A 57671-nucleotide genomic window follows, 5' to 3' on the forward strand; every position below is an offset into this window, starting at 1 on the left:
GGCTTCAAAAGCCGCCATCAGCGCTGAGAGCAGCGCCAAGCCTACAAGATAAGCGCGTGCGCCTTTGCTGCATGCCCATAAAAACGCCACAAAACCGGTGGGGACGGGTTGTGGTTCATCTTCCGGATAGGCGTGTAGGAGTTTTTCAAAAGGTTTGTAGATTGACAATTTTTCTCCGCCTTAAACCATGATTTCCAGCAGTCTGTCCAGACCGCCGGTGTTAATGGCCAGCATGGCCTGCTCGCGTACGGCGGGCTTGGCGTGATAGGCCACGGATAGACCGACAACGCCCATCATGGCCAAGTCGTTGGCACCGTCGCCCATGGCAATCGCTTGGCTAGGCGCAATGCCCAGGTCAGCGCAGGTTTGCAGCAGCATCTTGCGTTTCTCGTCGCCGTCGCAAATGTCACCCCAAGACTGATCGACCATGCGGCCTGTGAGCAGGCCGTCTTTTTCTTCCAGCACATTCGAGCGGGTGAAATCTATCCCGAGTTCGTCGCGCACCCGGTCAGAGAAAAAGCTAAAGCCGCCGCTCACTAGCAACACTTTAAGTCCGGCCTGCTTGCAGGCGTTAACCAGCTCTGCTGAGCCCGGGTTGAGCTTGAGGCGTTGCTGGTAGACCTCATTCATGCTTTGCAGACTGACGCCTTTGAGCAGCGCAACGCGCTGGCGCAAGCTGTCTTTGTAGTCGGTGATCTCGCCGCGCATAGCGGCTTCGGTGATGGCCGAGACCTCGCTTTTACGGCCAGCTGCGTCAGCGATTTCGTCTACGCACTCGATGTTGATCAGGGTCGAATCCATGTCAAAAGCAATCAGCTTGAAGTCGCTAAGGCGTAGCACGGGCAGGCTGACATTGGCCATCAGGCCGGGAGAAATTTCGGTTGGAGTCATGGAGTATGTAGGCTTTTTATTGGGCTTTTGTAGTGTGCTTGACCACTTAAGTTTGACTTGGCCGTCGGCTTTTTGAGCAGTGGTTGTAGCCCGAATTGATGCAGTCTTAATGCTATCGTTCTGAGGTTTTCCGCGAAGCAAAAGATGATTTGATTCTATGATTTTTTGTAAATCATGGGGCTGCCGGGGCTTTGGATTGTTTTTTTCAGTCCGTGCTTTATGTGCCTAGCGATGGCTGGCAACGCCGCTGCCTTGGCTTTGTTGCTGTCGCTGCGCGCGGATAGTGCAGAGCTTACTTGTCCGTCAAAGCGCTTCTTCTGGCTAACTTTGAGGTGTTTTTTTATTGAATACCAACGCTGACTTTTGGGCGCTGGTATTTGTGACGATTAAGTGCGAAGCTCAATTTTTGAGTGCTGAGCAGGCCATGATCTTGTTTGGTTTAATAACGCAAAATCAGACGCGCTCAGTCGCACTGGGGTAAGCCTTCAAAGAGGCCGTTTTTGTATTACTGAACGCGTTGACCAAAGCTAACGCCGTAGGCTGCTGGGCGAATCAGGAGCACCGGGTCTTTTGAAGCGGAAATACCATCTGTCAGCGACAGTGGGTTAAAAAGCAATGCTTTTTGCGCTTTAACTTGATCTGGGCTAGTGGCGGTCAAGCTGATCACACCGAGTTCGACCAGCTTACGGTCAGCCGGCCAAGCCAAAGAGCCGTCTATGGTCTGGTCACCTTTTTCGGCCACTTGTGCTAGCAGGCGAAACTTCACGGGTGCTTTGGCAATACGTGTTGGCAGCTCGTCCATCAGGTAGTTGGGTGTGGCTTTTGCAACGTCAGCAGCGCTGAGTGATTTTTCTCCCGCCATTGGCAAGATTTGGTAACGCGTGAATTTGCTCTGTCCCTTAGCGTTTGTGAATTCAAACGCATTGACACCGTAGAACGCCAATGTGCCAAAGCTCTCAGGCGCTGGACGCGGTGTGGAAACCCATTTTTGCGCAATCGGATGGCTGGCTAAAAACTTCTCAATCGGTGTCGGCTTGACCGCATCAGGTCCGCTCTGACCTACAGCCTGTAGCAATTGGACAAATTCTTCTGGTGTGGCAACTGGAAAGGTGCTGGCTGAAATACTCACGATGTCTGTGCTTGCACCGCCTGGAAGCTGAAAACGAATCGCAATACCGTGCGGGCTGGCATTTGGGTTGGCATCTTGCATCGCTGGAAAACCTGTTCCGTTAGAAAATCTAACCAAGACAGGCACGGGCTTGCTGCTGTTGAAATGCGGTGCCATGGTCAATGCCGCAGCGTCTTTTGAAGCGAGAAAGCTACCGGTTACCAAGACACCTTTGGCGTGATTTGCACGGTATCCCGCATGTGGGCCGCCAGAGATGACGTTGAGTGCTTCGACGGCAGCGACGGGCACTGACTTGGTAGGTGCTGCAGCGGTGTCGGCTGCAAAGGCGGCAATCGGGCTGACGCCCATGATGGCGACTGCTGCTGCTGCAGCAGCAGTACGTGCAAGGCGAAGCGAGTATTTTGTCGGTGTTGAAGTCATATCAGTCTGTCCTATATTTGGGTTGAAAGTAAAACGGGAAAATTTGTGCGGCTTTTGCTCTAGGGCTAGCCGAATAAAAAACAATGCTTAAGAACTGAGCCAAGCTCTGAAGGGCACATTATTTTTTAAACAGATAATGATTTTTTGCGATTGTATTGCGTGCAACATAAAAATGCTGATTTTTTTGTAGTTTTATGTAGCTTTTCTTTCGCTTACTAATTTTTTTACAAGTATTTAAGCGAAACCAAATTGTTAAAATCTGCAAAAAAGGCCAAGACTGGCAGTTTATTGACAAGCATTAACGTCTTGGCAAAAGCTAGCGTTCAACCTGTTAAATCCAAAAAAATAAAAAACCAAAAAAATAAAGCGGCGGATTCAAGCTTGAAGTGCAACAGCGTGTTAGTTGGACTTTAACTCTTCCATAAAAACCTGATGCGGTGTTCGATACCCCAAACATTTTCTAGGACGATGATTGAGCCTGTGCATCGCTAAAGCAATGTCATCGTCGGTGATGCAATTAAAGCGCATCCCCTTTGGGAAAAACTGGCGAATCAAACCGTTCATATTCTCGTTTGCCCCACGCTCCCACGAGGCGTATGGATGGGCGAAAAAGAAATCTGCACTCAGCGCAGAAGCTATTCGTTCATGCTGAGAAAATTCCTTGCCGTTATCTGTCGTGAGTGTGTGCACGCAATGAGCGAATGGTTTAAGTAAAGTGATTAACGCGTCCCCTACGGCTTGCGCTGTTTTGAATGGCACGTGGAAAATTATTGAATACCGAGAGACACGCTCGTTAATCGTCACTAGGGCTTGCTTCTGCCCGGCACCAATCACCAGATCAGCCTCCCAGTCGCCAAAGCGCGCACGCTCAAGCACGATGTCGGGTCGCAGTTCTATTGAGACCTGGCGAGAGATGGTGCCGCGCCGTTCACGGCCACTGCTGCGTTTTTTTCGCGTCTTCTGGCAACGCAGTGTTTTATGCAAGCTGCCGCCCGCGCGTTTGTCAGCGTAGATGTACTGGTAAATGCTCTCATAGCTAACACCGGGTTGGCATCGAGCTTCGAGGTGGCCGCTGATTTGTTCGGGGCTCCAAGCCTCAGCCAACTTTTCCTCCACTACAGCCCATGTCGAGTCAGCAACTCTAGGACTGTTGGCGCAGGCAAGTCTACGTTCTTGGGCTTTGTCATTTGCCTGCTTAGGGCGATAGCCTCGTAGACCGCGGTTACGACGCAACTCACGGCTGATGCTCGATTTATCACGGTCCATCATTTTTGCAATTTCACTTTGATTGAAGTTTGCTTTGACGAGGATTGCAATCTGGTAACGTTCGTCACGGGTGAGGTGTGTGTAAATCATTCTGGGCAACTTTGACTTGGTAGTCGGGAAGCTTGGATGCTCTCACATCTCACCCACCCGTCCGGTTAGTTTCAAAGTTGCACTTCAGACTTGAATCCGCGAGCCAAAAAAAACAGCCCTAAGGCTGCTTATAAAAACTATTGCAAAGCAGGTCGCGAGTACCCGTATTGCAAGTAGCTCCAGTATTACAAACCGACTTTTCCGCCGTCGTTTCTGGTGATCACTATGGTTGCCGAGCGGGGACGAGTACCTGGGCCGTAGGCTGAAATTAAACCGCCACCATTCGTCGGCCATTGGCTTTGCAGTTTGGTCGGATCCGCAATCCAATCATTGTTTGCAGCATTTACAGCCCCGGTTTTTTCGCCAGGATGTTGAATATTCACATACAGCGCCTTACCGTCTAGTGTCTCTGTTAAGCCAGTAATTTCGCTGCCCTTTGGGCCGACCAAAAAGCGCCGCAGGCGAGCGTCAGGTAGCAATGCGCCAATAAAAGTTTCTTGCGTGCCTGTGGTGGTGACTGCGTTCACAGTCAGAGAATTTTTGACGGTGATCTTTCCGCCGTCACCGACTACACCAGGCACGGCCGCTAGCAACATGCAGTTGGTGACATCGGTATATGCGCCGTCGTCGGTCTGAATCCACAGTAAGCCGGGTGTGGACTGGCTAAACCAAAGTCCATCAGGACTAGAGAAATCGTTGTTGGCCGTTAGCTTGGAGATGTTCACCGAATCGCCTGAGTCTTGTTCTGCCCCAAAAACAAATATGTCCCAGTTAAAGCTGGTGGCCGATGCTAGGTTGCCGACTTCTTTCAGGCGAATGATGTGGCCGTTGGGGTTGCCGCTTCCCATGTTGCCGTCTGGATCGTTATACGAGCGTGGATTGGCCCCATCCGTGGTGCTTGGTGTGCGATTACTGGCGGAATTGTTTGTCAGTGTGAGGTATATCTCGCCATTGCTGGGATTGACGGACGCCCACTCTGGTCTATCCATCTTGGTGGCGCCCACCGCATCCGCTGCAAGGCGCGCGAACACCAGCACCTCGGCTTGATTGCTAAAGCTAAAACCGTTTGTGTTGTAGGCGGCGATGCTGGTGTTGCTGATGTTCAGTTCAATCCATTGCCCACTCCCATCCGCATTGAACTTGGCCACATACAAAGTGCCTTCACTGAGGTATTTATCACCAGCAGCCATGCCGCCGCCCACGTCCGCTGCGCTCCAGTTTTGTTGCGATACGAACTTGTAGAAATATTCATTGCGCGAATCGCAGCCCATATAAAAGGCCAGTGCTTGGCCTGCGACTGCATTGCTGTGGGCGGCATTTTCATGTGCAAAGCGGCCCAGTGCGGCGCGCTTGGCCGGGGTGCTGCTGCTGACCAGTGGGTCGATCTCCACCACATAACCAAAGGTGTTGGGCTCGTTGCGGTAGTCGTTCATTGCATTGGCGCCATCAGCGCTGCTGTCCCAGCGGCGAAAGCGCTCGTTAGTGTCGGCTGTGTCGGTCGGTGTGAACCAGCCTTGGCCTGATGCGGCGGTTGCTGTGGCGCTAATCGGTGCGCGTGCCACACCATAGCGTCTGCGCGTTTCGACGGCTTTGGCGTCCGGTGCAGTTCCGCCTGTACGGATATTGGTGTAAGCCGCAAAATTTTCTTCACAAGTCAAATAAGTGCCCCAAGGCGTAGTGCCGTTGGCGCAATTATTCAAAGTGCCGCGGGCAGTAGCACCAGTGGTATCAAATTTAGTTGTGAATAACTGCTTAATGCCCGCTAGATGCGCGCTAGGCCCCGTCACGTTGACTACTGTCTGTGCGGAAATACGGCGGTTTAAAGTAGAGGCTGGGTTAATTTGCGAGAAATGACCGTTGCTGTCTTTTGACAATTCCACAATCGATACGCCGTGCAAATTGATTTCTTTCAGCACCTCTAAGCCGGGGCGAGTCTTAGCGTCCCAGTTGCCGAACTGGTTAAATTTTTTGCCATTCACGCCACCCGAGGTTTGACCGCGTGGGTGCAGAAAATGCGAGTCCGCAGAACTTTCGTGGTTCACTGCGAGCACTGCGCGGTCTGTTGCTGTTGCTGAATACATGCCTGCAGCTGTCACGTAAAACAGAGCCATACCGTCATGGTGGTCACCGACACGAAATGTCCAGTCATCAGTTTCTGCACCGGTATTGGAGTAAGCCGGCGTAGCCGTATTAATCGCATCGCCGGTGGCATGCACTACTTGCACGCTGTAGCCGCTAGGCACGGTGACTTGGTCCGCTAAACTTTTTGCCGTAGCGCCAAAGCCCAAAGAAATACTGCTGGTGCCTAGTATCTGAATACCGGTGGCGGCTATAGCGGGTGCGGCGCTAGAGCCACCACAAGCGGCCAGCATTGGCAACGAGCCAATGGCGGCTAAGCCAAAACCACCGCGCAAAATCATGCGGCGCGAAGGGCTGGCCAAACTTTTTTTCAGAACTTCATTGAAGTGTTCATTGTTTGAATTGTTGTTATCTGAGTCCTGAAGCGACATGAAATTTCCCTTAGTCAAGCGATGAATAGTTGTGTGTTTATTTGTCTAAAACCATTAAATATTAATTATTTGAGATGACAAATTTATTAACAGACTTCACTGATTAAGGGAAAAGTTGAATAAGCAAGCGCTTTAAAAATAGTCTTTTTCAAGCCAGTTGTTGCTCTTAGGGCAATCGTGATTTTTTTGTAACTAGCCGTTCATCATTAACTTTGACGTAAGTTAGAACTTAGCGTTATTTTTTTGTCACGCACTAGGCTTTGAGGTTTTTATCTTTTTTGATAGGTTGGTGCGAAGCGGCGGCGCAGCACTTAATTGCTCTTATGAATGTCAACGTCAACGTGCATGACTTGACGCAACACGACACGACACGACAAAGCTTTGTCGCGTGAAGCTATCGCGTTTATTTTTTGCGCTGGCAATACAACTGGCCTGACGTGAATAGTATTTGGCTAATTAATTTCCTTGAAACACAAACTTGTGTGACGCGAGACTTTTGAAGATGGTCTTGGCTCATCTGACTCAGAAAAGAGATGACTGTTACGCGGCTGACTGTCATCCGAAGTGTTGGCTTTAACTGGTGCGGTCGTTAGGTTTTTTGCTGTCCTTACCGGATGCGATTGTCTCGGTCTCGGCTTGCTAGTCAGACCGATGTGTGAGGGTTGTGTTTGCCTTGTTAACAGGCTGCATTAATTTCGCAAAAAATTATTTTTAATCTCTAGCCTTACTAGCCTTACTAGCCTTACTAGCCTTACTAGCCTTACTAGCCTTACTAGCCTTACTAGTCGCGTGGAGAGTGCGTTATTTTTTTTAAGGCTAAGGCTTAGTTGTCACGTAGCACTTTGTGATTTGGATATCGACCATACGACGAAATTTCCATTTCAATAATTAGCTCTCATGCATCTCTTGTGAGTACGCAATAGTCTTGTCGCGAGTAGCTATACGCGTAAATTTAAATTGTTTAACTTAAAGCGCTTAAAGCTGTTAAAGCGGCCTAGTGCTCATTGTTGCCAATTGTCGGTGGTGCGCCTAAGTGCTGAGACATTGCCAATCTTGACGAATTCACAGAAAAATAAAAAAGTTGATTGTTAGTTTTTAAGCTTGGTGCAATTGAACTAATCAGCTAATTTTTTACAAAAAATATATTTAAAAAATAATCAAATAAATTAAAAATTATCAAAAAAACATAAAAAAAATATTGCTTTATCTGTTTATTTTGGGTTTGATATGTGCTTTTAATTAAAGAGAATTTTTCTTGATACGTAGTGTTCAGACATAGATATTCATATATTTATCCGCTCACTTACTTGGTTCGTTAAACAGTTTCTTTTATAGCCTTATTTTTTGGTTTATTTTTTAGTAAATCAGTTGATAAAAGTAATTTTTCAAAGTACTAGCATGCATAAATCAGTGTTAAAAAATGATCGTCCTGATCGTTTAAAGAGTCTTGTTCTCACACCAATGATGTCGGCATTAACACGAGTGTTTGCACAACGCACGCAACGCAATAAGCTTGAGCCAAGTGGCGCTTCACTTAAGCAACAAACAACAACTGTACAAACAGCACTTAGGTTTGAATCTCTAGAGCCACGCGTTCTTTTGTCAGCTGATGTAATGGCTTTAGTCAGCGGCGCGATTGATTCGCCAGGCGAACAAGACCGGTATGAGTTAGTCCTGCCTGAGGTGAGCCCAGTCGTCTTTGACCAGCTCACTAATCAAAGCGACTTATCTTGGCAACTTGCCAGCTCTTCAGGTCGAATTGATAGTCAAACTTTAGATACCAATGAGTCCGCCGTTTCAAGTCAAAATTTGTTTTTGGAATTGCCGGCTGAAAGCCCTGGATTGATGTTTGACGACTCCATGATTGCAGCTAGCAGCATCTCTCCTGTCTCGCTCACAAACCCAACTGCATTAACGATTCAGCCGGGCATAGATGTCTCTGGGCAACTCAATCCTGGAAACACAAAAAATACTTATAAATTTGATGTTGTTGCGGGTGAACGATTTTTTTTCGAGTTTCAAAGTAGTAACAATATTGCTGGCTTAAGCTGGTCTTTGCTTGATCCTAATGATGTGCAAGTTTTTAAATCTAGTTTTTTTGATGTCGATCAAAAGTATCCTTCTGCGTTGGACCAATCTGGACGCTACACCTTGTTGATTGAGGGACCAGCCAATGCAATTAATCCCATCTACTACAGACTCACTGTGCAGCCTTCACCCGAGGTATTGTCTTGTTCGGTAGCTCCCGACTCAGTGTTGTCTACCGGTAATCACGATTTCAGCTTTACGTTTAGTCAAGCATTGGATGCCGTTTATTTGCACACATTACAAGTGATCCTACACAACAGTTTTATTGACGATGAATTTTCGGGTGATAGCTTTAGGTACGACGACACTACTCATCAATTACATGTGGGATTTTCCTCACTGGATGAAGGTAGTTATGAGTTAATTTTGTTTAAAAGGGACTTCGATCTAGCAGCGTTTGCATCTTTTTTCGCATCTGATGATTCCTCGGTTAATTCTTTTACTAGCGTTGATAGCGCAATTAACGCAATTAACGCAACTAACGCAACTAACGCAACTAACGCAACTAACGCAACTAACGCAACTAACGTTTATAGCGACTTATATTTTGTAGTGAACTTTTCAGTAGATGCTGACGCTCGTGTTTTCACTCAACCTTTGCTCAGCAAACAACCGGCAGCTTCTTTGATTTTTGAAGGCGCTGCGCGTGGCGTATTTCACGCAGCCGGTGACAGCGACAGTTTTACTTTGGCGCTAGATGCCGGGCAAACCCTCACGCTTGAGATGACGCCTATTGATTCGGCGGTGCAGGGCAGGATTGCACGACTGGCACCGGATGGTGAAACCTTGATAGGCGCAGCAGACAGCACGGCTGCGGGGCAGACCGTGCTGCTGCAGACCCAACCGGTGACCGTAGCGGGTAGTTACCGTATAGACGCAAGCAGTTTGGCGGGCATCGGTCGTTACCGAGTGCGTGCGCTGCTCAACGCCCAGATAGGAGAGGGTGCCAACACCACGCAGGCGAGTGCGCAAAGTCTGGACAGCAGCTTCATCAGCTTAGGCGGGGCAGCAAGCCGCGGTGCTGTGCGCGGCGATCTAGATGGCACTAACAGTCAGTGGTATAGCTTCACGTTGACTGCGGGTCAGCCGACAACTATCGCACTGGCACATGACGCGCATGCGCAAGCACCGAACGTTACGCTTGAACTTTTTGGCAGCGATAACTTGCTGCTAGCCATGGGTCGAACCGATGCCGCCAATGTGGATGCGTATATCGCTGACTTTGTGCCCGGCACTACTGGCTCTTACTACGCCCGTATTAGCGGTACAAGTGCTGGGGCTTATAGCTTGTTGCTCACGCGCGGGGCTGCGTTGCCTTTTGCATACTTGGCGTCAGAAAACATCAGTGATCTATCTCAAAGCGGTTTTGCCTTAGGTGGGGCGAGTACCAGTGCAATTAAAGTGGCCGTCGTCTCCAGCCTACCTCGCTTTTCAGAATTTTTTGACGGCGGCTATGCTGCCATAGCCAGCCAGTTGAACGATGACACGTTCTTTAACTTCACTGCCACGGTCGTGAGTCCGAGCCAGATTGATTCATTGTCAGAGCTGTCTGCTTACGATGTATTGGTTATCGGTGATTCAGGTTTTGACACTGATGGATTTGCGCAGTTTGCCGTGGCGCTGAATACCTGGGTCCAAAACGGCGGCGGCTTGGTCGCTACGGGATGGACTGTCAGCGGATTAGCGGAGGAATCTACCGCAACGCGGCAGGCTCTTTCCGCTGCATTACCTGTTAATGTGCTTGGTTCTAGCTATGACACCGACGGTAGCGTCATGCTCACGGCGGTAAGTCACCCTGTAACGCAAAGCATTGGAGCGTTTACAACAGGGACTTACAGTGAGTTCCCGGAAAGCGGTCTGCGTGCGGACGCGAACAGCCAAATCCTGGCCACGATCAATGGTCAAATCGCGGTGGCCGTAGCGACGCCGGGTAGTGGCAGATCTGTGTACCTCGGCCCTCTTTATGCTGGGTACTCGGGGTATAACACGACCCAGTTGAGGTCGGGTTTGGCAGACCGCCTTTTTGAGCAAGCTGTCGCGTGGGCGAAAGGTCGGGCTGGCGCTGATCGGTACCAAGTCAACGTTAATGCAGGCGACACGCTGGTCATCAACACCACTACGCCAGGCGACGGCAGCCGAGAGCCTATCAACTTGTTGGATACAAAGCTGACTCTGTTTGCGTCAAATGGCGTCAAGGTTGCCGAGAGCTTGAACGGCCCGGATGGTCGCAATGCACGCATCGCATACACCGTGCCTATCGATGCAAGCGGTATTTATCGAGTGGAAGTAGCCAGCGAGAACGGCACACAAGGCAGCTATGTCTTGTCCGTCACCGGCGCCACAGGTTTTGTTGCATCAGCCCCTAGGGTTATCCGGCAGTCGATTCTCGATGGACAAATTGTTGCATCACCTCCTGCCTCAATTGATTTGACGTTTTCTGAGGGCTTGCGTCTCGATACAGTGCAATTCACCGATTTGGTACTCGATGGCGGTGCGGTTGCAACGAGTTTGCAGGTGATTAATGGAAACACTTTGCGCTTCTTTATTAATGCGCAGGATATAGAAACTGCGTACCACTACAGCCTCGCCGCTGGCGTGTTCCAAGGCTTGCAGGACAATGCTAATGCGGCTTTTACCAGTAGTTTTCAGATCGATCACAGCGGACCACGTGTGCTACCGCAAACCCCAGACCAGACAGTGTCGGCACCGTTTAATCAAATTGACTTTACCTTTAGCGAGGCCCTTAATCCCGCCAGCGTCAGTGTGTCCGATGTCGCTAGTTTTTCAGGACCTAGCGGCAGCAATCTACTGGGGCAGATCTATAGTGTTACTGCGGTAGGTAATGTGGTGAGCGTGCGTTTCTTCAGTCAAATGACCTTGGGTCAATACGACTTGGTCCTCGGTCCCAACATCTCCGATATAGCAGGCAATGCGATGGACCAGAATGGCAATGGCATAAAAGGCGAAGGCGCCGACAGCTATCGCGCAACGATTACGCTGCGCTCGCCAGATTTGACGGTGACGGCTGTAACAGCCCCAAGCAGTGGTGCATTCGGGCAGAGGCTTGATGTCTCGTGGATCGTCAAAAACATGGGCACCGATCCAGCGCAGCAAGCCAACTGGTATGACAGCGTATGGTTGTCTCGCGACAACGTATTAGGTGGCGATGCTATCCTGCTAACTTATGTTCAGGCGAATGCCAATCCCTTGGCCGTCAATGGCGAGTACACCCGCAGCGCACAGGTATTGCTGCCAGTTCGCAGTGATTTCGCCACCGGCAATTATTTTTTAATCGTGCGCGCCGATGAATTTGGTTATCAAGCTGAATCAAGTGACAACAATAATGTGCTTGCCTCTAGCGTGATCAGTTTGGTGCGGCCTGACCCTGACCTGCAAGTGCAGAACTTAACTGTCGACCAAAGCCTCATCAAGTCTAGTGACACCATCACCATCCGCTGGAATGACTTCAATAGCGGCAATGGTGCGGTAAACGGTGAGTACTACGACAGTGTTTATCTGCGTAACACCACGACCAACGAAATATTGTTGAGCGATGGTGTTTATTCCGGTGCAGCTCAAGTGGCCGCGGGACAGAGTCTGGCGCGCAGCTATAGCTTCAGACTACCCGATGGTTTGCGTGGTGTGGGCACTTTGGATATTCAGGTCGGCGCTGACCGATCCAACGACATATTTGAAAGCAACAATGTCGGCACGGCCGAGAGCAACAATACCGCGCAAATAAGTCTAGTCTCAAGCCTGGGAAATTATCCTGATTTGCAAGTGCAGAACTTAGCCGTCGACCAAAGTCTCATCAAGTCTGGCGACAGGATCACCATTCGCTGGAATGACTTCAACAGCGGCAATGCTGCGGTAAAAAGCTACTACTACGATCGCGTCTATCTGCGCAACACTACGACCAATGAAACCTTGTTGAACGAGGTTGTTTATTTGGATGCAGCTCAAGTGGCCGCGGGACAGAGTCTGGCGCGCAGCCTCAGCTTCACACTACCCGATGGTTTGCGTGGCGTAGGCACTTGGGATATTCAGGTCAGCGCTAACCACCACAACTACATATTTGAAAACAACAATACCGGCACTGCCGAGAGCAACAACACGGCGCAGCTGAGAGTAGTTTCGACATTGAGGGAATACCCAGATCTACAGGTACAAAACCTAGCCGTAGACCAAAGCCTCATCCAATCAGGTGACAGCATCACCATTCGCTGGAATGACTTCAACAGCGGAAATGCTGCGGTAAAAGGCGCCTACTTCGACCGCGTCTATCTGCGCAACACAACGACCAACGAAACCTTGTTGGACACGCAAGTTTATTCTGAGCCAGTCCAAATGGCAGCGGGGCAGAGTCTGGCGCGCAGCTACAGTTTCACACTGCCCGATGGCTTGCGTGGTGTGGGCACTTGGGATATTAAGGTCGGCGCTGACCACTACAACAACATATTTGAAAACAACAATGCCGGCACGGCCGAGAGCAATAACACCGCGCAGCTAAGCGTAGTTTCGACCTCGAGAACATACCCCGATCTACAAGTACAAAACCTAGCCGTAGACCAAAGCCTCATCCAATCAGGTGACAGCATCACCATTCGCTGGAATGACTTCAACAGCGGCAATGCTGCGGTAAAAAGCTATTACTACGATCGCGTCTATCTGCGCAACACCACGACCAACGAAACCTTGTTGAACACGTATGTTTATGCCGGTGAAGTCCCAATAGAAGCGGGACAGAGTCAGGCGTACAGCTACAGCTTCACACTACCCGATGGTTTGCGTGGTGTGGGCACTTGGGATATTCAGGTCGGCGCTGACCCAAGCTTCTACATATTTGAAAGCAACAATGCCGGCACGGCCGAGAGCAACAATACCGCGCAGTTAAGCGTAGTTTCGACCTTGAGGACATACCCCGATCTGCAAGTGCAGAACCTAGCCGTAGACCAAAGCAGCGTGAATGTCGGCGACAGCATCACTATTCGATGGGACGACTTCAACAGCGGTAACGGTTTGGTGGCCGGTGCGTTTTACGATTTGATTGTTATTAAAAACAAAACTTCCGGTGAGCAGCTCAGCAAGACTACCGTCTACTATGACCCCGCGCTTTCGGGTAACGGCGCGATCAGCCCGGGACAGTTGCTAGCGCGTTCATTTGTTTACCGATTACCGGACGGCACACGCGGCGCGGGTGAGATTGAAGTGACGGTGACAACCGATCAAAACCTCAATGCGCAAGGCAGTGTGTTTGAAGCGAACCAGAGCAACACCGCCGAGATCAATAACTCAAGCATTGTTCAGCTTCAGTCCGCCCTCAAACCGTATGCAGACTTGCGTACTAGCGCACTGAATGTTCCGGCCAATGCCGCCTCAGGTAGCAATATTGAAGTTAGCTGGACGGTCGAGAATCTGGGGCCAGTTTCCACCGGTACAGGTTGGACAGACCGCATCGTGCTGTCCAAAGACGGCGTCATCGGCAATGCGGATGATGTGGTCTTGGCCAACGTGCAGCGCAGCGGCGCATTAGGCGCTGGAGGCATTTACACGCAGACTGCAAACCTACGCATGCCAATGCGGATTGACGGGTCCTACCGCATTGCCGTGATCGCCGATGCGACCAATTCAATATTGGAGCCCGACTCCCGATCCAATAACACCGGCATTTCCAGCGCGATTTCCATTCTTTCTACCAATGCAGATCTGGTTCCGGAAATCACGCTAGTGCCAGTCATTGCCAACGCAGGTCGCAGTGCGCGTATCGAATGGAAGGTCACCAATCGGGGAACAATTGCAACCGACGTCAGTTCCTGGGTAGACAGGGTCTACCTGTCAACCACGCCGGCCTTGGATATCAATGCAGTCAGCGTAATTTCTTTGACGCATACCGGTGCACTTGAAATTGGCGCCAGCTATAACGCAGCAGTCGATGCCATCTTGCCAGCTACAGTAACTGGCGCGCGATACCTGATCGTTAAAACCGACGTGACTGGCAAAGTCTATGAACTCGGCAGTGCTACCAATAACAATATGATCGCTGCGGCGCAGACAACGCAGATTTTTCCCGAGCCCAAAGCCAATTTGCAAATCACAGATCTGCAAGTGCCGACTACTTGGAAAGTTGGTGATACGGTCAGCATGAGTTACTCCGTGCAGAACAACGGCAACGAGATTGTCAGCACCACCCTGACAGACAGCATTCGTCTGGTCGATGTCAATAATTCTGCCAACGTGATGAGTCTTAAAACTGTGCAGCAAAACCGTCTGCTTGGAGTGGGTGCTGCTTACTCACAAACGCTTAGCTTTGAGGCGCCTGCCGTTGCTACAGGCACTTGGCGGCTAGAGGTCATCACAGATTCACTCAATACCTCGAATGAACTCAACGAGACCGACAACACAAGAACTCAGCTGGTCAACGTCATTCACCCAGACCTACGGGTTGACGCCCTGAATGTTCAAGGCTTGCGCCAGGGCGGCGAAGCACTCAACGTGAGTTGGGTCACCAGCAACATCGGTTCTGCCGACGCAGCCGGCGTGAAAGATACCGTGTATTTGTCACGTGACGGTGAACTTGGTTTGAATGACATCAAGCTCGGTGAATTCACCCACGCAACGATTTCAATTGGCGGTAGTTTCTTGGCGAGTATTGCAGTCACGTTGCCAATTGATGCCGCAGGTGCTTATCAGCTTTTGGTTGTAACAGACGCCGACAACCAGCTCAAAGAAACAGCGGCCGGAGAAATTAATAATCAAACACTAGCACTGATAAACGTTGCGCAGGACTACTACGCCGATCTGGCCATTAGCGATGTGTCAGCGCCCACCCGCGTGATCGACGATCCTGCGCCTTTAGAGGTGCTCTGGACCGTCACCAACCAAGGAACTGGCGCGGGCCGCACCAGCAGTTGGATTGACCGCGTAGTGCTTTCTAGCGACGACATTTTAGGCAATGCGGACGACCGCATAGTGGGTGAATACCGCCACGACGGCGCGCTGGCACAAGCTGCTTCTTACAGCCGCAGCGAACGCATGTTGCTGCCTGCGGCCAGCGTGGGCCGCTACCAGCTGTTTGTTGTGACGGATGCGCGTGCCGAGGTGTTTGAGAAAGGCTCAGAAGCCAACAACATTGGCCGCATCAACCATGCTGTCGATGTCATGACCATCCCCTATGCTGATCTGCAAGTTGAGTCGGTCAGCACCAGTGGCACGCCAGCCAGTGGACGTCCGCTGCGTGTGACTTGGAGCGTGGTCAATACTGGCATTGGATTGACCAATGTTGCCGAATGGTCAGACAGCGTTTGGCTCAGTCGCAACGCCGACGGGTCTGGCGTCGTCAAGTCATTTGGCACAGCAAGCCACATCGGCCAGCTTGCGGTGAACGACCGTTACAGCCGCAGCCTTGAAGTGACTTTGCCCGAAGGCATAGAGGGCACCTTCTACATCAATGTGCGCACCGGTGGTTCGTTTGAGTTTGTGTTTGACAACAACAACCAAGCCAGCTCTGGCGCCATTCCCGTGCTGCTGTCCCAATCACCGGACCTGAAAGTAGAGAGCATCACCTTGCCGACTACCGCGCTTGAGGGCGCGGTGATTGACGTGAGTTGGAGCGTAGTCAACCTTGGCCCAGCCAGCGCCGGTGGCGTGTGGACCGATACCGTGCAACTGGTCTCTGGGGGGGGCGGCGCTGCCGTGACCCTAGGTAGCTTTAGCTACGACCGTGGCCTAGAGTCCGGCATTCGCTACACGCGCACTGAACAGCTGCGCTTGCCGGCAAAAATTGAAGGTCTGTACCGCATCAAAGTCACCACCAATTCAGCGGGTCAGTTATATGAATACGGCGCTGCGGCTGGCAACAACGCGTTTGATTCGACAGACTTGACCGAAGTCAGTTTGAACGATCGCCCCGATCTGCGCGTTGGCACTATGACCGTGCCAGAGCATGTCACGGCTGGCACCAGTGCTTCCATTCGCTACAGCGTGATAAACCAAGGGCCTGCAGCAGCCAGCGGCCGTTGGAAAGACAAGGTTTTCTTATCTCTAGACGCTACCCTCAGTGGTGACGACTTGCTGGTGGGCCAATTTGACAACGCGAGTGCGCTCGCGCCGACCGAGGCTTATGCCAGCACCAGCGCAGCGGTGGATATTCCGATTCGCTACCGTGGTAATGCCTACCTAATAGTGGTGGCCGACGGCAACAACAACATTGATGAATACCCTAGCGAAGGCAACAACATCAAAGCGGTGCAGTTCTATGTAGACCCGATACCCTTTGGCGACTTGGTCACCAGCGACATCGTTGCGCCGGAGCAAGCTGTGCATGGCGCGAGTATTGAAGTGCGCTACAAGGTCAGTAACTTGGGCAGTGACACGACCCGTGGCGTCTCGGCTGCTATCAGTAGCTGGACCGACACGGTTTGGCTGGCACGCGACAAACGACGTCCGGGTGCTTATAAGGGCGATGTGATCATCGGCTCCATCACCCACAACGGCAACTTGGCCGTCGGTGCCGACTACCTAGGCACGGCGCAAGTCACGATTCCAGACAACAGCTACTCGGGCAACTACTTCATTACAGTTTGGAGCGACGCCTACGACGTGATTTTGGAGGACACACTAGCGTCCAACATCAACCTAGACGATGCCAACCAGCTGGACAACAACAACTACAAGTCACGTGCAATCAGCGTGATTGGCATTACGCCGCCTGCATTTGATTTGACGGTCATAGACGTTACTGCGCCAGTGGCTGCCGACGCCGGGGGTAATTACACGTTTAGCTACAGCGTGCAAAACAAGGGCGACGCGTTCAGCGGCTACTGGGATGACTTGGTTTACCTGACAGAGAATGCCGACCCGAATTCAGAGCAAAACGTGTACTTCTTAGGCAGCTACAACCAGCAGCGCACTATTGGCAGTGGTGAACGCTACACCGTGACCCAAACCGTGCAACTCGCACCGTCTGTGAAGGGCCGACAAATTGTCGTCAAAACCGACGTTCCCAATCGCATCGGTGAGACCAACGAATCCAACAATCTGCGTGCGGCGGGCTCGGTCATTGCCTCACACCCGGCAGACTTGCAAGTGACTTCGCTAGAGACTCAGCTAGATAATTTTTCTGGCGAAGACAGCACCATCACCTGGACGGTCACCAACCAAGGCGAGGCTGTGTGGCCAGGCTCCCGAGACTGGGCCGATGTCGTTTATTTCAGCAAAGACCCCAGCTTTATTCCGAGCAGAGCTAGCCTCTTGGGAAGCTTTGTTCACTCCAATGTGGCGGGGCTGGCAGCCAACGCCAGCTACACCACCTCAGCGAAAATTAAACTGCCGCCTGGCACCGAGGGTGCTTACTACCTCTACGTCATCACCGACGCAGTGCGCAGCCCTTTGTATTCGAGCCAATTCCGGTCTGAAACAGAGTATTTGGCTGGTGGCTACAACCCAAACTTGCGTGACTACAGCTACGCAAGCTCGGTTTTTGAAGGTGGACGCAACGATAACAATATGGCGGGCGCTGCACTCAACATCACCTACCGCGAACCCGATTTGCAGATAGACAGCATCAGCGTGTCCGATCCCGCGCCGTATTCGGGCCAGCAAATTAGCGTCAGCTGGACCGTCACCAACCGCGGCAGCCGCGACACCCGCAGCAGCAATTGGTTTGATGGCGTGTACTTGTCGCGTGATGATTCTCTAGACGGCAGCGACACCCCACTGGTTGATCGTGGCAATAATGCGGAAACCTACTACCGTATTGCCTCAACAGTGCTGCTTGACGCCAATCAGCCCAAGTACTTAAAGCCGGGTCAGTCTTACACCAATACCGCCACCTTCAACCTGCCCGAATCCATCAGCGGGAACTTCAACCTTATTGTTAAAGCTGACACCTCGGTCACCAAAGACTTCTACCCAAGAGAGCCCAGTACCATTCGCGACGGCCTGAGTACGATCGCAGAAGGGTTCATTTTTGATGCCGTCAAAGAGTTCAAAGACGAAGGCAATAACGTCGCCTTTATCGCGCTACCCATCACCTTAGGCACGCCGCCAGACTTGCAAGTGGCACAAGTTACTGCGCCCGCCAGCGTGCTGGCCGGGCAATCTGTCAGCATCAGTTACCGGGTTGTGAACGCGGGCGGCAACACCACCAGCGATCAAGGCAACTGGAACGACTTGGTCTACCTATCTAAAGACCGATTCTTAGACGTTAACCAAGACCGCTATGTGGGCTATGTAGGCCACGGCGGCGGTTTGGCAGCCGGCGCTACCTATGAGCGCAGCCTTAGCATTACTGCGCCGCGCGACCTAGAGGGTGCGTACTACGTCTTCGTCATCACCGACCCGGCGCGCACCTGGGGCACGGGCGCTTTTGGCAGTGTGCGTGAGTTTGGCAAAGAGCAAAACAACGCCAGTGCTGCAGAGCAGCCCATCATCGTCAACACACCGCCCCCAGCCGATCTGAAAGTCACCAGCGTTGCAGTGCCTAGTTCAGGCATCGTGGGTGAAGCGGTGCAGATTAACTACAGCATCACTAACGATTCCATCAACCCAGCTTATGGACGTTGGACTGATGCGCTCTATCTTTCTAGCGACAACGCGTGGGACTTGGGCGACATCTTGCTAGGCAAGCTAGACCACGTGGGCGACTTGGGTGCGCAAGCTAGCTACAGCGGCTCGCTCACCGCCAAACTGCCGCCACTGAAAGACGGTAGCTGGCGCATCATCGTGCGGCCCGATCTGTACAACGAAGTCTTTGAAGGCAGGATTAGCTACACCGCCACTGGCTTGAACTTACCACCGGGCGAAGCCAATAACCGAGTGGCCTCTGGCGGCGTGCTTCAAGTACAAGTGCCCACGCTCACTGTGGCCAGCCCCTTGAACACCACGCTCGCAGCCGGGCAAACACGCCTTTATAAAGTCAGCGTCGCCAGCAGTGAGACACTGCGCGTGACCTTGGATTCGTCCGCCGAAGAAGGGGCTAACGAGGTCTACATCCGCTACGGCGACATTCCAACCGGTTTTGCCTTTGATGCCGCTTATAGCAACCCGTCGGCTGCCGATCAAGAAGCACTCATACCAAGTACCCATGCGGGTGACTATTACATCTTGCTGCGCGCTAGACAAACCAATCAAAGCAACGACATCCCGGTCACCCTGCGTGCCGATCTGCTGCCGCTAGCCATCACCAAGATCACGCCTGACCAAGGCGGCACAGGGGACGATAACCACCGTTGGGTGACTTTTGATATTGACGGCGCCAGCTTTAAAGCTGGCGCGCTGGTCAAACTCTCACGCCCTGGGGTGTTTGAGATAGAGCCTGCGCGTTGGCAAGTGCTTGACGCCACGCACATCCGCGCGGTGTTTGATTTGCGCTTCGCCCCCCGCGGTCTGTACGACCTAATTGTCACCAACCCAGACGGCAAACGCGTGACTGAAGTCAACCGCTACTTGGTAGAGCGCGGCATTGAGGCTGACATCACCATCGGCATAGGTGGCCCACGCTCGCTCAACCCGGGCGACAGCGCACTTTACAGCGTGTCCTTGCAAAGCTTGACCAATGTCGACACGCCTTACGTGCGCTTTGATATTGGTGCTACCGAAATGGGTGACAGCGACGACGTGCTGGACGGCTTGAACCTTCCTTATGTCTTGTTTGGCTCAAACGTAGGTGGCGCGCCCGATGGCAAAACTGCCGACTCTGCTGGCAACACCCAAACCTACGGCGCAACACCCACGGCCGGACTTAGCCGGGCCGACATCCCTTGGGCACGCTTAGACGGTACGGTCAACGCCACTGGCATGAACTTAGCACCTGGTTACGCCTTTGATGTGGCCGCCGGTGGCTTCATCGGCATGAGCTTTAATTTGCAAACCTACCCGGGCTTAAAAGAATGGCTTGGTTACGATTTTGAAGGTCTTCGCGATAAGCTTTACGCCAGTCACCCCGACTGGAAGGCCAGCGGTTTGCTCGATGCTGGAGTCTCCTCGCTGGACAACATAGAGGCAGGCTTAACTGCCAAGTTTCTGCATGTCGATTCGGGCGACGACCGTGTCCACTACACCAAGCTGGAAGAGTTGGCCACGCCTTTTCGTTTTAATCTGACAGGTGCCGCAACGCCTTTGACGCGTGACGAATTCGTCGCCGATCAAACCGCACACGCCAAACAACTGCGCAGCGCCATATTGGCGGACAACAGCGCTCCATCTAGTTTGGCGGTGTTGGCGGCTGATGAGCAGCAGTGGGTCAAGGGCTGGCTCGGTGCCTTAGAAGCGGCAGGCTTGCTGCGCCCCTTGACTGAGGCGCCGCCGATTCGCAACCAGCCCGAAGTGCTGAGCTTAAACGCCACGCTGGCCACCGGCATCTTGCTGGCCAAGGGCGGTGACAGCTACCGCACGCAGGCCGACTTGCTAGGCTTTTTTGCCAAAGTTCAGCAGTGGTATGGCGACACCGCCAAGTTTTCTAGCGACCCACAAGCCGCTAAAGCAGCAATTGAATATCAAGAGTACCGCAAGGATGGGGACGGCAACGAGGTCTATATTCCCGTGCCCTTTATGGCCGACCCGGCCGCGTTTGACCAACAGGCCGCGCAAGACACCCACTTTATTAACTTCAACGTTTTTGCCGGTGGCCGCACCGAGCTAGAGTATTTGCGCCACATCGGCGTGCTTGACGCCGAATTCAATCCGGTGGCCGGCAAAACGCTCAATCTCACGCAATACCTGCAGCAAGCCGCACAAAAGTCTGCCGACGCACAGGCGCTGATTAGCGTCACCGGCCCACTAGGCACAGCTACTGCGGCAGATGGCAGCAACTATGTGCCGGCAAACACACCCTTGCCCTATACCTTGTCAATTAACAATCCGACCAACCATGCGGTGAGTCAGGTTCGCATAGTGACCGAGCTGGACGCAGACTTGGACGCACGTTCCCTGCGTTTGGGCGACCTCAAGTTAGGCGATATCAATATCCACGTACCGGCCGATAAAGCCGTCTTTCAAGGCGACTTTGACTTCACCGGCAGCAAGGGCTACATCTTGCGCGTAAGCGCTGGCATTGACGTAGCCAGCCGCACCGCCACTTGGCTGTTGCAAGCCATAGACCCCGACACCGGTGAAACCATGCGTGACAACAGCCGTGGTTTGTTAGCCCCTGCCGCAGACCCGAGCAAGCCCAACGCCGACAGCTTAAAGCGTGGCTTTGTCAGCTACAGCGTGCGTGCCGTGGACGGTGCGCTTAGCAACGCCAATATCAGTACTCAAGCGCGCGTGTTTCTGGGTGACGCACCGCCAGCGGACAGTGCTGTCAGTGCTTGTACCCTAGACGTCCATGCACCGGTGACCACCACCACAGTCAGCGCCTTGGGCAAAAACGCCCAAGGTGCGCCCGCCTACGACGTGAAGTGGAGCGCCACTGAAGACGCCAGCGGCGTTAAGTCCTATACCGTATACGTGGCCACAGACGGTGGCGATTTCAAAATTTGGCAGCGTCAAATTGCCCCTTCGCGTATCCAAGCCGTGTACAACGGCGAAGCCGGCAAAACCTACGAATTCTTGGCTGTCGCAGTGGATAACGCCGGCAACCGTGAAGCCGCATCGGTAGCCAACGCCGTGTTGCCCGATGACGGTACCCAACAAGCCGTTCTAGACGCATTAGGCGTCACAGACGGGCTGACTCAAACGCAAGAAATTCCATTCGCCGCACTGGGGCGTAGTTACGCCTCTAACGACTTGTTTGAGCAATCTACCCATAGACTACCGGGCTCGGTAGCCCCGGCCCAACCGGGTGATCTTCAAACCGTGCTGGCACCGTTTTCGCTGCGTGGTTTGGCCGACGGCTTTGCCCAGAGCGATGGCGACGTGGGCGCGCTCGCTATGGTGGAACTGGTCGATCACTCCTTTTTGCTCAGCGCAGGCAAACTGCGTAACGAAGTATTCCAATACAGCAAAGACGGTGGCCACAACACCAGCCCCTTGTTTATCCTGCAAGAGCCAGTGCTCGACATGGCCGTAGACAGCGTGGGCCAACTCTGGGTGATGACGGGCTCAGAGCTGCTGCAGGTCGACGCCAGCAGCGGCGTCATCCTACGCCGCATGAGTGGCCCAGGCCAAGACCCACTCACCCACGCATTGGCGATTGAGCAAAGCAGCGGCAACATCTTTGTGTCATCCGGCAACGGCATTGAAATTTTCCACCCCACCGAGACCAATCCCGCCAAAGTCTGGTCCCACTTTAGCAACCAGCGGGTAGCCGATTTGGCCTTTGGCCCAGACCAGCGCCTATGGGCTGTGAGTTGGAGCGGCAGCAGCATTACTGCCGCGCAAGCCAATGGCCGCACCGATATCGTCAGCTTCCCCATGACCGGCCGTTTTGTGGGTCGCCCTGAACTGGAATACCGCTTGGGTGGTGTGATTGACAGCATCGCCTTTGGCGCTGCGGGCAGCGAGCTTGACGGCCTATTGCTCGCCTCTAGCCAGCCGCGCCAGCGTCCTGTGATCGATGGGCTCAGTGTTATCCCACACCAGAGCGCAGTCTGGATGATAGAGCTGGCTTCGCAACGCGTTTTGCAAGTCGCCACCGGCGGCACGGTAGGCGAAGCCATCATGACCACCTTTGACGGCCGCATACTCGTGGCGCAAAGCGGCCATGTGGATGAAATTGCCCCCATCCACGCACCCAAGGTCACCGCCGTTAGCGTGGCTGATGGGGCTTTTCTACCGCTGCCTGTGGGTCAAATAGCGGTAGTCTTTGATCAGGCCATGTGGCTTGGTAGCGCTGGGGACAGGTCTGACGATGGCAGTGTGCTGAACCCGCAAAACTTCACCCTGACTGCGTTGGGTGCTAATGCTGGGCGCTCAATCACGCCCCAAAGCGTGCGCTGGGACGCTAGCCGCCGCACCGCCTACATTGACATCAGCCAACTGCCCGCCGGGCAATTCGAGCTAAATGTCAGCAACACCCTGCGCAGCCACAACCAGCAGCGCATGGCGCAAAGCTTCATCAGCACATTTACCGCCGTGCTCGACATGACGACCCAAGTCAAGGTCGAATTCACCCACACGCGCTCTAACCGTGCGGACGGATCAGTCAGCTACGACGTCAGTCTGACCAACATTGGCAGCGACGACCTGAACGGGCCGCTGATGCTTTTGCTAGACCCCGGCGCCTACTTTGCTGACAGCATTGTGAGTGCCACTCTTGGTAGCGGTGACCAGTCAGATTTATGGATATTGGACCTCAGCGCTGGCCTGCAAACCCCAGCCTTGGGTGGCAAGCTCAAAGTGGGCGCTACTCTTGCGAATCAAACCGTTAGCGTTGTATCTGCCAGCCGCTTTGCTACGCAAGCCGGTATGGCCAGCTTGGTTAAGTTCAACCTAGGCCACGGTATCTACGCCGTACCGCAAGAAAACCTTGCGCCCATACTCACGGTAGCCGGTGCCATCCAAGCCGACGGCATCACCCCCGACTTAGAAGCCGACACACTCAGCGCCGCCACTGTGGGCCAAGCGTGGACTGGCCAAGTAGAAGCAATTGACGTCGACGGCACCCAACTCTTTTGGTCGCTTGTGCAAGCGCCTCAGGGTCTGGTGCTCAGCACTTCTGCGGCCTACACCAGTGCAGCAGACGGCTACCACGCGCTGGCCAGCCTGAGCTGGACCCCCAGCGCACGCGACCTGGCCAATAGCGAAATTGTGCTGCGCGTGCAAGACAGCCGGGGCGGCGTGGCCACCAAGCGCTTTCAATTGCCGGTGACCGGTGGCAACCATGCCCCCGTCGTTGACGCGATGTATGACCTGACTTTGGTAGAAGGCCAAACCTTGTCGCTTGCGCTCACCGCGGCAGATGCCGATGGCGACACCTTGACATTGACCGTGCGCAAGCTACCCGCAGGCGCCGTATTCAACGCCGCCACCGGCATCCTCAGCTGGACACCAGGCTACGACCAAGCCGGCACTTATAACGATATCGTGGTCGTTGCCAGCGATGGCAAAGCCACCAGTACCCAACGCTTTAATCTCACGGTAGAGCAGGGCTACGCCAAGCCCAGTTTGGGCCTGGTGGCCCCGCAAACCCTGCGCGAGGGCGACGCCTTTGGCCTGCAACTTGCCGGTAACATGCCAGGCGGTCTGCCCGTCGCCGGGCCGCCCCAAGACGGGAACGGCCCCCTCGGGGGGCAGCGCAGCGTGGGGGCTTGGGTCTCCCCCGTCGCCGGGCCGCCCCAAGACGGGAACGGCCCCCTTGGGGGACAGCGCAGCGTGGGGGCTTACTACATTCAATCTGATGGCACCCGCATCGTCTTGGAATACTCAGCCCCATGGCTGCCCGGAGGTGCAACACTTAATTCCGAAACCGGCTGGATCGAATGGACGCCCAGTTACGCCCAGCACGGCAGCTACACCGTGCCCGTTACCCTAAGCGCCAGCTACACCCCACCCGGCGATGGCGACAAGGTCACTACTTCTGTTACCCGCAACTTGGTGTTCAATGTCCTCAACGCCAATGGCGCGCCGGTTTTTGACGCAGCTGAAGTATGGAATATCTTAGAAGGCCAGCCCCTGCGCATTAGCGTGTTTGCGTTTGATCCGGATAACCCAGGTTTCGAGCCCAAAATCCGCTTGACGCCCACAGGCCCGCTCAGTGCAGAACCATCTACCGACGCAACCGTCAGCTACCAAGTTACCGGTCTGCCTGAAGGTGCTAGGTTCGACCCAGACACCTTAGAAATTGTCTGGACTCCCGGCTACGCCCAGGCCGGCAGCTACGCGGTAACGGTTACCGCCACCGACGACGGTGATGCTAAAAATGGCAGCAGTGGTACGCCCGCCGTCAGCAGCGTGACTCTGCCCATCATTGTCACCAATGCCAACCGGGCCCCCGATATTGGCGACGTATCTAACGCTTTTGTCGTTAAAGGCGCAGTTCTTGAGATCCCCGTCAGCGCGGTCGATGCCGACGGCAATCCGGTGCAACTGACCTTCTCTGGTTTGCCGCGCTTTGCAAGCTATACCCAAAATCCGTCACCCCATAACGGCGCAGCTACCACCGGCACGCTACGCTTTGCCCCGGGAGTGGGCGAACGTGGCGACTACGCTATCACCATCGTCGCGCAAGACAACGGCGACGGCAACGTCAACCAAGTGCTGACCCAAGCCAAGACTTTTGTGCTCACAGTGCAGAGCGCCACTGAAGCGCCCGTCATCAGCATGCCGCGCCAAGTAGCGGCAGTGGTGGGCCAAGCCCTATCCGTGCCGATTTACGTGGGCGACTTAGACCAAGACGCACTCAGCTACAGCGCCGTCGGTTTGCCGATTGGCGCAGTCATCACACCGCAGGCACAGTACGGCCAAGCCGTGCTGACTTGGACCCCCAGCGCAGGCGACATAGGCGTGCGCGACATTGAAATTGCTGTCACCGACAGCGGCTTAGGGCCACAAGACGCTGGCTTCCAGCCGGGCAGCACTAGCCCAGTGCCTAACGTCACCAAACACACTCTGCGTGTGCTGGTTCGCGACAGCAACGCCAGCCCCGAATTGCTAGGCGTACAAGTCAACAGCATTCAGCTGCCTGACACGGGCAACGCCGCAACGCCAGTACATATCAGCGCCACCGAAGGCAGTCCCCTGACCATAGACCTGTTTGGCCGTGACAGCGACACAGACCTCATCAGCTGGAGCAGCGCCAATCTGCCACGCGGCATGACACTGGAAGTGCCCGCCGCGGGCAACGGCAACCGCGCCTTGCTGCGCTGGACACCCGACCTATTTGCTGCGCAAGACAGCAACCTCACCCTAGGTGCCAGCGCCACCTCAGGCCTGTGGCGCTTTAGCGTGCAGGGCAGCGACGGCGTGGCCCAGTTTGCCCGCACTTTTGAAGTCAGCGTGGCCAACTTCAACCAAGCCCCGCGAATCTTACCCATGCCGCTGCAACTGGTCAGCGAAGGCGAGACCATAAGCTTTACCCTGCGCACTTTTGATGTCGACCAAGACTCGCTGCGCACCAGCTTGCTCGGCGACGCCGACACCCCAGCGGGCGTGTCCTTCGACAGTGCCACGGGTTACTTTGAGTGGACGCCTGACCAAGACACAGTCAACAACGCCGCGCAAAATGACCGCCCGTTTGTATTTACCTTCCAAAGTACCGACGGCACGGCTACGGCTAGCCAAAGCGTGCAAGTGCGCGTGTTTGACGTCAACCGCGTGCCCCGCCTGAGCGCCAACAACCATGCGGTGCTGGTCGGCCAAACCTTGTCCATCCCAGTGCAACTGAGTATGAACTTGACCAACGGGGCTAACCAAAACGGCATAGTGGCCAATGATGACGACGGCGCTGCGCAAACCCAAGCGCTGACTGTGAGCTTTACCGGCCTGCCTGAAGGCGCCAGTTTTGATGCACAAACCAACCGTTTAAATTGGACGCCTGGCCCCGGTCAAATAGGCGACTTTGTGATCTTCGCCCGCGTGAGTGACGGCAAAAATACCACCACGCGCAGCTTTGCCGTGCGCAGCGTGGCCGATATTGAGGCCAACGCGCCCAAGATACTCGTCTCTACCACCCCCAGCACCCCCGTGCTGCCAGGTCAGACCATTGTTGCCACCGTGCGCGCCGACGCGTTCAGCGGCATTGCCACCCTTGCAGTGCAAATGCGCAGCATCAGCAGCAATACTGACATCAACAGCACCTCGGTAAGCCCATGGCAAACCGTGGCCTTGGACAGGGCAGGGCACTTGCAGCTAACGGCTAGCCTTCCCGGCTTGTTAGAGCTGCTGGTCACTGCCACCGACCGTGACGGCTTCACCAGCAGTCAAACCCACACCATCCGCGTCAAAGACCCGGCCGATACGCAAGCCCCGGTGCTGGCGTGGACAGGTGGCTTGGCCGGTGCCAGCCTAGCAACCCGCCCCGTCACTCTCACCGACCTCACCAGCTTGCAGATGAGCCTGCAAGAAGCCCAGCTCATGGGTTACCAGCTGGAAATTGCTCCGGCTAACAGTGGCTCGAACGGCGGCATGAACGGCAGCATAAATAACGCCGCTTGGACCACTCTGGCTCAGCAAACCGCAGCCGCTGCCAACAGCACTTTAGAACTTACTCTGGCCACGCTAGACCCAGCCCAACTCGCCAATGGCGCGTATCAGCTGCGCCTCTCGGCGTGGGACTTGATGGGCCGCACCACCACTATCGAGGCCAGAGTGGTTGTGGATACCGCGCAAAAATCCTTTTCTAGCACCGCCGCGGTAGACGCGCTCTACACCGTTGCTGGCCACAGCTTTGCCATGCTGCGCACACTGGACAACACCGCCGACTCCAACCCTGCAAACAACTCCGCACAAAAAGAGTTTGTAAAGGACTTTGGCAATTGGTGCATTCCCGCGTTGGATCTTGGCCTTACCCACGACCAGATGAGCACCACCGCCAGCGGCGCCACCGCAGCCTGGAGCGAAGGTGCCCAAGTATGGCTAAGTGCACCCGATCTTGCTGCTATTAATTTGGTAGCTTCTAGTGCAAATTCTGCGGGTGCTAGCGGCACATTTAGTCCAAGCAGTCTGCGCTTTAAGCTAGCTACTACCGCTGAAACGCTGGGCAGCGTAATGGGCGCACCTAGCGTGCTACACCCCGTGTTTGCCGCCGATCAGGGCTGGACTTTAGAAGCCACCAGCCGGTATGAAGATGGCGTGACCCAAGCCGAGAACACCAACACCCCCGAAATGCTGGTGCGCCAAGGCCGTCATCTGTACAGCCAGCTCACCGGCCTACCTTGGGTGCCCACGGGTTTTATCCTCATAGGCCCGGATAGCACCCGCTACATACTAGACGGCGCAGGCAAAGTCACCAACGTGCGCTTTGCTGATGGTGGCCAGTGGTTGGTGTCTGACGCCGGCATAGCAGGCATCGCCGCGGATGTTTCTGGCAGTGCCGCAAACCGCAACCCAGCTGACCGGGTGGACTTCATCCGCGATACCCAAGGCCGCATTATCCGTATCACCGGTCTTGGCGAAAGCCAAAGCAGTGACGCCAACACCACCGTCTACCGCTATGACAGCCAAAGCCGCCTGATTCTGGCGCGCAATCTCAGCGCTAGCGACCTTGGCACGCCCTACGGCTACGACGCGAATGACCAGCTTTTTACCGACCGCATCACCGCCAACCTAGGCGCGGCAGTGCACTGGACCAACGGTACTGACAACCAGTGGACCGGCATTCTGCAAAGCGGCCAAACCACCACCTTGGTGTTTGCCGTGCGTGACAGCGAGCTAGCTTCTAGCGTGCGCGCACCCGGCGCCGCTGGGGCGATCATCATCGCAATCGAGTCGCAATTGAGTGACCCAGCCGCCACCCTGCAAGTTACCGGTGCTACCGTGCTGGGCAGCAACACCGTGACCGGCGTGCAGACCACGCTGGTGCGCGTTACCGAGGCTGGCCTCAAACTGATTCGCTTGCAAGGCACAGGCCAGAACAACAGTAGCGCCCAAATCCGTGTCTCCGTCGCCGGCGACATCAACCGCGACGGTGTAGTAGACGGCGCCGACAGCGCCGCTTGGGTGCAAACTGCGGCTACTAACGCAGCCCTTGGCGACCTAAATGGCGACGCTGTGGTCAACAGCACCGACCGCCAAGTGCTCTACGCCAACTATGGTTTTAAAACCAACCAAGCCCCGGTGGCGGCGGCATTGCTGCCCACCACGCTGACCCATACCGACCTAGCCACCACAGTGGCGCTAGCCAGCGTGGCCCAAGACTTAGACGGCGACCAAGTGCTGTGGCGTGTTGTGGCTGCAACCCACGGCAGCGCGCGCCTAAGTAGCGACGGCCAAAGCATTAGCTTTACCCCCGACGCGCACTACAGCGGTGTGGCCAGTATCAGCGTGCAGGCCGATGATGGCTTTGCGGCGAGTAGCCCCATAGTCCTGAGCGTCAACGTCAGCGCGGCCAAACTGCTGCGCATACGCTTGACCAATTTAGAGCAACTCTCCAACCTGCGCATGGGCGAGGCCGTCACGCTGCAAGCCACTGGGGATTTTGAAGACCAAGCCGGCGTAGCATTGGCAGCAGGCAGCTACCTCACAGTGCAGTCCGCCAGTATTGCGGACATGGGCTACGTGGGCAGCTCCGCAGTCCAAGTGCAAGACGCTACCGACCGCATCCGCGCGACTGGCGTGGGCACAGCCCTAATCAGCGTTAGCCATAGCGACCCATTGGGTCAAACTGTGAGCGCGGTACTGGCACTCAACATCCATGCGGCACCGGCTGTGTCTCCCGCCAGCCTAGATACAACTGGAGCTACGGACGAAGGCGACGGTGATGACGCCGAACCCTTCATCGTCCGACCTGACGTGTACCCAGGCACCCTGGCTTTGATACCCGGCAGCACGCGCCAACTCAAGCTGCATTTGCTTGACCCCAATTCGGGTACAAAAGCTGATATTCACACTGCCAGCCAAACCGCTTTTGCGGGCGCGCAGGAACAAGTTCAAACCTATCTTGATCCCGCTACCCAAGACCCGCTAATCGATCCGATCACAGGCGAGTTAATGCTCGATGCCGACACCGGCGAAGTCCTTCTAGACCCCAACACGGGTGAGACCGTGCAAGTCATCATCCCCGCCGCAGCGCCGGTGTACAGCGGTACGCGCTATTTCAGCAGCGACGAGAACATCGCCAGCGTCAGCGTAGATGGCCTGATCACCGCTTGGCGCGAAGGCAGAGTGACAGTGTCCATCGTCCACCTAGCCAGCGCGGTCGATGGCAGTGGCCAAATCAGCCAGCAAGTGCTTGGACAAACCGACATCACGCTGAATGTGCAAGCAGCACAGCTCACCGACAACGACGATGCCACATCCGCGCCGCGCCGCGCCGCATTGTGGTGGCCAAAGACATTGGCGGCGTGGTCGCCAGCGCAACCGGCGAGACGGTGATGATTGGCGCAGGCGCCTTGCCGGCAGATACGGCGGTCTCCATTACCCGTATCGAATTGGCTGACATGGCGTCGCTGCCGGGGCTGGCCATTCCTGGAGCCGGCGTATTGCAATTGGCGGGTGCTTTCAAACTTGACTTGGGCCGCACCGCGAGCAGCTTTCCCGTGCAATTGGCGGTTCCACTGCAAGCCGGCATTACAGCCGAGGCGGGTACTGAAGTCTTGTTCTTTCGCAAGGGCCAAGTCATCACCGCCGACGGCAGCTTCAAACCCACCTGGTGGTTGGTCGACAACGGCTTTGTGGGTGCCGACGGCGTCGCCCGTACCGCCAGCCCACCTTACGGCGGCGTTGACACCTCTGGCGAATACATGGTCTGCCGCCGCTTACCGGGTGTGATTGGAGGTGTGTTTAACCTAGGTATCGGCGGCGGTGGCTGGGCCGACTTTGGCAACTTCTGCTTGGGTGGCGGCTTGTCTGGCGTGAACATTCAGTCCGAAGTCATAGGCATTCTTGCCAGTCAATCTAGCGCTATAAGCGGCGGTAGCTACAAATTTGGTGTGCCGCAGTTCTCTCAAAACATTGTTATTCCCACGATTGCCGTGGGCGATACTTTCACGCTGAATTTGCAAGACTTCATGCCGCCAGTCGCTAGCCCCTACGGCAACGTAGTGCTGCCCAACGTTTCTGACGCGTCAGTTAACGATGCTGGCGAAATGCACATCAGCATCGACAACCCCAATCCTGGCCAATTCACAGGCAGCATCGTTTTGCGGATGCGACTACCCGATGGTTCTACGCAAGACGTGCAAACCTTTGCGGGCGATAAGACCGGCGACGTCATCATCACCCCACCCCCGGGCATTGCGGTGGGCAGCGTCGGCTGGCAATTGGTACGCCTTGTGCCTCAAGAGGTGTTCACCGGCTCAGGCGAGCTCAGCGGCGAGCCGCCCGCCGAATTTGCAGGCAACACGCTGCGCATCAGCCCCAAACCGCTGATGGTGCAGGTACTCAACCGCACCGGTGTCGCCTTCTTCCGCGAAAACAAACCCGTGGGCAGCACCACGCTGGTTGGCACACTGGGTCAGCCGAACAACTTTGATGAGCAAACTATCACTGGCACCAAAGTGCAACCCGTCACCTATTCAGACGACCTTACACGCGTCTATGTAGCCGGCAATGGCGTGATCTACGTCATTGACACACTCACCTACAAACTGCTGGACCCTATCTATACCTACGGCGGCAACATCGTCAGCCTGGCAAGCACGGGCGGCTTGCTGTTTATTGGTGAGGGCAACAGCTACGGCAGCGGTGCGTCTAACGCCCGCCTGATGGTCATGAGTACCATCCCCGGTAGCAAGAGCTACAACAAACCCATCACCCTCAAAGGCACGGGCATAGAAGCCACGCCGCTGGGCATAGCCGGCATGGCCGTCGGGCCAGACGGCAAAAATTTGGTGGTGGCTGTGCCCAAGCAGCGCAACAGCGTGACCTTGGGCGACCCCAATAAACGCGGCGACGTGCTGGTGTTTAACATTGACAGCCTGGACCTGAAGACTGGCAAGATAGATGCCCCGGTCAAAGCCCAACTGCCGGCCGACAGCAGCGGCAAAGCGCCGCAAACCATCACCGCCACCGAAGACCCCAGCCACTTCCTAGTGGCCGATGTGGCCGACTACAACAAAGGCCTAGCCACCTTGGTGCTGACCCGGGACAAAGACGGCAGCACCAGCGCCGCCAAAATGACCGCCATCCCCCTGAGCCAGCCCGGCGGCGCAGTGCGGCTCGACCGGCTAGACATTCAGCGCGCCCAAAGCGCGGTGCTGGTGACCTACCAGGGTGAGGAATACGCCATCGTGGCGGACGACAACTACAACTTCCTAGACCCGTACTGGCGGGCCATGTTCGAGGCCCCCATGTTCAGCCAACTCAGCCCCTCTGGCCCACCCACGGCAATCGGCGGCAGCGCCAGTGCCAAAAAAGTCAATGTAGGCGGCAAACTCGGGATTGTGAAAGACCCGTTTGGTGCTAACCCCCAGTTCATGGGCGCCACCTTGCCGCTAGACGGCTATGGCATCGTCAACCTGAGCCTGTCCCCAGACAACAGCGTGCTAATAGGCCAGCTCAAAGGTAGCTACGGCACGGATGACCCGTTTCACCAGAAGGACAACCAAAACCACGCTTGGAGCGTAGGGCTTCTCCTACAAGCCGCCATAGACCTGCCCGAGCAAGACCGCATGAGCAAGCACATTGCACTGCCCGCCAGTGCAGAGCTGCTGCTGCCAAGCAGCAACGCCAATGCAGGCGGTTATTTGGGTGCGCCTGTGGGGACTTTCTTTGATGACGAGCCCAAAATATCTAGCATTCAAGGCAATATGGGCGACATCATCGAAGTCGACCTGCGCGAGCAAGCCGCCCGCGCCATGTTGGGTTACAGCGCCACCACTGCGTTTGCCAAGCTGACCAAACAACAGCAAGAAAACGTGATTATCACCAAGGCTGGTTTGAGCGAATTCACCATCAGCAAAGCCACCCAGGATTCTTTATCTCTGGACAACGGGCTAGCCGATAACAACGCATTGAAACTGGTGATGGGGAAAGCTGCCAATGGCGGTAGCGAAATCTATTCGCGCACGCAGCCAGGCGGCCTTGCCAAGGGCGACTTCAAAGACTCGGGTATTTTGTATTTGCGGCCTAACCTGACGCAACCAGACGAAGATAAGCTGCGCCAAGGCATGCACCTAGATGCTGACAAGAGCGTCACCTTCAGCTACGAGTTCAAAGAAACGTCTGACGACAAGGTGTCGTTCGAATGGAAAAAAGGCCTGATCACCGTTACCGCCAAAGACTTCATTAACTCCGGCGCGCGCGTGTTTTTTGGGGACAGGCCACTGGAGAATCCGGGCTATAGCGCCTTTACCCTCAGCGGCGAAGTGAGCTTGGCCGCTGCCAATGCGAAGACTATTGATTCACTGGATGTGTATCGGGTGGAGCAGCGGTTGCGGTATTTGGGCTATGGTCTGGCTCCCGCAGCTATTACTGGCGCTGGTGAAGTCACGGTGGATGGCAACTTCAGTAAAGAGGAAGCTGCCGACCTTCAGCTATTTGAAAAAATCATTCGCTATGGCACAGGTGCCGCCACCGGAAAAGGCGATGGAACCGGAAGCGCTAGTGACACTGATAAAGCATCGCTAGCCACCGCCAGTGGTAAAGCCAGTGTCCAGTACACTGGAGCTACTGATATTTACACGATTTTGAGCGGGGGTGCCACCACATCCAGTTTGACCGCTGCCGGCAAAAAACTAAGCACAGCCGAACAGGCGCAAGCCTTGGCTCAAGCCGAAGCGGCTGCCACCATCAAAGCTATTAACAGCGCCAAAATAAAGGCCAAGGCTGGCTATGACAAACAAGTAGAAGAAACTAAGCAATTTGCCCCCGCCAAGTTTGGAGCCGATGGTCTCATTGAGGCTGGAAACGTGGGCGACGCCAAACTCACCAAAGACTGGCTCAATGCCTACAACGCACCCCACTGGATGCAGTATGCAGGTGAGTTGAGTAAAAAATTAACCGGCTGGACAGATAAAACCGGTGGTGGTGTCAAGAGCATGGGCACCAGTTGGGTGTACGACTTGATGTCGGCTGCACAAAAGACCAACGGGGCGCAGGAGCGTGGCAAGACGGTTGACACGAGGCTTTGGTTCAATGGCGCAGGTTCCTTGGGGGGCGTGCTGAATTTGGGTGTCAATAATAAGTTTGTGTCCAAGGGCAATCAAGACCAAGTCAATGGCAAAGACGTTGTGCTTGGGGTATTACCCCAGTCTGCCAATGGCGCAACTCCAGTTTGGAATTTTGCAAAAGCACAAGCCCTCGCGGCGCGCTTGCACAACCCGAATCTCAACAACTATGTCCTTGCACTCAATGGCTTTGGAACGACGTCTACCAACGTGCCGTACCAAGAGAACCAACAAGACCAAGCGCTACTTGATTTCTACTCCGTCTACTTGGCCAGTTTGAAGGGTGGGGTGGGTTCAACCGCATGGTCGAACGAGCAACTGGGGTTAATCAGTGCTGCCCCAGGGGCTGACCGAATCACGATTCAGGAGGCGTTGTTTGGCGACGGTTCGGCAACGGGCGGGGTGGTTAACAATCAGAACATCCTCATTGGAGGTGCGGCCGCTCCGTTAGGGGCGGCGATGACTGCGGAGTCGTTACGCAGCTTTATGGCTGATTCGCCAGATTCGCAAGTAAATTTTGGTGAATGGGTTGAACCGTTGCAAAAAGCCATGATTGAGTTTGATATTAAAACTCCGCAAAGAATCGTCGCGTTTTTGGCACAGGTGAAAGCAGAGGGGAATTTGTTACCTAAGCCAGAGTCCTTTATTTACGCAACTAATACTGCGAGCAGGTTGGCCTCGATATTCAAAAGTGCGTTCAGTTATCAGTTCAACTACGACAACCACACGAGCGCGGCATACAGAAACAAGCTTGCGCATGACCGCTATAACGATGACAGCCGTACTAGAGAACAAAATGCACAGCTTTTTTATGACGAAATTTTAAGTCCAGCACTAACCACCGCTGGCGGTACGTGGGCGGATAGCGTGCAAGCGCTTATCGCTAATCGAGTTTACTCAAGTGACTATGGCACTGGTATGGACCGCGACCCACAAGCAGGGGATCAAGCTTCTGGCGACGGTTGGACTTACCGAGGACATGGACAATTGCAGCTAACCGGCAAGTCGGTTATCACGCAGTTTGCGGACTATGTCCGCGACAATTACGCTAAAGCAGGTCAAACACAACAGGAGGCAGCTGCACTGCGACTACGCATCATTAACACCCCAGATATTCTGGACACCGACAAAGCCCTTGCCGCCCGATCGGCGGGGTGGGAATGGGGCGTCAAAAAGAATGTGAACCCCAGTGCGGATCAACTGAATGAGGCACTTGTGCCGTGGTCACCCAACAACATCTTTACCACCACGGTGACAAAACGCATTGCGACTGCTACAGAATCTTTTGAGAGCAGATATGAAAATTGGCAGCGCAACGTAAGGTTTGCCTACAAAGTTGGTAACCCTTACGAAGATATGCAGGCAGTACTTGCCGGGTTGGGTATCAGGTCAGCCACCCTTAAGGGTTATGAGTCGCAGTTTGGTATTTCATTACGAACCCCAAAACTGGCGGAGATTAGCAGCGCAAAGCAATTGCTGACACCCAGCACCGTTGACTCTGCGATAACGCCTTCGGTTGCAAATCAGTCGCCAAATGCGCTTTTGCAGGATTTGTTGACTACCGCAAAACAAACCCTCAATCTAAATGAAGGAGAGTTCACCATGTTGATCACCGATCAGTTGGATTTACCAGATTTTCCCCCTGCAGTGGCCATCATTGCGAAGGCGGATGGTAGTGAGTCCAGCAGCGGCAAGGCAGTCAGGTCTGTAGGGGTTTGCGGCATATTGCAATTGACTAGGCGCGATGCCTATTCGGTTGATGCCGAAATTACCGCGCGATCAATCGACAAAACAACTGGGAAGTTATTTATCGATCCATACAATGCGCTGATAAAAGTTGTACAACAACCGAAGCATGGAAAATTGTGGGCACCTGACGGTGAGATTTGGACTAGTTCAAAAATCATTAGCCAAGTTGGTAGCGGTGGATATGTTCCTGATGCTGACTTTACAGGCAAGGACTCCTTCATCATGCAAGTGGAAGGGGGTGGGCATAAAGTCAATGTGTATTATTTTATTGCTGTTACTTCGGACGATGGATACATCCCCGGTGAGCATTGCAAAATACTGGGAAGTTACAAAATCTCCCAATCCAATTTCAATCCCGGCAGCCAAGACTACGCCGCCTGGCAACGTGCCAGCCAGCTATCTACACTACTCGCCACCGCCAGCCAATCGCTCGTAGGCTTCCAAGACTTAGCTGGATTTGCGGTCGGTCAAACGACCGGCCAAGGCGCCAACGCCCAAATCACCCTAGACCCTACAGCCGCAGGCCACAACTGGTTCATAGACCCCACCCCACTAGACAACCAAGACGACTTCCTCCCCACCAGCAACCCCAACATCTGGCAAGCCAAGGCAAACACAGACGCCGCCGGCAAGATGGACTTGCTATCAGTGCTGCTGCACGAATACGGCCACGCTTTGGATCTAGAGCACAGCGCAGATGCTGACGACTTCATGGCCACCACCTTGCAGCCTGGTGAGCGCCGCCTGCCGAGTAGCCAAGAGCTAAACCTCATGGCTCAGCTGGTAGCCCAGCTTAAAACGCCCGACACCGGCAACAACCCACAGACCCCTAAAGACCCCAGCGTACCCAAAAGTCCGTTCGGCCCCTTGGGTGCAGGCTTGGGCTTTATGGCCGTAGGCCGCTTGCGCCGCAGCAGTGCGGACAGCGCAAGGGCAGGCAGCACAACCGCTGCTGACTTTGCCCAATACGACACCGTCGCCAACCCCAGCTTGGTGAATGGTCAATTTAATAGCCAGTTCAACGCTGCTAGCACCGGCTGGTCTACCCAAGGCAAAGTCACCATAGGCAGCCTCAGCTTAGGCGCAGCCGCAGCCGCAGCCACCCTAGCCGAGTCCAACACCAGCCAAACTCGGCTAAACCAAGTCTTTATGGTCGGCCCACAAGACCGCTTCCTCAGCTTCACCCTCAGCAACTTAGCGCTAGACGACGCCACCACCGGCCCCGACGATGCGTTTGAAGTTGGCTTGCTCAACGCCAACACTGGCGCAGCACTAAGCGGCAGCATAGGCCTGAGCAACTCCGACGCTTTGCTCAACCTACAACCCGGTAGCACAGGCCTAGAAGAACTCGCCGCCCAAGGCGTCACCCATGTCAGCCATGCAGACGGCAGTCGCACTTACTTGGTCGACCTCTCCGGCATTGCGCGCGACGCCAACGGCAAGGTCGCTGTTAACCTCTCATTCGATTTGATCGGCTTTGGCGCCACCGCAGCCAGCATGGGCAGCCAGGTACAAGTGAGCGACGTGCGCTTGCTGGGCTTGCCGCAAACCCGCGACGACAGCGCCAGCGGTGCCGAAGACAGCACGCCCAGCATCGCCGTTTTAAGCAACGACATAGACGCCGCTCAACCCGGTTTTGCGCCCTTAGTGGTCGCTGGCCCAGTTCACGGCACGCTTAACCTAAATGCCGATGGCAGCTTTGCCTACACGCCGCAGGCCAACTACTTCGGTGTCGATAGCTTCACCTACCAAGTCACGAATGCGCGGGACAGTAGCAGCGTTAGTAGCGCAGTGCGTTCCAACATTTCTACCGTCAACCTGGTGATCTCCCCGGTAAACGACGCACCAGTTGCGGCCGATCTGTCACTGCGCACCGCAGAAGACACACCTGTGGTGATTGAGCTTCTCGCCACTGACATCGATAGCGACGCTTCTAGCGTGGCATACCGCATACAGACGCAACCGCAGCACGGTACGTTGACGCTCAACCCAGACGGCAGCTATAGCTATTTGGCCAATACCGACTTCAACGGCAGCGACAGCTTCACCTACCAAGTCGGCGATGGTGAATTGGACTCCAACTTGGCCACCGTCTTTATCACCGTCACCCCAGTCAACGACGCGCCCTCGCTGGGCGAGCAAACACTGGCCACGCTTGAGGACAACGTACTCACCGGCACTCTGCTGGCCAGTGCCGCTGATGCGGACAGCACTGTGCTGACTGCGGCTATCGTGGCTGGTCCGCAGCATGGCACGCTGACAGTCAACGCAGACGGAAGCTTCAGCTTTGCTGCAGATGCCAACTACTTCGGCACCGACAGCTTTACCTACAAAGTAAATGATGGTGAGTTGGATTCTGGTCTTGCCACGGTGAGCTTGACTATCACTGCCGTCAACGACGTGCCAGTAGCAACAGATGCCACAGCAACCATCAACGAAGACACCGCACTCACCATAGACCTGCGCAACTTGGGCGTTGATGTGGAAGACGCTGCGCTAAGCCCAGTCATAGTCAGTGCACCGATTCACGGACTATTGACGCTGAACCCAGACGGCCGCTACACCTACGCACCAGACGCAGACTTCAACGGCCTAGATAACATCCGCTTCGCGCTGCGCGACAGCGAAGGCGCGCTCAGCAACGAAGCTACGCTGAACATTACGGTCACAGCAGTCAACGACGCGCCGACCTTGGGCAACCAAAGTTTGACGACGGCGGAAGACACAGCGGTCATCGGCAACTTGCTGGTTAGCGCAAACGATGTAGACAGCCAAGTGCTAACAGCCGCCATCGTGGCTGGCCCACTGCACGGTGCGTTGACAGTCAATGCAGACGGCACGTTCATCTACTTAGCCAACGCCAACTACTTCGGCACCGACAGCTTCACCTACAAAGTGAACGACGGTGCGCTGGATTCTGGACTTGCCACGGTGAGCTTGACCATCACTGCCGTCAACGACGTGCCAGTAGCAGCAGATGCCACAGCAAGCACCAACGAAGACACCGCACTCACCATAGACCTGCGCAACTTGGGCGTTGATGTGGAGGACGCAACGCTAACTCCAGTCATAGTCAGCGCCCCTGTAAATGGACAATTGACGCTGAACCCAGACGGCAGCTACACCTACGCACCAGACGCAGACTTCAACGGCCTAGATAACATTCGCTTCGCCCTGCGCGACAGCCAAGGCGCTTTGAGCAACGAAGCCACGCTGAACATTTCGGTCACAGCAGTCAACGACGCGCCAACCTTGGGCAACCAAACTTTGACAACGGCGGAAGACACCGCGCTCAACGGCAACTTGCTGGCAATTGCTGCGGATGTAGACAGCCGAGTACTCACAGCCGCCATCGTGGCCGGCCCTAAGCATGGCAATGTTGCTGTCAATGCAGACGGCACGTTTAGCTACCGCGCCAATGCCAACTACTTCGGCACCGACAGCTTCACCTACAAAGTGAACGACGGTGCACTGGATTCGGGTCTTGCCACGGTGAGCTTGACGATAACGGCCATCAACGACGTGCCAGTAGCAACAGATGCCACAGCAAGCACCAACGAAGACACCGCACTCACCATAGACCTGCGCAACTTGGGCGTTGATGTGGAAGACGCTGCGCTAACCCCAGTCATAGTCAGCGCACCAATTCACGGACTATTGACGCTGAACCCAGACGGCAGCTACACCTATGCACCAGCCGCAGACTTCAACGGCCTAGATAACATCTGCTTCGCCCTGCGCGATAGCGAAGGCGCTTTGAGCAACGAAGCCACGCTGAACATTACTGTGAATGCCGTGAACGATGCACCCACCTTGGGCAACCAAATTTTGACGACGGCGGAAGATTTCGAGCTCACCGGCAACTTGCTGGTTAGTGCAGACGATGTAGACAGCCAAGTGCTGACAGCCGCCATCGTGGCCGGCCCACTGCACGGCAGTGTTGCTGTCAATGCAGACGGCACGTTTAGCTACTTAGCCAATGCCAACTACTTCGGCACCGACAGCTTCACCTACAAAGTGAACGACGGTGCATTGGATTCTGGTCTTGCCACGGTGAGTTTGACGATAACAGCCATCAACGACGTGCCAGTAGCAACAGATGCCACAGCAAGCACCAACGAAGACACCACACTCACCATAGACCTGCGCGACTTTGGCCTTGATGTGGAAGACGCTGCGCTAAGCCCAGTCATAGTCAGCGCACCAACGCACGGACTATTAACGCTGAACCCAGACGGCAGCTACACCTACGCACCAGACGCAGACTTCAACGGCCTAGATAACATTCGCTTCGCGCTGCGCGACAGCCAAGGCGCGCTCAGCAACGAAGCGACCTTGAACATCACCGTCACAGCCGTGAACGACGCACCTCGGGCCAATGCGGTAAGCGCCAGCTTGGCAGAGGATGGCAGCGTTGTCCTTAATCTGTTGGCTGCGGCCACGGATGTGGATGGTGATGTGCTGACAGTCGCTGTGACCTCCGCGCAATCTGGCACTTTGCTTAAAAACGCCAACGGCAGTTATAGCTACACACCAAGGGCTAACTTCAACGGCGCTGACAACTTCAGCTACACGGTGAGTGACGGCCAGCTCAGCCGAATAGGCTTGGTGCAACTTACCATCACTGCTGTCAACGATGTCGCGCTGGCTGTGAACGATAGCGCTCAGACCAAACAGGCTCAAGCTGTGCGCATTGATGTGCTGGCCAACGACAGCGATGTGGATAACGCCACCGGTCCACCGGTGTCAACGCAGCCATGCCCAAGTCCGCCAACGCCGGCCTGAGTGTGCGCGTGGTCGCCGCAGCTGCGCATGGCACGCTTAGCAGCAACACGGATGGTTCGCTCAACTACACACCTGATGCCGGCTTTGTCGGGGTTGACAGCTTTAGCTATGTGGCCAATGACGGCCAAGCCGACTCCAATCTGGCCAGCGTGAGCGTCACCGTCACTGCCAGCAACCACCCACCGGTGGCTGTGGACGATAGCGCCAGCTTGAATGAGGACGGCAGTATCACGCTAACTTTGCTGGCCAACGACAGCGACGCCGATGGCGATGCCTTGACACTCACGCTGCAAAGCCAACCCGCCCACGGCACTTTGCTGAAGAACGCTGTCGGCCAATACATCTACACACCGGTGGCTAATTGGAGTGGTGAGGACCGCTTTACTTACGCGCTGTTTGACGGCAAAGCCTGGTCCAACTTGACCACAGTGCGTCTGCTGGTCAGCGCCGTGGCCGACGCACCCCGGTTGGTTCTGACCGACATAGCTGCAAGCCCTCATGAACTGTTCCGAACCGGTTGGGAAAGCGTTGCCAATCAAAACACCAGCTCCAGCCTGCTGCAGCAGCGCACTTTGGAGGGCTGGACCTTGGTCACCTCGCTGGACAACAGCGCTTGTGCCAACAACGGTTTTGAGATCTGGAGTAGCGGTGACAAGATGGCGGACGCTAGCAACAAGCTACGCACGGTCAATGCCGCCAGCAATAACGGCAATAGCGGCAATAACTGGATGGAGCTCAACAACGCCAGTGGCAACATGCCTCAGACCCTAGGGATTGAACGCAGCCTCAGCACGCTGGCTGGCGCCCGCTACACGCTGAGTTTGGATGCAGCCGGTCGCATGGGCTACAGCGCAGACTACACCCGCATCGGCATTTATGTGGACGGTCAGCGCATAGGCGGCTGGGACGGCACCAGCGGTTCAGCGGCTTTGAACTGGCAGACATTGAGTTTTCAGTTTGTCGGCAAGGGCGGCCAGCAAACTATTCGGATTGCCACAGAAGCCAGCAAGTTAGACCCTAACGGCCGCGGCATGATGATTGACAATATCGCGCTGAACGAAGCCTTGGGCGCCAATACTGGCCTAGAAGATCAAGCGATTCGTCTGTCCAACATCAGCGCCGCGCTGAGCGATACGGACGGCTCAGAAATACTCTCTGTCAGCTTAGAAGCCCTGCCTATAGGCGCTACCCTAAGCGACGGCACACGCAGTTTTACCGCCAGGTCTGGCAACACCACAGCGGATATCAGCGGCTGGAATATGGCTTGCCTGAGCCTGCTGCCGCCAGCTGACTTCAACGGCACACTCAATTTACGCGTGGTGGCAACGGCGAGTGAAAAGGTCGGTGGCAGTCGCAGCAGCACCAGCGCCTCATTGGTGGTGACGGTGCTGGCGGTAAACGATGCACCGCGGGTGTTGAATGCAAGTTATCAGTTGCTAAAAGACGGCACGGTGAGAATTGACTTCAGCGCTTTGATTCGCGACGTGGACGGCGACGCCCTAAGTTTGAGTTTCACCAGACCCGCCCATGGCACCCTTACGCGTAATTCGGATGCCAGCTACACCTATAGACCAAACCGAAACTACATTGGCAGCGATGCTTTCAACTACACCATTAGCGATGGTCAACTCGCTAGCAGCGGCGCGATTTCTTTGTCTGTTGGACAAGCGAGCGTGGCAATTGCGGTAGTGGGTGCGGCACCGCTACAAGACAGCTGCGCCAGCATTGTGCTGCGCTCTAACTACGCCCTTGCGGCGAATTCAGGCTCGGCTAACGCCAACGCCAACGCAAACCCGCAAGGCAGCAGTAGCCAGTTTGTCGATTGGTCTAGCAACGCCGTGCCCATCAGCACACTGGGCAATCTCGCTTGGGTAAGAGACTTTTTGGGCGCTACACAGGACCAACGCAGCCTAGCGGAGAGGACGGGACTGAGTGTTAGGGCTAGCTTGTGAGAGTCGCTGGCCTGGGCGCTAGCCCTAACCCTAACGCCACCGCCGCAACACAGACACCCGGGCAAAGTAGCGGCGAGCCAGCCGGCGTGAGCGCTGAGGTTTCACCTTGGGAAAGCTTTGTACTGGCAAAAAGTTCGGACGAGTTTTGCCGCGCTTGGCTGGCGCTGATATGCACTCAAATTGTGGGCGTTTGCGCCGCTGCGGTTTTGGTCGAGGATGGGCTAGCGCAGCGCTTTGTGCCGCTCGCAGCTTGGCCCGAAACTGCACCCGACATGGCTCGCTTGAGCGCAGTCGTGCAGCGGGCGTTGACCGAGAAGCGCGGCATTGTGCAGCCCGAGGTTAAGGACGCCGTGCGCTCCACGCATATTGCTTACCCCGTGTTGATGGGGTCCCGGGTGGGGGCTGTGGTGGCGCTGGATATGAGCGGCCTTGATGAGGACGTGCAACTTGCCTTGCGGCATATTCATTGGGCCAGTGCTTGGTTAACGAATATGTTTTCTCAGCGCGAATTAGATCTGGCTACCCAAGGTCAGGAACGTCTGGGGTCAGTGCTGGAGATCGTGGTCTCAGCCTTACGCCATGCCAAGTTTCAGCAGGCCTTGTTTGAAGTCGCCAACCAGTTGCGCCAGCGTTTTAAAGCCTCGCGCGTAGCCATTGGCTTGGCCGAGCATGCGCTGGTCAAGGTCACGGCGCTCTCAGAAGCCGCCACTTTTGAGCGCCACAGTCCCATGGTCAAAGCCTATAGCCGCGCAATGGATGAGGCGTTTGATCACGGTGCGCCGCTGTCTGCCAGCGCGCTAATTCGCACTCCGACAGAGGCTACTTCGCAGCAAGCCGCGTCGCCGCAGCATCACGCTTTGCTGGCTTGCTCGGGCGCTAGCCATGTGCTGTCTTATCCTTTGCTATTGGGCGCGCGCTGCCTCGGCGTGTTGCTCATTGAGCAGGACGGTGACGGTTTTACGGCCGCTGACATGATTTGGTTAGATGCTTTTGCGGCGCTGCTCACGCCCATCATTGCGCAGCGCAAAGCGGCAGAGGCCGGCGTGCTCGCCCGTCTGTCGGCGCAAAGTCAAAGCCTACTAGAAAAACTATTTGGCCCACGGCATCTGGTGTGGAAAGCTTCGGCTAGTTTGATGCTGCTGATATTTTCCCTGCTGCTACTGGTATCGCTGCCCTATCGGGTCACCGCTAAAACCGTGATCGAAGGCGAAGTTCAGCGCGTCAGCGCAGCGCCATTTGAGGGCTTTATTGCGGCCAGTTTTGTGCGCGCGGGCGACAGCGTCAAAACCGGGCAGTTGCTCGCCCAACTAGACGATCGCGATCTCAAAATCGAGCAACTGCGCTGGGCCAGCGAAGGTGAGCAGTACGACAACAAACTGCGCGAAGCCATGGCCAACGGAGATATGACTGGCGTGCAAGTCATAGGCGCTCAGCTCAGGCAATCACAGGCGCAACTCGCGCTGGTATCCGCAAAAATAGAGCGTGCGCAGTTGATAGCGCCTTACGCTGGCTTGGTGGTGTCGGGCGATCTGAGTCAGCAAATCGGCGCGCCGGTTGAGACCGGGAAAAAACTCTTTGAAATCGCACCATTGCAGCGTTACCGAATTATTTTGCAGGTCGATGAGCGCGAGATTCGGCATGTCAGCGTGGGCCAAGTGGGGCAGATTGTGATGACCGGTATTGCCAGCGATGCTATGCCCTTGAGCGTACTCAAGGTGACCCCGGTAGCCAGCGCGCAAGACGGTAAAAACTTTTTTCGCGTCGAGGCAAGTCTGGACCGTGTGCCTGACCATTTGCGGCCTGGCATGGAGGGCGTGGGCAAAATTGAAGTCGGTAGCCGACGCCTGTGGTGGATCTTGACGCACTCATTGACCGACTGGTTGAGTTTGTCTTTGTGGACTTGGATGCTGTAGTTTTATGCAGCGCAGCATTTTTAGCCAATCTTGGTTTAGCGTTGCCGATTTAAAGCCACGATTAATCCCGCAAGCACGGATTAATCGCCATGTTTACCGCCAGCAAGTGTGGTTTGTGGTGCAGGATTTGTCAGGCGGGCGCTTTCACCGTTTGTCACCAGGCGCCCACGCGTTGGTGATGAAAATGGATGGGACGCAAACGCTACAAACTTTGTGGGAGCAGGCAAACCAATCCGCCAGTGCTGATCTGTGCACCCAAAATGAAATCGTCGAATTGCTGGTGCAACTGCATGCGGCGAACTTGCTGCAAGCCGATTCCACGCCAGACTCGGCAGCTTTGTTTGAGCGCTTTAAGCGTCAGCGCCAGCAAAAGTTCAAGCAATGGCTTTTTAATCCCATGAGTTTGAAACTGCCTTTGCTAGACCCAGACGGCTTTCTCAACCGCTGTATGCCGCAACTGGCTTGGTGCTTTGGCTGGTCTGGCTTGCTGCTGTGGTTGGCCGTGGTGTTGCCGGCGCTGGTTTGCGCCGGCCAAAACTGGGGCGAGTTGACGCTCAACCTTTCTGACCGCGTCCTGTCGGCAAGCAACTTGTTGGTGATTGCCTTGGTCTATCCAGTGGTCAAAACTTTGCATGAATTGGGCCACGCTTTTGCGACCAAGCATTGGGGCGGTGCGGTGCATGAAATGGGTTTGATGTTTCTCGTCTTCGCGCCGGTTCCCTATGTCGACGCGTCGTCGTCGTCCTCTTTTTCTTCTAAATATCAACGCGCAGTAGTGGCCGCCGCCGGTATGTTGGTAGAGCTGTTTGTCGCCTCTTTAGCCATGTATGTCTGGTTGCTAACTGAGCCTGGCGTGGTGCGCGCAATTGCTTTTAATGTGATGTTGATTGCCGGAGTGTCGACTTTGGTGGTGAACGGCAATCCGCTGCTGCGCTACGACGCTTATTACATTCTCACCGACTTAGTCGAGCTGCCAAACTTGGCCCAGCGTGGGCCTAAGTACCTGACTTATCTGTGGGATAAATACCTGTTTGGCGTGCATGATTCAGAGACTGCGCCACCGACCGAATCCGCCGCCGAGCGGCGTTTGTTGCTGCTCTACACGCCATTGGCTTGGTGCTACCGGACCTTTGTCACGCTATCGATTACTTTGTTTATCGCGGGCGAATTTTTCATCATTGGCATTGTGCTGGCTTTATGGGGCGCTTTTACGCTGGTTGGTATGCCTTTGTGGAAGGCTTACCAACATGTGGCGACCAGTCCTTTGCTGCAACGCCGGCGCGCCCAGGCGGTGAAAGTCTCGCTGCTGTTAATGCTGGCTTTGCTGTTGTTTGGCTTTACGTTTCCCATGCCTTTGCACACCCGTGCACAGGGCGTGGTGTGGCTGCCGGACGAATCGATTTTGCATGCCCAGGGCAGTGGCTTTTTCTTGCCTTGGATGCAAACACCGGGGGCCGAGGTCAAGCGCGGCACGGCACTGTATTTGCTAGAGGACGCGTTACTTGCGAGCGAGTTGGAAGTCAGTCGTGCCAAGCTTGCCGAGCTGCAAGCTAAATACCGCGCCGAACAGTTCACCAATACTGCCAAGGCGGCACTGAGCTTTTCGCAGCTTGAACAGGAGCGTAAAGTTTTGCTGCGAATAGAAGATCGCGCCAGCAAAATGCTAGGCCGCGCACAAGTCGCTGGCACGCTGGTGGCCAGCAAAGCGCAGGACATGCCAGGCCAGTATTACAAAAAAGGCGATTTGCTCGGCTATGTGTTGGATACCAAAGAGTTGATGGTGCGTGTGGTGGTGCAGCAAGACGATATTGATTTGGTGCGCAACCATTGGCGCTCAGCGCATTTGCGCTTGGCCCGACGGGTTGAACAAATCCACGAGGCCACACTTGTGCGCGAGGTCTCGGGCAGTGTCGATGAGTTACCTAGCCCCGCGCTTGGTTTGTCCGGTGGTGGCTTGATTCCCACTTCGCCGAATGATCCGAATGGCATCAAGACCATAGGCCGCGTATTTTTAATTGATTTGAAATTGCCACCCGACACATTGCCACCCGCTTTTGGTGAACGCGTGCACGTGCGTTTTGAACATGGTTTTGAGCCGCCTGCGATTCAGGGTTTACGCCGCTTGCGGCAATTGTTCTTGAGTCGTTTTGGTGTCTGACATACGAGCGCTGATTGCCAATCGCCGTCTTGAGGTGAGTGATGGCGCCTACCATGAGCGCGCTGTGACAGCGCCCGCACCGCTGGAAGAATGGCTGCGCGCTTGGGCTGCGTGTTTATCCGTGACTGGGCGCGGTAATAAACGCAGCAAAGCATTTTTAAAGCACAGCAACTCGCTCGAAGCTAATTTACGCAGCAGCGATGATTTGACCTTGCGACAAGGTTTGAAAGCGGTGGCCAAGCAAATGCAACAACAAGGCTTTTGTGATGCCTTGCTAGCGCAAGCCTTTGCAATTGTGCGGGAAGCTTCGCGCCGCGTGCTGGGAATGCGCCACCATGATGTGCAGTTGCTAGCGGCCTACGTACTGCTGCAAGGCAAGATTGCAGAGATGGCGACAGGTGAGGGTAAAACCTTGGCCGCCACGCTCGCGGTGTGCACGGCTGCTGCATGCGGCGCGGCAGTGCATGTGGTGACGGTGAATGATTATCTCGCCCAGCGTGACGCTGAAAAAATACCCTACTTTTCAAATATTTTTCCTTCACTCTTGGGGTGGTTAAACAAGATATGTCGCTCGAAGAGCGGCGCTCGCAATACGCTTGCGACATTGTTTATGTGTCGAATAAAGAGCTGACTTTTGATTACCTAAAAGACCGAATTGCGCTGGGCGCTACGCTGCAAACACATCAAAAATTGCGCCAGCTCTACCGTCCCGGTGCGCAAGTCGTCACGCTTTTACGCGGCTTACATGTGGCGATTGTGGATGAGGCGGACAGCGTTTTAATTGACGAGGCCAGAACACCGTTAATCATCTCTGAAACCTTGGCGGATGATTTAGATGAGCAGGTTTATGCGCAAGGCATTGTGATCGCCCAAAGCCTGGTCGCAATTGAAGACTATGTGATCAGCCAGCACCGGGATATTTGGCTGTCGCCAGCTGGCCTTGCGCGAATTAGCGCTGCGGCCTCTAGCTTGGCCAGTGTTTGGAGCTCCTTGCTGTGGCAAAAAGAATTGCTACAAAAAGCGCTGATGGCACTGCATCTATTTCATCTCAATGAGCACTACATAGTGCTTGAAAACAAGGTTCAGATAGTCGATGAATTCACCGGCCGTGTGATGCAAGACCGTACATGGGAGCGTGGACTGCATCAGATGATTGAGGCAAAAGAAGGTTGTGAAATTACCGGCCAGCGCAAAACCTTGCAGCAAATTACCTATCAACGGTTTTTCTCTCGTTATCTGCTTTTAGCCGGAATGACCGGAACGGCCAAAGAGGTGGAGCCGGAAATAAAACGCGTGTACGACCTGTCCGCAGTTCGTATTCCCACCCACAAACCGAACCAGCGCTTGCGACTGGCCGATCAAGTGTTTGCCAGCACACAAGAGCGCTGGCAGGCGATCGCCTTGCAGGCGACTGAGCTGGCTGCGCAAGGTCGATCTGTATTGGTTGGTACGCGCTCGGTAGAGGCCTCGGAAACGCTAGGGCGGCTTTTGCAGGCATTTAGCGTGCCGCACACCGTGCTCAATGCAAAGCAAGATAAAGCCGAATCAGAGGCAGTTGAAATGGCCGGGCAGCCGGGGCAGATAACGGTTGCAACCAATATGGCCGGACGCGGCACAGACATCAAACTGTCGGAAAAAGTCAAAGCCAATGGCGGCCTGCATGTGATATTGACAGAGTTTCACGAAAGCGCGCGCGTCGACCGTCAGCTGTTTGGTCGGGCCGCACGCCAAGGCGACCCGGGTACGACAAAAGCCATCGTGTGTTTGCAAGATGAGTTGTTCCGGTTGCACGCACCAGTTTTGAGTCGTTTGCTGGCCCAGTGGTGTGTTGACTCTAGGCCTTTGGGCCGCGCCGTTTTCAGGCTTTTGGTGACGCTGGCGCAATTTAAAGCCGAGAGACGCAATCGGCAGATTCGACTCGCTACCATCAAGCGCGATCGTCAGTGGCAAACCTCTTTGGGATTTATTGGTAGCCATAAAAAGTGATGCGCGTTTTTTTATAGCAGTAATCGTGTTTGCAATTAAGGCGTCAATTTTTCTCGCATTTTTCCGAATTAATTTTGAATTAATTTGGAATTAATTTGGAATAAACCAAGGCTCCAACGCCGTCAAATCAGTGTCTGTGAGTTCCCCTTGCGTAGATTTAAGTTTTAAATAATTCGTGATCATGTCGTAACGAGATTTTTGCAAATCTTTCAGTGCATTGGACAATTGTTGTTGGGCCTGCAATACATCAAGCTCGGTCTTTACACCCGACGTCTTGCCCTTGCGTGCCGCTTGCAGCGCCAGTGTTGTAAATTTATGCGACTGCAATGCAGCGGTTTGTCGCGCGAAACCGGCGTGCCATGCAAACCAAGCTTGTTTAAGGCTTAACTTAGTATTGCGTCTGGCGGCTTCAACATCGTGCATGGCTTTGTCGCGTAAAGCCTCAGCTTCCCCGACTTTTGCTTTTTGAGTGCCGCCGGAATAAAGCGGAATTGTCAGTTGCAGTCCAATAGTCCATTGACGAATTAAATAGCCGTTTTGACCCGGAAATGAACCGACATTTTGTGCATTGCGGGCGTAACTGGCAGTCGCTTCCAAGGTCGGTTCGTGGCCGGCTGATTGTTTGTTAACTTCTTCATTTGCCGCCTCTAAACCGTTGCTGGCGGCGAGTATTGCGGGGTGGTTTAAGTCGGCTTTTTCAAGCCATTGTTCCAAGCTTTGGCTGCGTGGGTCGGGTGCTGGGTAGTCTGTGCTAAAAGCCATAGGCGGGCTGGATGGGAGCCATCCTGTGATTTGTTCTAAAGCCGCAAGTTTGCTGCGCAGCTCATTTTCTGCGCTGCTCTGATCGGCCACAGCTTGGTCGTATTTTGTGCGGGCTTCTTCCAAAACAGGAATTGACACAAGACCATTGCCCGCAGCTCGGCGGGCTTGCTCCCACTGATTTTTATTGGCATTTGTTTGCTGCAAACTAAATGCATTCACGTCTTGCGCATGCATAACGTCAAACCACGCAATAGCCAGGCGAAGGCGTAAATCCTGCTCAGCCAAAGCTAATTGAAAAGCTGCTTGCGCGGCTGCTGCGTTGGCTTGATTAACCGCCACACGACTAGCACTGTGCCAGACATGCTGGGTTAAATTTAATTGCCGGCTGTTGCTGCTATAGCTGTCGTCGGCAGAATCTGACGTGGCTTTTTTAGTTTCATAGTTGCGTTGGTTGGCGCCCTTGTTGATGGACGCGGATAGCTGCGGTAACAAAGCGCCAAATACTTGCTTAGATCTTTCTAACGATGCAACGTATATGGCCTGTGCAGACAGAAATTGCGGATCAGTTTGACGGGCTAAACGCACACTTTCTTGTAGCGTCAATGAGTGTGCTGGCAGTGTTATTGTTATCGCGATAAAACAGATAACGCTGCGTACTACGCGATTAAAAAAAGGCAATTTTTGAGTTCTTGCCGTTAGATTTTTAGGCGAATTCATAAATAAATAAAAAAGATAAGTGCAGTTCTGTCAAGGAAGGCTGCATTCGCGATGATCAATTTAGGTCGAAAATTTTGAGTATATCTACGGCTTTTAATTTGGGATAAACGCACCAAGAAAAAAGGCGGATTGACTTTTATATTTTTCGAAAGTAATTTACTTATCTTAGAAAAATATTTTTAATACATCTCGTTATTTGATGCCATTTCATCCAACTTCACACCATGTCAATTAAATACGCACAAAGATTTTTTAGCCTTTTTTTTTATTTGCAATGTTCAAGCTTTGCTTATGCAGAAAATATTTTTGATTGCCTTATCGAACCCAGTCAAACTGTTGACGTCAGCAGTCCTGTCGTGGGTTTACTTGACAAGGTTTTAGTTAAACGCGGTGATTCTGTAATAAAGGGTCAAGTAGTCGCCAGTCTAGACTCGCACGCAGAAGTTGCCGCTACTGCGCTCGCGCTTTATAAATCAGAAATGCTTGCTCCCGTAGAAGCTGCGCAAACCAAGATTGAATTTTCAAATAAAAAATTTATTCGAAAGAGCGATATGCATGCCAATAATTTCATGTCAGAACAAGAAAAAGATGAGGCGCAATCAGAGCTTAATTTGGCACAAGCCGAGTTAAATTTAGCGCGTGAAAATAAGCAGTTGGCAAAATTAGAATGGCAGCAGCAAAGTAGCTTGCTTAAGCTGCGTACCTTAGTCAGTCCATTTAATGGTGTCGTGGTCGAACAACTGTTGTATCCGGGTGAAATCGTGGAGCCGAGTGGGCAAAAGAAAGTAATTCTCCGGCTTGCCAAACTCGATCCTCTGCGTGTGCGTGTGATTTTGCCTATGCGGATATTTGGAAACATCAACTCCAGCACGCAAGTTGAGGTGAGTCCTGAGCTGCCAATTGGTGGCCATTACGCGGGTCGCGTTAAAGTGGTTGACCGTCTTGTCGATGCAGCTAGCGCTACATTCAGCGTGTATTTGGAAATTCCGAATCCAAAATTAGACATTTCTGTTGGCGTGAAATGTCGTGCGCAGTTTTTAAGTACGGTGGATTTACCAAGAAAATAGATTTTCTTGATGTCCGAAGTCGATTTATATTTTTCGCTAGACTATTTTCACGCTAAATACTGATTCGTTAGCGCCACTTTTAAAACTACCAATGGCCTAAAGTGCTGCGTAGGAGAACCGTGACAGTGCCCACATGTTGGGCACTGGCCGCACCGTGTTAAATGCCAGCGATTAACATTGATTAAGGCTCAATTAAACCGCTGCGATCTCCACCGGTTTACCCAAACTGCGCAGCACATCTCTGACCATTTGCGCTCTGTCTTTGGCTTCTGGCAGTTCGCGTTCAATGCGCAGTTTGTCATTGCCAGCGAGTTTGATGTGGCGGTTTTTTTGTATCAAATGCATGATGGCTAGCGGCTCAATTGGCGGCTCTTTCTTAAACGTGATGTTGATCACGCCCGGTGCTGCATCGACTTTGAGCACGCCGTAGTTTCGCGCAATCACGCGCAGCCTATGTACGTCTATTAAGGTTTGGGCTTGTGCAGGAAGTTTTCCAAAGCGGTCGACGATTTCTTCTAACAGTGAATCGATTTGCGCCGTGGTTTTGGCCGTTGCCAGCTTTTTGTAAAAGCTCAAACGCAGTTGCACATCGCCGCAATAGTCGCTTGGCAGCAAGGCTGGTGCGTGAAGATTGATCTCGGTTGTGACATTGAATGGCGATAGCAGGTCTGGCTCGCGTCCGGCTTTGAGTGATGCCACGGCTTCGTTTAGCATCTCGTTATAAAGCTGAAAGCCAATCTCCATCATGTTGCCGGATTGGTTCTCGCCAAGCACTTCGCCAGTGCCGCGAATTTCTAAATCGTGCATGGCTAAGTAAAAGCCTGATCCCAACTCTTCCATTTGCTGAATGGCGTCTAACCGCTGGCTAGCCCGCTTGGTCAAGCTCTCTATATCGGGCACCATCAAATAAGCATAGGCTTGGTGATGGCTGCGACCAACTCGGCCGCGCAATTGGTGTAGCTGGGCTAGGCCGAATTTATCGGCGCGGCTCATGACGATGGTGTTGGCGGTAGGCACGTCGATACCGGTTTCGATAATCGTTGAGCACAACAGCAGGTTGTAGCGTTGGGCGACGAAGTCTTTCATCACACGTTCGAGTTCGCGTTCTGGCATTTGGCCGTGGGCTACTGCGATGCGGGCTTCGGGTAGCAACACTTCAAGCATTTCGCGGCGGTTTTGAATTGTCTCGACTTCGTTGTGCAAAAAGTAAACTTGCCCACCGCGTTTGAGTTCGCGCAGCACGGCTTCGCGAATCACGCCGCGGCTTTCGCTGCGCACAAAGGTTTTGATGGCCAAGCGCCGCTGTGGTGCGGTGGCGATTATGCTTAAGTCTCTGAGTCCTTCTAAGGCCATGCCCAAGGTGCGCGGAATCGGTGTGGCAGTTAGCGTGAGCACATCGACTTCGGCGCGCATGGATTTCATGGCCTCTTTGTGGCGCACGCCAAAGCGGTGTTCTTCGTCGATGATGAGCAAGCCTAGGCGTTCAAACTTCACATCTTTGCTGAGCAGTTTGTGCGTGCCCACGACTATGTCTATGGTGCCGTCCGCAATGCCTTTAATCGCCGCAGTGATTTCTTTGGCTGATCGAAAACGGCTTAACTCAGCGACTTTTACCGGCCACTTGGCAAACCGGTCTACCAAGGTTTGGTAATGCTGCTCGGCGAGTAATGTGGTGGGTGCTAAAAGAGCGACTTGTTTGCCGCCTGTGATGGCGATAAACGCGGCCCGTAAGGCAACTTCAGTTTTACCAAAACCCACATCGCCGCAGACCAGTCTGTCCATTGGGCGCGGGCTAATCATGTCTTGAATCACTGCATGAATGGCGGCGCTTTGGTCGGCTGTTTCATCAAAGCCAAAGTCGTTGGCAAAGGTTTCATAGTCGCCCGGTGAGTAGCGAAATGCATGGCCTTGGCGGGCCGCGCGGCGCGCATAAATATTCAGTAATTCAGCAGCTGAGTCGCGCACTTGTTCTGCGGCTTTGCGTTTGGCTTTTTCCCACTGGCCGCTGCCTAAGCGGTGCAATGGTGCTTCTTCAGCGCTGACGCCGGTGTAGCGGCTGATGTGGTGGAGTTGGCTGACCGGCACATAAAGGGTGGCGGCGTCAGCGTATTCCAAGTGCAAAAACTCTTGCATCACGGGCGAGCCATCGGGATTTTTTCCCATACCTAAATCAAGATTGATCAGGCCTACATAGCGGCCAATGCCGTGGGCGCTGTGCACGACTGGATCGCCCAAATTGAGTTCGGACAAGTCCTTGATCAAGGCCTCTACATCGCTGACTTGCTCTTGCTTTTTATTGCGTCTGCGCACGCTGATGCCGGCGGCAAATAATTCGGTTTCAGTGACGAAATCGATGTCGCCTTCAAGCCAGCTAAAGCCTTGACCCATGGCGGAAGTGGCAATGCCTAGCTTTTCGCTGCTGGTTTGAAAATCAATCAGTGAGTCAAAAGCGGGTGGACTAACGCCGCTGGCGCGTAAAAAGTCCAGCAGACTTTCGCGCCGGCCATCGCTTTCGGCCAGCAGCAGCACACGCTGCGGTGTGTTGCGAATATGGCTTTTGAGTTTTGCCAGAGGGTCTTCTGCGCCGCGCACCACGGCCATTTCGCCGAGTTTTTGAAACTGTGCGTTATCGGCTACGTCTTCAATGCCGGACTTGAGGGCTAGTTGCGCATATGCATTGGCGCGCGCGTAAAACTGCTCGGCGCTAAGGAATAAGGATTCGGGCGGCAGGGCTGGGCGGTCAGGCGCATCTTTGACTAAGCGGTAACGGTCTTTGGTATCTTGCCAAAAGCGTTGAAAAGCCGGTTCTAAGTCGCCGTGTAATACGACGGTTGCGTCGCTGCCGAGGTAGTCAAAAACTGTGGCCGTGTCATCGAAAAACAGTGGCAAGTAATACTCGATACCGGCTGTCGCTACGCCATTGCCAATATCTTTGTAGATACGACTTTTGGTCGGATCTCCTTCAAGCAACTCGCGCCAGCGGCTGCGAAAACGGGTGCGGGCATCGTTGTCCATGGGGAACTCTCGGCCCGGTAACAAACGAATTTCTGGCACTGGGTAAAGGCTGCGCTGGCTGTCTGGGTCGAAGGTTCGTATCGAGTCGATTTCATCGTCAAACAGGTCAACGCGAAACGGCACCAACGAGCCCATGGGAAATAAGTCTATTAAGCCGCCGCGCACCGCATACTCGCCCGGACTCACAACTTGGGTCACGTGGCTGTATCCCGCCAGCGTTAGCTGGGCTTTAAGACGGGCTTCATCTAACTTTTGTTTGACCTTAAATTCAAACGTATAGCCGGCCAAAAAGCTGGGCGGTGCAAGCCGGTAAAGCGCGGTGGTGGCGGGGACAATAATCAAGTCGGCGCCGAGTTCGCGGTCGCGCTGCGAGATGCGCCAGAGCGTCGCTAGGCGCTCGCTAATCAGGTCTTGGTGCGGCGAGAAACTGTCGTAGGGCAGGGTCTCCCAATCAGGGAACAACGCGCAGCGCAGATCGGGTGCGAAAAAAGCGATCTCAGCTAGCAGGCGCTGGGCGGTTGCGGCGTCTGAGGTGATGACTGCTGTTGGCCTTCCGGCGGCTTTCTCGCGCAGGCCAAGTTTGGCAATTAGCAAGGTATCGGCTGAACCCACAGGCTGTGGCAGGGTGTAGCGTTTGCCGGGGGTGAGTTTTGGAATCTCCATGTGGTCTTGTTGTCCCGATGTCTTAGTGACTAAGTGTTTGTTGCGCATTGCGTTAAAAAGCCTTGAGTCCCATGCAAAACACCCCCAAGCCTGAGGCGGTGGGGGGATGGTTGGCGTCAATAGTATGTATTTTAGAATCTATGATGCTGGCATGACGCTAGACGCACCAAAATCCCTTCAGCCCAAGGCCAATCGCCATGCAACCGAGCTGGCTGAGCCGCCACTGACGCCCTCATTGTCGTCATTGCAGTCGGCGCAAGCAGCGCCTGAGTCCGCGCAGTTTTTTGTATTGATACCCTGCGCGGGTCACGGCAGTCGCGCCGGCAGAGACGGCCCGAAACAATATCAACACTTGTTGGGCAAAGCCATGGTTTGGCATACGCTGCAGGCGTTTCGCCAGCTCGGTGCTGCGCTGAGTGCTGTTGCGGTGGTGGTGGCGCCAGATGACACAGGCTTTGAGATTGCCTGTCCCGATTTCGGCCAGTCCAACGAGCGGCGCTTTTGTGTTGGCGGTGCGACTCGTGCCGATTCCGTGCTGGCTGGTTTGCGTGAACTTGAGCTGTCTGGTGCGAGTCAGGATGACTGGGTGTTAGTCCATGATGCGGCCCGCTGTTTGATTGAGCCGGCGCAAATTTTGGCGTTGATCGCCGCTTGCCGCAATGATGCAGTCGGTGGCCTGTTGGCGCTGCCTTTGGCCGATACGCTGAAAACTGCAATCAACGGCCGAATTGCAACGACCTTAAACCGAGATGGCAAATGGTTGGCGCAAACCCCGCAAATGTTTCGTCTTGGCCCCTTGATTCAGGCCATGCTAAGTGCCGGAACTTTGGTGACGGACGAGTCCAGTGCGATGGAGTTTGTTGGCTTGTCTCCTTTACTAGTAGCGGGCAGCGCGCAAAATTTCAAGGTCACTTATCCAGCGGATTTTGCGCTGGCTGAGGCGGTTCTCTCGAGTCGGATTTAATTTTTAAAAGGTAGTTTTATGAGCGTAGATTTTCGGATTGGTGAGGGCTGGGACACGCACGCTCTGGTGCCGGGGCGCAAGCTAATATTGGGCGGTGTTGAAGTGCCGCACAGCACCGGATTGCTGGGCCATTCAGACGCTGATGTTTTGGTTCATGCTGTGATTGATGCACTACTGGGTGCCACTGGCATGGGCGATATTGGACGCATGTTTCCAGACACCGATATAAATTTTAAGGGCGCTGACTCTATGCTGCTGCTCAAAGAAGCGGGACGCCGATTGGCCGCTGCAGGCTTTCAGATTGGCAATATAGACAGCACCGTAATCGCTCAGGCGCCCAAACTAGCAACGCATATTCCGGCTATGCAGCAAGGCATTGCAGCGGCCTTGGGTTTGGCGATTGGGCGGGTTAATGTGAAGGCCAAGACAGCCGAAAAACTCGGGCCTGTAGGGCAGGGCTTGAGTATGGAGGCGCGGGCAGTGGCACTGGTTTTCTATGCGACGGCTGTTTGAGCTTGGCTTTTACTCATTGGTTAAGCACCAAGCTACTTTGCTGACTTCTATACCCGCTTAACCCCGGGGTAGCTTGATGTGCGCCACCAGCCCGCCGGTCGCAGTGTTTGCTAATACAAACATTCCGCCCATGCGCTGAATAGTTCTCTCGACAATGGCTAAACCCAGACCAGCGCCAGTGGCCGACGTGCGTGCTGCATCGCCGCGAAAAAACGGCCGAGTGAGCTTGGGTAGGGTCTCGCTAGAAACCCCCATGCCGTGGTCACGCAGCTTAATCTGAACCCATTTGTCTCGCGCTGTGGCGACTATCTCAACCATGGCAACGCCTGTTTCTGGTGTTTTTCCATAACGGCGCGCATTCTCGACCAAGTTTGAAATCACTCGTAGCAGCTCGATTTCATCGGCCAGTACATCAATATCCTGGGTAATTTTTACACTGATGCGCAGGTCGTCGTATTCCTTAACGCCATAGACCGCCGCTTCTATGACCGCATTTAACGAGATAGGGGAAAGTTGTACTGGGTCTAGTCTTGCGTAGTCTAAAAACTTGTCAATGATGGCATCTAACTGGGTGATGTCGGCAGCCATGTGGGCGCGCGCCTCTTCGTCGCTTACGCTCATTTCAGTTTCTAATCGCAGCCGCGCCAAAGGGGTTCGTAAATCGTGTGAAATGCCGGCGAGCATGATGACTCTGTCTTGCTCAACCTTGGATAGCTGTTCTGCCATGCGGTTAAAGCCGATATTGACTTCACGTATTTCGCTAGTGGCAACGTGCTCGTCAAGACGGCTGGCATCGAAGTCGCCGTCTCGCATACGGCTGGCCGCAAACGACAACTCTTTGAGCGGTTTGTTAATTAAGCGTGCAATGAATGCTGCACCTGTGAGTGATAAAGCCGCTGCTGTAATTAACCAGATGATCCAAGTCGAGCTGTGTGAAGGTCCGACGCGGGATTGATCGGTGAGCAGCCAGTATTTGTCGCCATCAATGTCAAACCCGACCCAGAAGCCAGTTTCGCCATTGACTGATTTCGCCACTATGGTGTTGCTACCCAGTCGGGTGATAAGCGCTTCGCTGATGCGCTCGCCTAATTCATTTTTAGAGAACAGCACATAACTGTCTTTGGCTTCGCGCGCGCTGATGTTGACTTGCTCTTCATCTGCCAATGTTTTGATAAGTGCCAAGCGTGCTATCGAGTCTGAATAGCGTAATGCAGCGCGGCTCAAGTTAACCAATGAGGTGAGTTGCTGCGCGCTTTGTAAGGCGCGCGGTTCAGATTCAAGCGAGCGAAAGGTTTGCAGCCAAGCAATGCTTGAGCCCAGCAAAAGCAATGCGAGAAAGAAAAAAGTTCGCCAGAACAGGCTTATGCCGTGACCAGTATGTGACTCTATT

17 protein-coding genes and 1 pseudogene (2 of these 18 running past the window's edge) are annotated in these 57671 nt (G+C 54.3%); 10 read left to right on the forward strand and 8 right to left on the reverse strand.

Features of this window, described 5'->3' with window-relative positions:
• Positions 1–162, reverse strand: partial view of an ABC transporter ATP-binding protein gene (locus HC248_RS06525; protein ID WP_168923711.1) — the 5' portion only. The gene continues 1671 nt to the left of window position 1, outside the view; only the first 162 of its 1833 coding nucleotides appear in the window; the start codon lies at positions 160–162; the stop codon falls past the left edge of the window.
• Positions 163–180: 18 nt separating this feature from the next.
• Entirely contained in the window at positions 181–891 is a 711-nt protein-coding gene (gene serB / locus HC248_RS06530; protein WP_168921801.1) for a phosphoserine phosphatase SerB, read from the reverse strand.
• Between the two features lie 343 nt (positions 892–1234).
• Here serB and HC248_RS06535 point away from each other — a divergent pair, with 343 nt between their 5' ends.
• Positions 1235–1372, forward strand: coding sequence for a hypothetical protein (locus HC248_RS06535; RefSeq protein ID WP_168921802.1), 138 nt, complete (start codon positions 1235–1237; stop codon positions 1370–1372).
• Positions 1373–1396: 24 nt separating this feature from the next.
• On the opposite strand, the gene HC248_RS06540 is transcribed toward HC248_RS06535, so the two are convergent.
• From HC248_RS06540 to HC248_RS06550, 3 genes are all read right to left on the reverse strand, one after another.
• The gene (locus tag HC248_RS06540) at positions 1397–2440 is read right to left on the reverse strand and encodes a catalase family peroxidase (protein ID WP_238342743.1); all 1044 of its coding nucleotides are present in this window, start codon (positions 2438–2440) and stop codon (positions 1397–1399) included.
• A gap of 399 nt (positions 2441–2839) precedes the next feature.
• Entirely contained in the window at positions 2840–3796 is a 957-nt protein-coding gene (locus HC248_RS06545) for an IS30 family transposase (protein ID WP_168921803.1), read from the reverse strand.
• Between the two features lie 185 nt (positions 3797–3981).
• Entirely contained in the window at positions 3982–6306 is a 2325-nt protein-coding gene (locus HC248_RS06550) for a PhoX family protein (protein WP_168921804.1), read from the reverse strand.
• 1464 nt (positions 6307–7770) lie between these two features.
• Here HC248_RS06550 and HC248_RS06555 point away from each other — a divergent pair.
• The 6 genes and pseudogenes from HC248_RS06555 (at position 7771) to HC248_RS17935 (ending at position 48580) form a co-directional block, all read left to right on the forward strand.
• Positions 7771–30303: a CARDB domain-containing protein gene (locus tag HC248_RS06555; RefSeq protein WP_272953648.1), complete on the forward strand. Its 22533-nt coding sequence runs from the start codon at positions 7771–7773 to the stop codon at positions 30301–30303.
• On the forward strand, positions 30252–40571 hold the full coding sequence (locus HC248_RS06560) for a tandem-95 repeat protein (protein WP_168921806.1): 10320 nt from the start codon (positions 30252–30254) through the stop codon (positions 40569–40571). Before HC248_RS06555 ends, HC248_RS06560 begins: the two co-directional genes overlap by 52 nt.
• Entirely contained in the window at positions 40544–42523 is a 1980-nt protein-coding gene (locus tag HC248_RS06565) for a tandem-95 repeat protein (RefSeq protein ID WP_168921807.1), read from the forward strand. Before HC248_RS06560 ends, HC248_RS06565 begins: the two co-directional genes overlap by 28 nt.
• Positions 42520–44436, forward strand: coding sequence for a GAF domain-containing protein (locus HC248_RS06570; RefSeq protein ID WP_202882427.1), 1917 nt, complete (start codon positions 42520–42522; stop codon positions 44434–44436). The genes HC248_RS06565 and HC248_RS06570 overlap by 4 nt, the downstream gene beginning before the upstream one ends.
• 4 nt (positions 44437–44440) lie before the next feature.
• Entirely contained in the window at positions 44441–46594 is a 2154-nt protein-coding gene (locus HC248_RS06575; protein ID WP_168921808.1) for an HlyD family efflux transporter periplasmic adaptor subunit, read from the forward strand.
• A gap of 121 nt (positions 46595–46715) precedes the next feature.
• Positions 46716–48580, forward strand: a pseudogene (locus HC248_RS17935) (preprotein translocase subunit SecA).
• Positions 48581–48670: 90 nt separating this feature from the next.
• Here HC248_RS17935 and HC248_RS06585 read toward each other — a convergent pair.
• Complete coding sequence (locus HC248_RS06585; protein ID WP_168921809.1) at positions 48671–49945, reverse strand: TolC family outer membrane protein; 1275 nt, start codon at positions 49943–49945, stop codon at positions 48671–48673.
• A gap of 338 nt (positions 49946–50283) precedes the next feature.
• Here HC248_RS06585 and HC248_RS06590 point away from each other — a divergent pair, with 338 nt between their 5' ends.
• Positions 50284–51126, forward strand: a complete 843-nt coding sequence (locus HC248_RS06590) for an efflux RND transporter periplasmic adaptor subunit (RefSeq protein WP_168921810.1) — start codon at positions 50284–50286, stop codon at positions 51124–51126.
• 192 nt (positions 51127–51318) lie between these two features.
• Here HC248_RS06590 and mfd read toward each other — a convergent pair whose 3' ends face one another.
• Positions 51319–54804 carry a transcription-repair coupling factor gene (mfd, locus tag HC248_RS06595; RefSeq protein WP_168923715.1) on the reverse strand — a complete coding sequence of 1162 codons (3486 nt, stop codon included), beginning with the start codon at positions 54802–54804 and terminating at the stop codon, positions 51319–51321.
• Positions 54805–54928: 124 nt separating this feature from the next.
• Here mfd and ispD point away from each other — a divergent pair, with 124 nt between their 5' ends.
• Positions 54929–55768 carry a 2-C-methyl-D-erythritol 4-phosphate cytidylyltransferase gene (ispD, locus tag HC248_RS06600; protein ID WP_238342745.1) on the forward strand — a complete coding sequence of 280 codons (840 nt, stop codon included), beginning with the start codon at positions 54929–54931 and terminating at the stop codon, positions 55766–55768.
• An 18-nt stretch (positions 55769–55786) separates the two neighbouring features.
• Complete coding sequence (gene ispF / locus HC248_RS06605; protein WP_168921811.1) at positions 55787–56281, forward strand: 2-C-methyl-D-erythritol 2,4-cyclodiphosphate synthase; 495 nt, start codon at positions 55787–55789, stop codon at positions 56279–56281.
• 57 nt (positions 56282–56338) lie between these two features.
• Here the strand turns inward: ispF and HC248_RS06610 are convergent, their stop codons facing one another.
• Positions 56339–57671 carry the 3' portion of a sensor histidine kinase gene (locus tag HC248_RS06610; protein ID WP_168921812.1) on the reverse strand. Its footprint extends 44 nt past the window's final position, so 1333 of the gene's 1377 nt are visible here — the last part of the coding sequence; its start codon lies off the right edge, out of view; its stop codon occupies positions 56339–56341.

It is taken from the genome of Polaromonas vacuolata (assembly GCF_012584515.1).
GTDB classification, from domain to species: Bacteria; Pseudomonadota; Gammaproteobacteria; order Burkholderiales; family Burkholderiaceae_C; genus Polaromonas; species Polaromonas vacuolata.

Coding starts and splice junctions, on each gene's coding strand:
- HC248_RS06545 (WP_168921803.1), bottom strand. CDS start 3,796: ATGATTTACACACACCTCACCCGTGACGAACGTTACCAGATTGCAATC.
- HC248_RS06590 (WP_168921810.1), top strand. CDS start 50,284: ATGTCAATTAAATACGCACAAAGATTTTTTAGCCTTTTTTTTTATTTG.
- HC248_RS06575 (WP_168921808.1), top strand. CDS start 44,441: ATGCAGCGCAGCATTTTTAGCCAATCTTGGTTTAGCGTTGCCGATTTA.
- HC248_RS06565 (WP_168921807.1), top strand. CDS start 40,544: ATGCCCAAGTCCGCCAACGCCGGCCTGAGTGTGCGCGTGGTCGCCGCA.
- HC248_RS06555 (WP_272953648.1), top strand. CDS start 7,771: ATGTCGGCATTAACACGAGTGTTTGCACAACGCACGCAACGCAATAAG.
- mfd (WP_168923715.1), bottom strand. CDS start 54,804: ATGGAGATTCCAAAACTCACCCCCGGCAAACGCTACACCCTGCCACAG.
- HC248_RS06550 (WP_168921804.1), bottom strand. CDS start 6,306: ATGTCGCTTCAGGACTCAGATAACAACAATTCAAACAATGAACACTTC.
- serB (WP_168921801.1), bottom strand. CDS start 891: ATGACTCCAACCGAAATTTCTCCCGGCCTGATGGCCAATGTCAGCCTG.
- HC248_RS06540 (WP_238342743.1), bottom strand. CDS start 2,440: ATGACTTCAACACCGACAAAATACTCGCTTCGCCTTGCACGTACTGCT.
- ispD (WP_238342745.1), top strand. CDS start 54,929: ATGTATTTTAGAATCTATGATGCTGGCATGACGCTAGACGCACCAAAA.
- ispF (WP_168921811.1), top strand. CDS start 55,787: ATGAGCGTAGATTTTCGGATTGGTGAGGGCTGGGACACGCACGCTCTG.